The sequence below is a fragment of the Cupriavidus sp. FW306-01-F10A genome (assembly GCF_058782785.1).
Map to the genome: position 1 here is coordinate 1 of NZ_JBYSYA010000033.1, position 52962 is coordinate 52962.

At 59.7% G+C, this 52962-nt stretch carries 36 protein-coding genes and 1 pseudogene; 18 read left to right on the forward strand and 19 right to left on the reverse strand.

Going from position 1 to position 52962, the window contains the following annotated elements; translation table 11 throughout:
- A pseudogene (locus AC3WLF_RS28985) lies at positions 1-364 on the reverse strand (hypothetical protein); the annotation flags it as partial.
- A 534-nt stretch (positions 365-898) separates the two neighbouring features.
- Positions 899-1765: a BrxR family helix-turn-helix transcriptional regulator gene (locus AC3WLF_RS28990; protein ID WP_492359160.1), complete on the reverse strand. Its 867-nt coding sequence runs from the start codon at positions 1763-1765 to the stop codon at positions 899-901.
- Between the two features lie 113 nt (positions 1766-1878).
- Here AC3WLF_RS28990 and AC3WLF_RS28995 point away from each other — a divergent pair, with 113 nt between their 5' ends.
- Genes AC3WLF_RS28995 through AC3WLF_RS29005 form a run of 3 tightly spaced genes read left to right on the forward strand, consistent with a single transcriptional unit; the run spans position 1879 to position 5145 of the window.
- Positions 1879-3405 (forward strand): adenylate/guanylate cyclase domain-containing protein, encoded by a 1527-nt coding sequence (locus AC3WLF_RS28995; protein ID WP_492359161.1) that lies wholly within the window; start codon positions 1879-1881, stop codon positions 3403-3405.
- A gap of 2 nt (positions 3406-3407) precedes the next feature.
- The gene (locus tag AC3WLF_RS29000; protein ID WP_492359162.1) at positions 3408-4208 is read left to right on the forward strand and encodes an E2 domain-containing protein; all 801 of its coding nucleotides are present in this window, start codon (positions 3408-3410) and stop codon (positions 4206-4208) included.
- Between the two features lie 25 nt (positions 4209-4233).
- On the forward strand, positions 4234-5145 hold the full coding sequence (locus AC3WLF_RS29005) for a TIR domain-containing protein (RefSeq protein ID WP_492359163.1): 912 nt from the start codon (positions 4234-4236) through the stop codon (positions 5143-5145).
- Positions 5146-5324: 179 nt separating this feature from the next.
- Here AC3WLF_RS29005 and AC3WLF_RS29010 read toward each other — a convergent pair whose 3' ends face one another.
- The 6 genes from AC3WLF_RS29010 to AC3WLF_RS29035 form a co-directional block, all read right to left on the reverse strand.
- Positions 5325-6545, reverse strand: a complete 1221-nt coding sequence (locus AC3WLF_RS29010; RefSeq protein ID WP_492359164.1) for a hypothetical protein — start codon at positions 6543-6545, stop codon at positions 5325-5327.
- Complete coding sequence (locus AC3WLF_RS29015; RefSeq protein ID WP_492359165.1) at positions 6542-15775, reverse strand: RNaseH domain-containing protein; 9234 nt, start codon at positions 15773-15775, stop codon at positions 6542-6544. Before AC3WLF_RS29015 ends, AC3WLF_RS29010 begins: the two co-directional genes overlap by 4 nt.
- Positions 15753-18923 (reverse strand): hypothetical protein, encoded by a 3171-nt coding sequence (locus AC3WLF_RS29020; RefSeq protein ID WP_492359166.1) that lies wholly within the window; start codon positions 18921-18923, stop codon positions 15753-15755. The genes AC3WLF_RS29015 and AC3WLF_RS29020 overlap by 23 nt, the downstream gene beginning before the upstream one ends.
- Positions 18924-19110: 187 nt before the next feature.
- Positions 19111-20058 (reverse strand): restriction endonuclease-related protein, encoded by a 948-nt coding sequence (locus tag AC3WLF_RS29025; protein WP_492359167.1) that lies wholly within the window; start codon positions 20056-20058, stop codon positions 19111-19113.
- 1038 nt (positions 20059-21096) lie between these two features.
- The gene (locus AC3WLF_RS29030) at positions 21097-21924 is read right to left on the reverse strand and encodes an HAD domain-containing protein (protein WP_492359168.1); all 828 of its coding nucleotides are present in this window, start codon (positions 21922-21924) and stop codon (positions 21097-21099) included.
- A 72-nt stretch (positions 21925-21996) separates the two neighbouring features.
- Positions 21997-22287: a hypothetical protein gene (locus AC3WLF_RS29035; protein ID WP_492359169.1), complete on the reverse strand. Its 291-nt coding sequence runs from the start codon at positions 22285-22287 to the stop codon at positions 21997-21999.
- Between the two features lie 138 nt (positions 22288-22425).
- Here AC3WLF_RS29035 and AC3WLF_RS29040 point away from each other — a divergent pair, with 138 nt between their 5' ends.
- From AC3WLF_RS29040 to AC3WLF_RS29050, 3 genes are all read left to right on the forward strand, one after another.
- Positions 22426-22659 carry a helix-turn-helix domain-containing protein gene (locus AC3WLF_RS29040; RefSeq protein ID WP_492359170.1) on the forward strand — a complete coding sequence of 78 codons (234 nt, stop codon included), beginning with the start codon at positions 22426-22428 and terminating at the stop codon, positions 22657-22659.
- A gap of 574 nt (positions 22660-23233) precedes the next feature.
- Positions 23234-23599, forward strand: a complete 366-nt coding sequence (locus tag AC3WLF_RS29045) for a hypothetical protein (protein ID WP_492359171.1) — start codon at positions 23234-23236, stop codon at positions 23597-23599.
- Positions 23600-23623: 24 nt separating this feature from the next.
- Positions 23624-23941 (forward strand): hypothetical protein, encoded by a 318-nt coding sequence (locus AC3WLF_RS29050; RefSeq protein ID WP_492359172.1) that lies wholly within the window; start codon positions 23624-23626, stop codon positions 23939-23941.
- A 487-nt stretch (positions 23942-24428) separates the two neighbouring features.
- On the opposite strand, the gene AC3WLF_RS29055 is transcribed toward AC3WLF_RS29050, so the two are convergent.
- Positions 24429-25928: an aldehyde dehydrogenase gene (locus tag AC3WLF_RS29055; RefSeq protein ID WP_492359173.1), complete on the reverse strand. Its 1500-nt coding sequence runs from the start codon at positions 25926-25928 to the stop codon at positions 24429-24431.
- Between the two features lie 788 nt (positions 25929-26716).
- Here AC3WLF_RS29055 and AC3WLF_RS29060 point away from each other — a divergent pair.
- From AC3WLF_RS29060 to AC3WLF_RS29085, 6 genes are all read left to right on the forward strand, one after another.
- Positions 26717-27877, forward strand: a complete 1161-nt coding sequence (locus AC3WLF_RS29060) for an alpha/beta hydrolase family protein (RefSeq protein ID WP_492359174.1) — start codon at positions 26717-26719, stop codon at positions 27875-27877.
- A gap of 25 nt (positions 27878-27902) precedes the next feature.
- Positions 27903-28850, forward strand: a complete 948-nt coding sequence (locus AC3WLF_RS29065) for a VOC family protein (RefSeq protein WP_492359175.1) — start codon at positions 27903-27905, stop codon at positions 28848-28850.
- 9 nt (positions 28851-28859) lie between these two features.
- The gene (locus tag AC3WLF_RS29070; RefSeq protein WP_492359176.1) at positions 28860-29270 is read left to right on the forward strand and encodes a Rieske (2Fe-2S) protein; all 411 of its coding nucleotides are present in this window, start codon (positions 28860-28862) and stop codon (positions 29268-29270) included.
- Between the two features lie 43 nt (positions 29271-29313).
- Complete coding sequence (locus tag AC3WLF_RS29075) at positions 29314-30507, forward strand: MFS transporter (protein ID WP_492359177.1); 1194 nt, start codon at positions 29314-29316, stop codon at positions 30505-30507.
- 164 nt (positions 30508-30671) lie between these two features.
- Positions 30672-31796: an FAD-dependent oxidoreductase gene (locus tag AC3WLF_RS29080; protein ID WP_492359178.1), complete on the forward strand. Its 1125-nt coding sequence runs from the start codon at positions 30672-30674 to the stop codon at positions 31794-31796.
- A gap of 50 nt (positions 31797-31846) precedes the next feature.
- Positions 31847-32416, forward strand: coding sequence for a cupin domain-containing protein (locus tag AC3WLF_RS29085; RefSeq protein ID WP_492359179.1), 570 nt, complete (start codon positions 31847-31849; stop codon positions 32414-32416).
- 7 nt (positions 32417-32423) lie between these two features.
- Here AC3WLF_RS29085 and AC3WLF_RS29090 read toward each other — a convergent pair whose 3' ends face one another.
- Positions 32424-33401: a LysR family transcriptional regulator gene (locus tag AC3WLF_RS29090; RefSeq protein ID WP_492359180.1), complete on the reverse strand. Its 978-nt coding sequence runs from the start codon at positions 33399-33401 to the stop codon at positions 32424-32426.
- Positions 33398-34324, reverse strand: coding sequence for a LysR substrate-binding domain-containing protein (locus tag AC3WLF_RS29095; RefSeq protein WP_492359181.1), 927 nt, complete (start codon positions 34322-34324; stop codon positions 33398-33400). The genes AC3WLF_RS29090 and AC3WLF_RS29095 overlap by 4 nt, the downstream gene beginning before the upstream one ends.
- A 433-nt stretch (positions 34325-34757) precedes the next feature.
- Here AC3WLF_RS29095 and AC3WLF_RS29100 point away from each other — a divergent pair, with 433 nt between their 5' ends.
- The 5 genes from AC3WLF_RS29100 (at position 34758) to AC3WLF_RS29120 (ending at position 42454) form a co-directional block, all read left to right on the forward strand.
- Positions 34758-36431, forward strand: a complete 1674-nt coding sequence (locus AC3WLF_RS29100; protein WP_492359182.1) for a DUF1302 domain-containing protein — start codon at positions 34758-34760, stop codon at positions 36429-36431.
- Positions 36432-36468: 37 nt separating this feature from the next.
- Positions 36469-37854: a DUF1329 domain-containing protein gene (locus tag AC3WLF_RS29105; RefSeq protein ID WP_492359183.1), complete on the forward strand. Its 1386-nt coding sequence runs from the start codon at positions 36469-36471 to the stop codon at positions 37852-37854.
- 283 nt (positions 37855-38137) lie between these two features.
- Positions 38138-39022 (forward strand): WD40/YVTN/BNR-like repeat-containing protein, encoded by an 885-nt coding sequence (locus AC3WLF_RS29110; protein ID WP_492359184.1) that lies wholly within the window; start codon positions 38138-38140, stop codon positions 39020-39022.
- A gap of 12 nt (positions 39023-39034) precedes the next feature.
- Positions 39035-41485 (forward strand): efflux RND transporter permease subunit, encoded by a 2451-nt coding sequence (locus tag AC3WLF_RS29115; protein WP_492359185.1) that lies wholly within the window; start codon positions 39035-39037, stop codon positions 41483-41485.
- A 3-nt stretch (positions 41486-41488) separates the two neighbouring features.
- Positions 41489-42454, forward strand: a complete 966-nt coding sequence (locus tag AC3WLF_RS29120; RefSeq protein WP_492359186.1) for a fumarylacetoacetate hydrolase family protein — start codon at positions 41489-41491, stop codon at positions 42452-42454.
- 79 nt (positions 42455-42533) lie between these two features.
- Here the strand turns inward: AC3WLF_RS29120 and AC3WLF_RS29125 are convergent, their stop codons facing one another.
- From AC3WLF_RS29125 to AC3WLF_RS29160, 8 genes are all read right to left on the reverse strand, one after another.
- On the reverse strand, positions 42534-43100 hold the full coding sequence (locus AC3WLF_RS29125; RefSeq protein WP_492359195.1) for a carboxymuconolactone decarboxylase family protein: 567 nt from the start codon (positions 43098-43100) through the stop codon (positions 42534-42536).
- A gap of 72 nt (positions 43101-43172) precedes the next feature.
- A complete protein-coding gene (locus AC3WLF_RS29130; protein ID WP_492359187.1) occupies positions 43173-44114 on the reverse strand; it encodes a VOC family protein in 942 nt (313 codons plus the stop codon).
- A gap of 61 nt (positions 44115-44175) precedes the next feature.
- Entirely contained in the window at positions 44176-45024 is an 849-nt protein-coding gene (locus tag AC3WLF_RS29135) for a fumarylacetoacetate hydrolase family protein (protein WP_492359188.1), read from the reverse strand.
- A 49-nt stretch (positions 45025-45073) separates the two neighbouring features.
- Complete coding sequence (locus AC3WLF_RS29140) at positions 45074-46075, reverse strand: alpha/beta hydrolase (protein WP_492359189.1); 1002 nt, start codon at positions 46073-46075, stop codon at positions 45074-45076.
- A complete protein-coding gene (locus tag AC3WLF_RS29145) occupies positions 46072-47430 on the reverse strand; it encodes an amidohydrolase family protein (RefSeq protein WP_492359190.1) in 1359 nt (452 codons plus the stop codon). Before AC3WLF_RS29145 ends, AC3WLF_RS29140 begins: the two co-directional genes overlap by 4 nt.
- Positions 47406-48968, reverse strand: coding sequence for an FAD-dependent monooxygenase (locus tag AC3WLF_RS29150; protein WP_492359191.1), 1563 nt, complete (start codon positions 48966-48968; stop codon positions 47406-47408). Before AC3WLF_RS29150 ends, AC3WLF_RS29145 begins: the two co-directional genes overlap by 25 nt.
- A 3-nt stretch (positions 48969-48971) precedes the next feature.
- Entirely contained in the window at positions 48972-50042 is a 1071-nt protein-coding gene (locus AC3WLF_RS29155) for a porin (RefSeq protein ID WP_492359192.1), read from the reverse strand.
- Between the two features lie 43 nt (positions 50043-50085).
- On the reverse strand, positions 50086-51570 hold the full coding sequence (locus AC3WLF_RS29160; protein WP_492359193.1) for an MFS transporter: 1485 nt from the start codon (positions 51568-51570) through the stop codon (positions 50086-50088).
- Between AC3WLF_RS29160 and AC3WLF_RS29165 the strand changes: the two genes are divergently transcribed.
- Positions 51569-52561: a LysR family transcriptional regulator gene (locus AC3WLF_RS29165; protein WP_492359194.1), complete on the forward strand. Its 993-nt coding sequence runs from the start codon at positions 51569-51571 to the stop codon at positions 52559-52561. The genes AC3WLF_RS29160 and AC3WLF_RS29165 overlap by 2 nt on opposite strands.
- Positions 52562-52962: the final 401 nt, after the last annotated feature.

A 52962-nucleotide genomic window follows, 5' to 3' on the forward strand; every position in this document is an offset into this window, starting at 1 on the left:
ACCCGGCTTCGTCCGGCAGCGCGCCAGCGTCGGCGGGTGCCGGCGCGCCAGCGGCCAGCGGGGCCGCCATCAGGCGGCGCACGCCACGCAGCAGTTCGGCCTCAATGACCTGCTGGGTCAGGCGCGCCTGGCGCCGGTCGCGGCCGGTCTCGAGGTACCGCGCGCCCAGGTCGGCGAGGTCGAGCCCTTCGAGCACGCCGCGACAGAACGCGAAGTGGTGGGCGCCGAGATAGCGGGCCGGGGCGATGGGCTGGCCAGCGCCGCGCCGGCGGCGACCATGGGGCGCGTGGGGGACGGCGATTGCCTGGTCGAGCGGGGTCCCGGGTGCAGGCGGGTGGCGCGAAGACGCGGGGTCGGAAGCCATATGGGCCCTCCTTCGGCAGCGGCGATGCGAGCGGCGCATGCGGCGCTTGGCGGGTCAGTCGCAGAAACGCTTATGCAGATAGGTATTGATATCTCTATAGGCGGATTTGCTTGAATCTTCCAGGATTGCCCACGGTCCCCGAGGAGTCCGCTTGCCGTTATCTTGGGATAGGCTCGCGAAAGAATCTCGACGCGTTCCGCCTCGCACCAGGAGCGTCGCCGCAGGATCGGCGCCTCGCCGCATGGAGTGATCGCGGAATGCTGTGCCGCCCACGGTCACCGTCTCGCCGCAAACGTTATGACGGCCCGCGGCGACGAACGGCGCGCTGCCAGCGGTAGAGGTTGAGTTGTGCTGAGAGCGACCGCGAAATGCGCCGCTCTGCCGAAATAGCCACCCGCTTGGCCACGGCGTCTCAATGAACGCGCGCGATTCGCGCCTTGCTTTTTCCGGGCGGCCGTTTCGCATGCCTCGCCCAAAAAGCACGATGCTAGAGCCACGTCCTGCCCAGACATCACCGGATTCATGCAGCAACCATCAGTCTTTTGAACGAAGCGCGCGATCAAACGCGTCACGATTCAGCACCACCAGCTGGTTCTCTGCGGGGTCTGCCGTCGCCTCATCGAAATCCAACCGCAAGCGCCGGTTCAGGTAGTAGAGCAAAGCGCGTCGCACGCGCAGACATAGCCTGCCTTCCGACATCTCGAAATCCTCCGCCACCGCTTGCTGCTGACTTGCGCTGAGCTTCGGATTCGGCGCCAATTGCACCTCGACAACGTCCTGCCACGCCTTATCACCAGCCGGGTCCACCGCCGACTTATCTATCAATTGCATGGACTCGCACCGGGATAGGAGGAAATCTTTAAATCTCTCACTTTCGTGACAATACGCACGCATATGCCATCGCATGCCGTCGAAGCCAAGCGCATGGGGAGAAAGGTTGCGCCAGACGCGATCGGGCCGCGATGGATTCATGGACTGATAGAGGACGTTCACAACACAACGCCTTCGCAAGGCTGCCAAGAGTTGGCGTAGGACTTCCGCCTGGACGCGGCGGGTGGGAATGGGCATGACGTCGACCCGAGGGATATCGCCCATCCAAGTATCGACTAATCCCAAGTCACCTTCCGCGGTCGATCGAAGTTGTCCCAGGTAGCCCGCAGCGCTGGGGTGCAGGTACAGCGGAGTAAATTGCGCAGTGCTGACATAGCGCTTGTCACTGGCGTTGTATTCCAGATTTTTCGGCGCCAGGCGCTGGTACAGACTCAGGTCGCTCGATGCCTGCGGCACTGACACTCCGAACTTCTCCGTAAGGTCACTTCGGTTCACGCCGCCCTCCCAATACACCCGGAACTCGATGAACTCGAGACGGCGTTCGGTTCCCCAACGTATCTTATCCTGCACTTTTAATCCAGTATGGTTAGTTGATGGGTATAGTTATTTGACGGGCACTATTTCGCGACCCATAATGAAACTATACCCGTTATGGGGGACACTGAACACCTGAGGAGGAAGACGTGGCCAAGACTTGGAACTACGCTCGCGCCAAAGCGCACATCGACAATAAGATCGACGACGTCTCGAACGTCGTCATCAAGGATTACGGGCGCGACATGTCGCTCGAGAAGATTCCGACGAACACGGCTTACCGCGTCGACGGCGTGCACATGTACGCCGACATCGTCAACATGGACGCGATTCTGAATAATCGGGACGCAGAAGGCGTGGACTGCCACCGCCGGACCCTGCGGTTCCTTGACCTGCACTACCGCGCCGTGCGTCGTCTGCTCAATCGGGTAGACGTGCGTCGCGTCGACTTCCACAACCAGCGCCTCCACGCCCTGGTGACCAAGCCCTACAACACGGAGAACGCCGCCGAAAAGAAGCGGGTCCAGCGCGCCGTCGCCACCGCTCAATTGATGATTGACGTACTCGGGACAACCAGCGACAGCGATCATCTTGTCCCGCCGGCCGAGGTCCGTGTCGGCATCGACAGTGGGCGCTCCCTGGCGGTCAACAATGGCCGGAGCGGTTACCGCGAGCCACTCTTCCTTGGCGATCCGGCCAATCATGCAGCCAAGCTGGCGAGCAATGGAACCGCTATCGGCATCTATCTGACCAACGCAGCGCGCCGTGCGCTTGGTCTGTCCGAGGTGACCAATCCTGCCAGCAGCCCGCTTTCCCGCACCGACATTGCCGCCTGCCAGGAAGCCGCGGGCCTCGACGTGGACTGCGAGACGCTGGCGAAGGAATGGAAGGACGATCTGCAGAACAATCCCCTCGGGAGCTTCGAGTTCTCCCGCCAGACTCCGCCCTTTTGCGACATGGACATTGCGGCGTTGACGCCCGCCAATTCGCGCCGGCAAGAGGCCGTCAGCGTGTACGCTGACATCGACGGCTTCACGCGCTATGTCTCCGAGCACATTGACGATAATGCGGAAGACGTCATTCGCACCCTGCATGTCCTGCGCGCTGAACTCGAGCGTGTCGTGACGGCGGAGTTCAAAGGCCGACGAGTGCGTTTCATCGGCGACTGTGTCCATGCGCTGATCTGCGAAGGTACCGCCGCCGCCACCGACCCGGAACAGACGGTCACGATCACCACGCTGCTCGCCGGCGGGTTGCGCAGCAGTTTTGAGCTCGCGCTCGCCCAACTCAAAGCGCACGGGTATAGCGTTGGAACCCTTGGCCTCGCAATCGGTTTCGAATATGGACCGGTGGCCGTCACGCGGCTCGGGGTTAAAGGCGACCGCATTCGTTGCGCCATCAGCCGCAGTGTCCTCGTCTCCGAACAGCAGCAGCAACGTTGCCGGGGAACCGAAACGGCCATTGGTCCGGCCGCTCTCGGGGTCGGCAGCCACGCCGTTCGCAAGCTGTTCGGCAAGGACGCGAAGATCGCCGGACTGGACTACAACGAGGCAGCGTCTGCGCTCGCGGATGACGGCGATGCTACCGCCAGTGCATCCAGGAATGCCGCCTACGAACACGCCCCGGCCGTGCGCAGCGCTGCTTCGGCGACCATCCGTCCCCACGCGCAAGCCTGAGCATGTCCGGGCAAACGGTTGGGCTCCTGACATCGGTGGCCGCACAGTTTCGCGCGGCGACCGAAGTACTCGCCGAGGGCCAGGTGCGACTTCGCGTGCCGCTTGAACATATCGACGGCTTTGTCGAGCACTACACGCTCGTGGCAAAGGCTTCCGGCGCCCAGGTCGCCGTGCGGGAGGAGATCCCCACAAACCTCCCCTCATGCTGTCCGGAACGCCATATCAACGGCGACGGGACCTTCTGCCTCGCCTGGCAGGAGGTCGACAATCTCTGGGTGACAGATGACGCCACGGCAGTCGTCTGGTGGGAGACGCTCTTGAAATTTCTCCTGGAGCAACGGCGCGCGGCGCGTAAACGTCGCTGGCCGACACCGCATGGACGCGCTCACGGGAGCGCAGCGCGGTTCCAGTTGCAAGCGCAGCAGGCCGCGCAAGCGCTGCGGCTTGTTCCCGCGGGGCAACTCGTCGAGGCAGCCGGACTGCGCATTGAGCGGATTCGCGCGCACAACACAGGACGTGGTGAGACGCTGCGCCTATTTCGCGGGAGCCACTACCTGTATTCCGTGTGGGTTCGGACAGGAGCACTGACAAACGGCAGGCGGCGCTGCTGCTGTGGCGGATCTGGCTTGCGTCGCCCGCGTCGCTACCGCGCGTGCGGCGACCATGCCACCCACGCTTCGACCCTGGCCCTGGCCCTGTTGAACTGGCAGCGCGAAGAGCAGAACTTTTGGCAGGCGTTACAAGGCTCGCAATGCTGCGGAACATGTGATGGCTGTCCGCTTTCGAGCCAGAACGCAGATTGAAAGAACAACAATACTGGAGTTATCGATGAAAGAACGATTCGAAGGTCCGCAAGGACGCCGCCTCCTGGTGGACGCGCTGCGCGAACAGCAGATTGTCGCCGGCAATGGCGACCTCGCCGCGGCCATGGCCGACGTCGTAGAGTTGATCGACTATGAGCCCGGGCACGTGCTCATTGAGCAATGGGCGGGGGACAATGACATGTATCTCATCCTCTCGGGCAATCTCGATGTCGTGATCAACGGCAAGACCATTTCCCATCGCACTGCTGGCACCCACGTCGGCGAGATGGCAGCGGTCGAACCGACGCAGGTGCGCTCGGCGACAGTGCTAGCCACGACGCCTGGCATTGCCGCCAGGCTCTCGGAAGCCCATCTGAGCGAACTGGGCCAGCAGTACCCGGAACTCTGGCGCTGGATCGCGAAGGTGCTCTCCCGCCGTCTGTTGCAGCGCAACCGCTTTGTCTCCGATGCGCGTGAGAAGATCCGCGTGTTCATCATCTCGTCCAAGGAGTCTCTGGCGATTGGCCAAGCCATTCAGAACGCCTTCGAGCATGACGGATTTTCCGTATGCCTCTGGACGAATGACGTTTTCCGGGCTTCGCAGTATCCGATCGATTCCCTGGAGGCCGAATTGGATGCTGCAGACTTTGCGGTCGCGATTGTCCAGCCAGACGACATGCTGAAGATCCGGGGCGAAGACAAGCACGTGCCGCGCGACAATGTCGTCTTCGAACTCGGCTTCTTTATGGGGCGGCTGGGGCGGCTGCGAGCCATCCTGCTGGAGCCGCGCGGTGACGACGTCAAGCTCCCGAGTGACCTCACGGGTATCACCACGATTCCCTACCGCTACGCGCCCGGACGCGAACTGGCCGCGGCTATGGCGCCCGCGTGCAATCGGCTCCGCGACCATATCAAGGAGCTCGGTCCGGTATCCTAAGCCTTACCTCGCTCGCTGAGCAATGTGGGGGAACTCGCATGAAGGCGAGCTCCCATCTGGCGTGCCGGCGTTGCGCCGCCGCGGACGAGCGCTTCCCGATTCAACGCAAATTGTCACAAGGGCTGCGCGGTGCGCCGGCAGCCCTCTCGTCCCCTGTCGCATCAGCCCTGCGAGAACTGTTAGGCCACACGACGCATAGCGCTCGCCCGTGGAGCCGTCACTAGCAACGCATCCATTGACGATATTAGGTCGAGCACATCGGCCATCAAAGGTGGCCGCAAATGGGCAAGTTCGTCACGGACCTTCTTGGCGCGCAGACAAATCATGAAGGCCAGCTGAGAGCGCTCGTCGAGAGGAATCACGAGGCCCCCATAGCGCTCCATCGCCACAATATTGTTGTATTCGACATGCTCGCGCTCGATTACGAAGGTCCTTTCGTTCATCCGGCGCGTTAGCTGGCCGCCAGTCGCTTCCTGCAGGAGATCCAGGGGCCGACTGAGCACAGCCATAACGGCGCTCCGACGCTCTTCCAACCACGGCGTCAGCGCCTTCACACAGGCACGCCAGCACCGTTGCCGCAGCGACGCCTCCATCATTTGTCGTTTCGGCCCTTCATGATGAGCAAGATACCACTCTCGCAATGGATGCACGCAAGTGCGCTCGCCCTCCTTCCGGATGGTACCGTCGGCCCAACCGTCCCGGGACCAGCGCAACGGATCAGCTTCGAGAAGTTGCCCGAGGTTGTTTGGCAAACTATAGATTTCCTCATCGCCCATGCTGATCAATTGCTCTGCGAGCTGCACGTCGTAGCCGGCATACTCGCAAATCAATGCCGTCCGCAAAGTGGTACTGCCCGGTCCTGCGTTGTCGATGGTTCTGATGCCAACGTACGCCTGCATCTCTGCGGGCGACAGCCCCCCGTCGAATACTAGGACTTGTACGCCTCCGCTTGCCCCATCTTCTTGCATAGAGCCGTCACGAATACCGAACAGCAGACGCACATTCCCGCCAGAATCGGGAAGCGCCCTGAAGAAATCCAAAAAATAGCGCTCGCAGCGCTGCGCAGCGCGCTCTCCCTGCGGTCGCAACATCACCGCAGCATTCTCGCTGGCGACGTACTGCGCCAGTTGTGACGCTGTCATAACGCCAACGCCAAACTGTAGTGCGATCTCGGCTTCCAGGTGTGTGTCGTCATTGACATTGAGATTAACCCGCTTCTCAATGTGCGCGCTTTCCAGCGCATCGTTGACGTGGTCCCACAGCCCGACCACGTCGCGTTTGGGAAGGCTTAAAGCAATGGCACGTGCATCACGGACACTCGCGGCGAGGCGCCGTACAAAGCCACTCGGCCCTGGCAAGCTCCAATACAGCGAGGAGGCAAAGGAAGGGGATCTGCTCATGCTGTTTTCCCCTCGAGCAGTTGGCGATACAACATCGGCACCGTCCATGTGTTGCCAGACTCCTGCAGTAATCCCATCCAGCATAGGAAGCGGAACATGCCCTCGCTCACGCCGGCGTCCTCGCGCACGTCATCGACCAAGGTCGTATGACGCTCTGCGCCGTCGACAGCCGCCAAGAACGTCTCAATCCGACTGCGCTGTTGAGCGTCAACGTGCTCGGGCATCCCGATCTTCGAGTAGAACATCCCGAAATCAGGGGCGAGGTTCCTCCGAGCCGCCTCGACAGCGCTCTGTGCACTGGCAACGGTCAACCGGCTATTGCAAAGTCCGACAATTTGGTCGCCGAAACCACAGGTTGCCTCAAGAATGCACTGTCGCGCATTCGAATTCTCGGCCACAGCAACGTTCTCGTTCAGGTGGAAATAGAGCGCGTCGTCGCTCCAACCACGGATCGGCTCGATCCGCCATTTCCTTCCGGCCATCTTTCCCGCGCCCGGCAACGCGCCATCGGAAATCGCCTGCGCGATTTCAAAGGCCTTATCTGGTAGGGCGAGCAGCGCAAGACGAACGCAGCGCTTTCTGCCGGAACGCGGCGCATGATGCTGATGCTCCCGGAATGCCATCGCCGCATACTCGTCGATTTCGCTAAGCTTCCACGAATGGGGGCCCACGGCCACGATCCGCCCCTGGGAGGGGCCCGATACTCTTCGTTCTGCATTCAGGTAGTTCGAGGCTGCTCTCGGATTGGCAAACTTCATCACCTGATAGATACCATCTTGCCCGACGCGCCATTCCCCGCCCGACAGCGCCAGGTTGTTGATACCACTGAGATTGTTGCCAACCAGAATCAGCAGTTCCTCGTCGCTGGGTTCGACGTTCGCGCGCAGCCATGCGGCGGGCATCGGAAATACCGCCTGCTGCTTCTCATGCGACATGTGAAGCCGCCGCTCACCATGAGTTCTCGCTTCGGCAGGCTTCTCCCGCGAAAGTTCATCCAGCTGATACATCACCCGATCCCGATCTCCCATCAGCATCGCGATGTTCGGGTTTCGCAGCACAAAGCGCGTTCCGACACGCTCGACGACGTTCAGCTTCTGCATCTCGTCAAGCAACGCTTCATAGGTGCCCAGCCCGGTCTTCGCAAAGTGCGGAAGCTCGTACCCTTCGCAGCTATCCTTGATGGTTCCGACGGTCATACCGCGATCGCCACCGTGATCAACGTCGCTGTAGTAGTTGTCAGCCAGGATCAGCGCGATGGCCTTGTAGCGCTTATCGAGGTTCAGGTTAAGCTCGAACTTGCGCTGCATATCCGCCAGTAGGTCACCGTTCGTCTCGACGGCATTCAGGTCATCACTGGTGATGTAAGTCGGGGGGCACCGCTCTTGTCGCTTGTTGTAAAGCGCGTCAAGCAGCTTATTACAGTACATCTGGATGAACGCCGGATAGAAGTTGCACACCGACAGAATGCGAAGCGGCAAATCTTCCGCAGCACTGTCAAAGTAGAAGCCAAGTGCCGCAAGCGGCCTCGTGATGAGCTGAATGCCCCGACGAATATCATCAGAGCTGCTGAATGGCTCCAACGCAATGACATCGGCCTTGCCGAGAGCCGAGTTCTCCTCCGTCGTCATGCGAGTGATGTTGTGCAGTCCCGCAATCACGTATCGCATCGAGCAGGCATCTTTGAGACGTTCACAAAGCTGCTGTAATCCACGTACGAAACTCGGTGCCTTCGTCGTCAGATGCAATTCACGCCCCATGAGGGCATCGGCTTCGTCGATCAAAAGGTAGCAGGATTTCACCTGCCGAGCGACGACTTCCTTCTCAATCCATTCCTGAACGATCTCCCATTTCGTGATGTCGTCGGACATGTCGCCCACGATGCCACGAGCGACCATCGCCTTATAGACAGTCTTCCAGGCGAAGAGGACATGGTCCTCGACGGTCGAAGCGTTGTCCATCTGAATGAACACGGCTTCATGTCCTGCGCGCAGACGCATCTCTCGGGTAATCTGATCCAGCAGCGAAGTCTTCCCTAGGCGCCGGCCGCCATAAAGTACGCCGGCGCTGGCGACCGCTCGCAGCTTCTGCAACTCCTTCTGCCGACCCACAAACATCTCGGGAGGCACGGCAGTTCCGTAGTCCGCGTAGGGATTTGTCGTGAAAGTCAGGAGTGCGATCTCCATCATGCGACGAAGACGCGTGTCCGGGTGGACAGCCATGTAGGCAACCAAATCGTCGTCGACTAACAGGACGGGAGCCTCCCTGCAGATCTTCAGACGCCGCTCCAGTGGCAGCGACAGGTGCGCAAAGATCAGCGTCGGCGTGGAACCGGCATCGCTGACGAGAGAGCGCAGATCAGCGTCCCGTGGCCTGCCATGCCAGTGATAGCCCTGCAGGTGATTGGCGAGCGAACCGAGCACGGGCGGAATGAACAAATCGTCGGCGTTCTCGAATGCGAAGGTCCGATCGGGCAACACGAAAAGAGCGCGTGAGGCATTTGCAGCACTATCCGGGATCACGGTGGGCGGCTGAGTGATGCCTGCCTTCCCCATGAACATCGCCAACGCGTCCTCCGAGAACGATTTCGCATGGCCCAGATCGATCCAGCACTGAAGGAAGTCTGCAGCATCGGCCCTCCCCTCGGCCGTCAGGCCAGTCAACCACGCCGGGTCGGCTTCCATTGGGGCGCCACGCAGCCGGTCAAGCAACCCGTCCAGGAAAGGCTTGTGGCCGTGAAGTTTCTTCGCATTGGCGACGAACTCCATGTACGCCTGGGGCACGTAGCCGTCATTCGCAGATTGCGGAAGGAAGCCATCGCGTCGCAAGACCGCAAACAAGTCGTAGGCCGTGTGCAGGCCTGCGGCACTGTTTGAGGCCAGCATGCCGCGGATCCGCTCGATGTCCTTGAGTTCGCCGCTGCCTTCTGCTTCGAACGCACTCAGCGTGCGCAGCAATTCCGCCTTTGTTTCACTAAGCCGATTGTCGAGGACCTGGAGCACATGCGTTCTGAGCGCCGCTCGGGCATGAGGGAAATCCGGGTAGGCTGAGGGCCCATTCGGCTTACCGATGTCTGCCTGCTTGGCGGCCTCGATTTCCGAGATGATATGCTGCATCCGGTTCGCTTCGTTCTTGTCGAGCGCCGACAACGCCATGGCATGTACCACACGCTGACGCGCCTCGTGCAGGTTGCCCTCCAACTCCGCCCGCGCGCGACTATAGGACTTCGCCAGGTGCAGATCCGGCCCGAAGCTGCTATGCAAGCTCGATTCAATGCTGTAGACGGGAAGAAAACGCCCCATGTTCACGTGGTTGTGCGCGGCGTCTCGCAACGCCGCGAGGAGACCCGCTTCCGATATCTTGTCGTCAACATCGAGTATTTCACGCGCCAAGCGGCTCGTTTCTTCGAGCACCTCCAAAGGTTCACATACCGGTGGCACTAAGTCAGACTCGCCATCACTGCGACGGCGCATCGACGGCATGAAATGATGGTCCATAGGCAGTTGAATCAGAAACAACTGCTGAGTGTCAGGCACCCCAACCGCTGGCCGCCGCTCGTCGTACAAATGCAGGACGAGATCCATCATTGTCCGACCGATCAGCAGGTAGACCGCATCGAGGGGATTTCGCTCACTCACCGATCGGACTTCCTCGATCGCTGCATTGAGATTTCGATGCAGGGAATCAAAGTACGCTTGCAGCGTCGGGCCAAGTTCGTGCTCCGAGTTGTTGCGTTGCTCTATCAATGACAAGTAAGTCTTGATGAATTCCCTGGTCGCCGTGATGTTGTCGATTATCCGCGAACGATACAATCCGTCGAGCTTGCTACGGTCATTCAGCTGTCGTGCCAACTCATCCAGCACGGAAGAGGGCTTCTCCATCCGTTTCTGGATCAGGGCAAATGACGACCTGACGCGTTCGTTGTCGCCGTTGGCGATATGTGCCAGACATTGCCCGATCGGGTTACGGCTCTTGAGCATCTCATCGTGCATCACCTTGAAGCCACGATGCGACCAGTTGGAGAAGATGTCCGGATCGTTGCCCCAATCGCTGGCGCGCTCCTGCATACGGACAATCTCGGACTCGAGCGCGCGCATAGATCCCACCCGCGATGCGCGGAATTTCTCTCTTGTGAGCGTCAAACCGTGGGTATCAATATTGCCAATCTGGCTAGCTAGGGTGCTCAGTGCTGGACTGCTACCAAATCTTGACTGGACGACGTCAACCACCGTCCAGCGGGTCCCCGTTCCCGGCCCTTCGAACAACATTGGAACGAGACTGGCTCCAAGAATGCCGATTGCAAGTGGCAGGGGCTGGCAGACATCGTCGTCAAGCTTCTCCGGAAAGGAAAGAAGCAGATCGACCAAAGCTTGGTTCGCCCGCGCCTCGGTACCGAATCGGCTTTCGAACAGGTCCAACGCACGCAATGCAGCCTCGAGAACAGTGCCATGCACACGTGCAAACTCGCTAGTCAGCACTTGCCCCATTGCTTCGACGTGAACCCGGGCCAGTGCATACCTGCGCTTCTCGACCAGACTAAGCAGTACCTTGCAAGTGGCTTCGACATCGACGCTTTGTCCCACGGCTTCGGCGGCTGCGTTGGCGTGTTGATGACCATCGATGGACAGGATGTCAATGTCTTCCAGCACTGCAACCTGCTCGCCTCTCGCATCGGCCGCCAGTTCCATCCGTTGCACTTCGGCGACCGCGCTCGCAGCGACCGCTGCAATGACTTGTTCTGCCTCAGCCGCCGCAGCAGCCACCGCCGACGGCTCGGTCGTGCTCTCGAGGTCAGCGTCTGCCGGTATGGACATACTCAGCGTGCCACCGTCGGCCTCCATGATTTCCCCCTCAGGTGACACGGACTCGGTCTGGAAATCAATCGATAAGGCTTCTACCGGCGCATCGCCCTCCTCCGGTGAAGTCCGCTCTGCACCGGATTCCTCAACGCCAAAAACCACGCACTCCCGAATGATTTCCGAGAGGGTCTGCACGCCGTCAGTCAGCACCTGCAACAGTGCAGCCTCCTCGCGGTTGCGCTCAGCACGCTGGGCAAGCGTCGTCGCAGGTCGCTCGGACAGCGATCGCAGCGAAGCCTGCGATTGCAGGAGCTCGGAAAAGGCTGCATCGACACGATCAAGTGACGCCTCCGCACCATCAAGCCATTCTTCCTGTACCTCGCGGACCTTGACCGAGCCGATGCCTATTTCGGTTGCAGTAGAAATTCTGTGCGCGAGCTCGCTCGCTCGACTGCTTACTTGCTCGATTCTGTGCTTTATGGTTTGCTGTGCCACTGCCAACTGTGCGCGCGCTTCCACCGCCTTCTCATGCATGCCTCGCAGCTCACTCACCTTGTCTTCGAGTTTCCCAAAGGCTTCTTCGAAGCCTTCCATCTCAAGTTCGAGAATATCGACCAGGGCCTTGATTTCTTGCTTGAGCGTCATGAACGGATCGAAAGTCGCTTCGATTAAGCGGATCTCTGAAGACGGGATGTCCAACAGGGAGGGCGTCTGAGCCTCCAACGTGGGCTCATCGACCGCGGGCGGTGAGCTGAAGCGGGGCTGGCGGGCAATTCGAATAGGTATGAACTGCCGGCCGACGTCCTTCCTCTGATCAAGCGCACGCTGGCAAGCGTCGGCACAATCAATGTAATACTGCAACGCTTCCTCGGTCAGCGGGCCAATCGCCTCGGTTGAGATGCGCTGTAGCACAGAAGATGCGAAGCCGTGGCCAGGCAATTGTGTGACGAAGAACACTAGCCATGCAAGCCTCGCATCGTCTTTCCGCTTCACGATCCAATCTGTAACTGATTGAATGTCGGTGACCTTGAATCGAACTGGACGCCGCTCGCCTGCCTGTTCGAAGTAGGACTGAACGATTTCCCGTACTTTGGGGAAAATGATCTCATTGCTGAAGAGCCACGGCGAATCGACGGTAAAAGCCGCCTGGGGTGTAGTCATTCGCCCTTCAAGCCATGATTGAATGCCGTCGGTGCCCGGCATGCGTTCAGTGCGTTTCACCCACCCGAAATTTCGCTGTGAACTCCAGAAGCGTTCCAGCGATCGCTTCTTGAGGTCGACCACGCCAAGCAAGCCCCTCTGCCTAGCAAAGCCTGGTAAATCGACTTTTACTGTGACGTCGCGCTGAATCATTGCGCCGTACAGCCTTTGAACTTTGGATTCTGTATCGGTGTACAGCACGGGCATCTTCACACGCTGTGCTTTGCCCAAGGTGCTTTCCGGGTCCACATCGACTTTCGGCGCGCTATGCTCGACATGAGTCGTGCTATGCCCCTCCCCTGTTGTACTCACATCGCTTGCATCGGCCTCCCCGCGCACCTCGTCCAACACGGAGCCAATCACCACCTGCGCTAGCAGATTCTCCGGGACCCTCGGATGGCCCGGGAGGTCGTCCGCCTCACGGCTTTCAGCATCGTTGTCGTCGTCTTCGTCAGACGCATGACGAATGACGAAGTCGTCGATCTTACGTTTGAAAAAGAGCGGTGCTGGCAGCCCGGTCCAATCGTTGTAATGCGCATAGCCGAGCCGCAATCCCATCACCGCGATGGCGACATCGGTTGGGTGAAGTTCGGTCGGGCAATGCATGACCGTGACTTCCATGGGGGCCGGAATCGACGCTTCCTTTGTCGCCGGCGGGAGGGTATCCAGCCGAAACATGTTCGCCTCGGAATCCTTCAGCTTGCACATTCGCGGCATGGCCCGGTAGCACGATAGGCCGCGCTTCGTCTGGGCCGTATTGGAATACCCCATTGCCACGAGAAAGTGCGCGTACTGGCGACCTGCCTGGGAGTCATCTCCGGAAATCTCTACAAGACTTTTCCCTGTGGTCGGGTACTCTTCGATATAGCTTTCGCCGGTCGCTTCACGAGAGCTCCCGTTCTTCCATCCTTCATAGGAGGCGCGAGTCATGCTGCGGAGCGCCAGCGTGTCGCCTGTCTTCCGTAGGCGCACGAAAGTCATCTTAGGAAACGCCGCCGCAAGGTCAAGTCCGTCAAGCGTCGGCGGCGCCCCCTCCCGAAGATCGGCGTCTCGAATTCCCGGCCACAGTCCCGCCACAGTTGACCAGTCGATCATGAGGAAAGCTCGTGGATCGTCCTGACCAATGCCGGCAATAACGTCGCGCATCACGTCTTTGAATGACGCTCGCAGCCACGGCTCGTCTCCCTGCATCTGGCGCTGACTGCCAAGCCAGCGCAAACCCTCTAACAGGGGCATCCAGGCAGTGCGCTTTTGGCCGCCCCCCAACTTGTAGATGTATTGGACCTCGGTAATTCCGGTCTCGGTCACCAGGCGGGTAACGATGATAAAGCTTACGCTCCGCTCCCCGGTGAAGGTTCTGGCTTTCGAACGCATCGCCTGAACACCGTAGATCGCCTGTGGGGAAGCTTCCAGGAAACGATCTTCGATGAACGCCTTCACGCCAAAGACCAATCCCGAGTGCGCTAGAAAAACATCGAGCAAGGCGCTCTGGACCCGGTGTACGAAGCTCTGCTCGCCATCGGCTCCAGCAATGGGCAGTACGTGATGTACGTTGGCCTTGCCCATCCGGCACATGGTGTGCAAGCCAGCATAGTAGTTGACCTGATCCTCGGCGCGGCGGTTTTCTTGATCTGGCGCACAGATCAGGACGAAACGGGGGGCCGCGCGGCTGCCCACAGCTTCCGCGGCACGCTCCCACGCTGTCACTCGTGCGGAGAATCGCGTTCGCGCGGGCGATTGGCTCTCCGGAAGGTTTTCCCTGAGCCCGTGCGTATTGGGGGGCAAGAGTTCCGGCACCACTTCAACGGCTTCACCAAACAGTGCCGCAGCGACCTTCCTAATGAGTTCCTGCTCACGCACGGTGTCGCAGAAGGACCAAAGCACTGGCTTTGCATCGCCGTGCACCATCTTCAACGCGGCAATGTTTTGCTCTCGGTGCAGTGCCAACTTGGCGTTGGGATCATCGACCGAGTCCTCGTCTGCCTCCTCTTCAGGAACCCTCTCCTCATTTTCCAGTTCCAGCGACAGGCCCGCCACGCCACCCGTAACGCCAACGTCGGAAAGCTTGAGCATCGCGATGCCAGTCTTTCCGCGCCTGCCGGTTACCCGGCAAGGCTTGCTAGGCACGCCCCCATCCAGTAATGGACCAAGTAAGGTATCAACCTGCTTGAGCAGGTCAACGTCATCGGATTCAAAGACCGTACGCATAGCCAGCGAGTCGTAGAGCCTCGATGTCTGAGGCAGACCGACCCACCAATCCGGCATCTCGTCTTCGAACCGTTGCGAGACGGCGTCTGCCAGCCGCGCTGGGACAGCATCGCCGGATTCCATCCGGATGGCCGAATAGGCATCGCTGAACTCCCAGCCGTCCTTCGAACGCTCCACACGGATCGTGGTTGTCGGTCGACCTGAACCCAGCACATAGGCCGACGCGGTCCTTGGTGCATTCGGCTTCTTCCCTGGCAGTTTGCTTGCCCACACCCGGCGAGACGCATTGACATTTAGGTACAGATCGGCGCTGTACGGCACAGTGACGACGCCTAGCCTGGCAATCATTGAGAAGAATTCGCCGTTACTACCCTTCTGCGGCGGCGTCATCAAGTCCAGAGAATTGGTCATGTAGTCAGGATCGACGACCATTTCGCAAGGGTGCATGCCAGGGAAAAGCTTCTGTCCCGCCAGGCGCTCAGCCAGTTCGCGAACGATTAGCGAGTAGTCCGGGCCCCGCGCATTCCGAAGTGGGCGGCTGGCTTGTACCATCTCGATAGACGTACCATGAATGCTTCTACGGACTCGCTCCGCAGCCTCTTCGCACCGGTTCTTCGCGGCCCATTGCATCAGAACATCGACACACCAGCGCTTGATGAGCGACACGATCTTGCCGCGCACCCGCTCAAGCTCTTCACTGTCAAACGGCGGATACATCTCGATGGCGTGCGAACCACCCCGTGATGGAATCAATCCGAAGTCCCGTTCGAGAGAGATCATGCCGCTCACGCCTGCTATCAGCGCTGCGCGTAGAGAGGCAATCGGCAAGTTTAGCTTCTTGTCGCCGTTTGCCACCGACTGCAAGTCGGCAAGCGCCCTGCCCAACTCGCCAATGAACCGGACTTTCATTGTGACGACATCGCCAGCAAGCCATTCTCGGCTGATTCGTCTGCCGACGATTAATGGATCGCGAACCGTCTTTCCGCGCCGCGTCCAAACGATGTCATTGTCGAACAGGTGATTCATCGGCGACCTCAAGGTTTTCGATACTGCTGAGTGGTATATAAAATGATTGATAGAGGCTCTCGTAGCACTCTCGAATTGATGGTTCCTGATGGCGCAAGCATTCTTTGAGAATGGATTGCATCATGACCAGCATCGACGTCTTTGCGCTATCTGCTTCACCACGGGCCGAGCTCGGTGCCCAAGCTGAATCAACAAAATAGACAAAGGCGGGACAATCACCTCGCATGGCGCGACCGATGGTCTGCAGGATGATGATCATCTGATCAGCGACGAACGGCCGGGCATACTCGCCCAATGCATGCGCGGCCAACGGCAGCCGGAGGAGATATTCGATAGTTGAGGCGGTTTCCCTTTTGGCCTTCTTGAACGCGTTTAGTGCTTCAGGGGTCGATACAAAGCGCTTCTTGTCGAACATTTCGGACTGGCGACCTACCAGCCCCTGGATCAATTGCAAGCTATCTCCACGCGGGTGCGGACGCGTAAGGAAGAACAGCGAACCAAGCATGGCCTTGTTGAGCCGTGCTCCGAATTGATAGACGATGTTCACGCCTCGCCCAATTGCGTTCATCGGAAAAATCAGGAGTTCCCATTCCTGATCCTTGCCGAGGTTCTCGATCTCCGATGCTGTCAGCGCATTTGGATGTACCGTACCGCTGTGATTGGCGCGCACGAGATATCTGACTCGTCGACGCCAGGCCGGGAAGTTGGCGGATATGTGCTCGTAGAGGAGCATACACTGCTCGTAGCTATTGACTACAAAGGCCGCCTTCCGGCCGAGGCCATCGACGACATCGTTGCTCCGAAGCGCGGACTCCACTTCGGAGAGGTGGCCTCCTCGTAGCAGTTGGTCCGCCATGGCCTTAAGCACCCGCTCGCGATCCGATAGCCGAGACCCACTAAACTTGAGAGAGCGACTTGCATCCTGCGGATCTTTCAGCGGCAGAAAACGATATCGAGAAGCCTCCCACCCTTTGCCCGCATTGGGGCGCTGCAACACGTAGTCCGGCCCGATAGTCACGTGAAAGCTTGGGCTGTGTACGAGCATCGAGGTTGCGCTCGTAAGGAGCACTGCAGGCTCGCTACCAACCTCGCGACCCAGCGCGACAAGGCGATGAAACAACAACCTCGGCGTGCCGGTAAATGAGACCTGCGCAATGTCAACGTTCCCCTCTTCGCTCACCGTGTAGCGCACGCCACTGAGTCGACCCGCCAAAGACTCCGGCAGGATTGCCAGTTGGTCCTTTGAAAGACGCGATTCGAACACCCCGTCGCTGACGAGTCCTTCCGAATTCATGAGCCGCAGATGGGGAGCGAGACCAAAATGCTGCAGCACCAGAAGGGAGACTGTCGTCAGCAACGATGTGTAGCTGAAAAAAATTTCGTCGCTATGTGGCGACTGCAAGGTGGGGATTGCCTTCAGGGCTTTGGCGATTTCCCGAATAGCGCTTTCATGTCCGTCCCTGTCCCATATGTCGAGTCCGTCGCGCAATTGCTCATAGAGGCCAAGAGTCTTCTCATCACTCATGCCGAGCAAGATTGCCGCCTGCGCAAGATCGCGGTCATGGGCGATGTCCCCTTCTACCTCATCGTCTTCATCCTCCTGAACAGCGTGTCGAAAAGCGACATGCTTCGCCGCCGCATCCCAGACCCGCTCCAATCCATTACGGGCGTCACGCTGCCGAGAATCCTCCTCATCAGAGTCTCCATCATAAGCGTACATATCGGCAATGAGCGACAGCGAAGTCAGCAGCAGATTGGCATTCCGGTCCCGGAACTTGCGATCGAGATGCATGATACGAGCGGTAAGCCGCTCCGTGGCACGTCCGAACCGGCCGGTCATTTCAAGCAAGTAGGGAACGCTAACACCGGCCACAAAGGCATTTCTGCCGCGAGCTGCTTTGCCATGCAGGTCGTGGATCAACGTATCCCAGACCGAATCAGAGTCGCCGGACAACTTCGTCGTAGGCGTCCCGCGTGCATCGAGCGCACTCTGAGCTCCATCACATTCGTCCACGACGATCAGATCGAACGTTCGGGCAATAAATTCGAAATGCCGCAAGCGCGTGTCCGTGTATAGCCTCGACACTGAACGGTCCATGGACAGCACGTGACCCGCCCAAATATTCGCGGAGATCAGCGCCCGTTCCGAATACTGCCGGCCACAGACGGATGATAATGCGCACTGATGCGGGCGTGACACTCCTCCGTTCGCCGGCCGCTGCATTAGTCCAGTGCATGGCGGGGTCGCATGGGGAAATGGCTCTTCTTCTTCGCTTGCATAGCCGCCAAGAGCACAAGTCGTCGCAAAGAAGGCTGCGCCGGCACGACTCACTCCGTATCCGCGACTCTCCGCCGACAATGCAGCGGAAAAGTTCAGTACGTGTCTGTTCCGTGTTGTATCCCCTTGTCCAGAGAGCAGCCCGACGCTTACATCGTACAATGCGAGCCTTTCCAGGAAGCCTGTTGCTACCTCGATCGACGGGAAGAGAAAGCAGACGCGCTTGCCTCGCTCCGCAAGGCAAGCAGCCAGCAGATATAGCAACGTTGTCTTACCCGCTCCGGGCAGGCCAATGAGATGTTTGACATCGACAAGGTCGAGTCCTTCCGATCGCACGAGTCCGGCCGGGCTCGCCTTCCATAGCACGGCCGTGGCGTCTCCCCTGCTGTCATGCAGGCGGCCGTGCCACAGGCGCTCCCCAGGCCGCTGGCGGCCGCGTAGCTCGTCGATATGATCGAATTTCTCTGCCTGGGAGATTAGCTCTGACCACGGTAGAAATCCGGGGGCGTGTCCGACCTTCGCAAGATCGTAGCGATCTGGAGGCAGAGGTGTGAAATCCAGAGCCTCGACATAGCCCTCGTAGCGACCAAACAGACTCTTCACATCGGCCCCTTGCGTCGGGTCATGCAAATGTGCCGGCGCCACCATCCGCAAGGGCAGATCCTCTGATAGACAATGGCTCGCCTCGATCACGTCGTCCGGCACGATGCTCGTCCAGCGGGCGCGAAACGAAAGATCATCGTCGACGATAAATCGCGCCGAAATTTCCCGTGGTCCTCGATCGCGGTGGGGCTCACCGCGCTCCCGTTCGATCCTCGCGTGGTGAGCGCGATAGCTCTCCACCATCAATCGCAGCTCACGTAGGGTCACCGGTGCAATTCCAGCCACACGCAGATTGCGCAGCGCTCCGCTGACCCTCGGCTCCAAGCATGCAACGATAGAATCGAAGCCACTGAGCAAGCTGGGGAAATCTCGCAAGCTGGTGTGGCCAAGGAATTCGCTTGCAACGATGCACAAATAATTTAGTACGTCAGGCCCTCGGTACGGACGTAATGGTTCACGCATCGCTACTCAACTCCTTAAGCGCGTCGCTAAGAGTCATACAACGAATCGCTTTTGCCTGCCCCTCCAGAGCGCTCGACACACGCCGTACGTAAGCAGGCACTGACTGCGTCAGCCAGTCAGGAATTACGAGCCATTTTCGTTCGTAGAACGCTAGTCCACCGATACTTCGATTGAGTCTCCACGCCAAGAGTTCGGGGCTTGAATATGCCTTCAGATCTATCCCGACGTCTTTGATCTCGATATCGACGCGATCTCGATTGGGATATAGCCTTGGGGTTTTCCCGCGATGGATCAGGGCATCAAATAAGCGAATCTCATCGATTCCCGGCTCGACCCAGTATTGCCTAATGCTATGCAATACGCGAACGGAGTTTTCGCGCTCCCTGTATTCACCCACTTCGGTAGGATTCGACATGGAGCATGCGGTCGACCTGCAGGCAAGACCGTCGAACCGAGGTTTCATGGCCCCGCGGCAATGCGCGCAGATTGGAATCGTGCCTCTGATCGACCAGGATTCTGGAATAGGTTCATAGAACTGCTGCAGGCAGGCCCATAAGGAGGAAGTCAGTTCGGCGCCAAACTCGCGTACGTCATCAAGCTTCGCGACTGGGTGGCGAATCACGAATTCTCGGATATTGGTGTAGTAGCTGTTAGCGAGCGCGCTTGGCTGTTTGTCGAGCAGATCAACAAGTCTCTGGAAGAGCATCTCCTCCATTCCCGCAGCAACCGTCGAAAAGCCGCTGGCCAGTTCTTCCGCCTCTGCCGTTGGCGAGCGATCTTCACCATCGATCAGTACGATATCCCCCCAACCCGTGCTCTCCAGCGCGATCGCGGGCAACCACTCCTTCATCGGCCGACAGGACAGAGCAAGCAACTGATGTATTTCAGCGCCGTGGTCCGGCAGGCCATGCGATAGGCATAGCCGGGAGACGAGTGCCATGGCTTTGCGATCTTCTGATCTCAAGCCGATCAAGCCCCCTGGAACGCGGTCCACACCGCAGACTATTCGGCCCTCGATTAGTGCCTGACGCGCTTGGCGCATGACCAAAGCCGCGAGTGCGGCGATCGTCAACTGAATCCTGTTTTGTTGACCCGACTGCATTCAAGGCTTCTCTGGCTCTAATAATGCTTCTTGCAACGCGGCAATGGCCCCATCCTCATCCCCGTTTCCGCGGGTCATGTACGCCCACGCCAGCGTGCGACGTTGTCAAGTCCCACCGTCGCATCGCAACAACGGCCTTCGCCGCTACCGAGTGAAGGCGGACTGGCGAGGCACAATGTGCGATGCATCTCCGATGGGTAATATCCGAGCCGATTGCGAGGAACTGCGCGCGGCCGTCTCCGGTTATGACATTTACGGGAAGAATTATGTACCCCCGTTGAGGGGGGCCGACACTACGCCGGCCCCCTGCTAGGGGGTTCCCTGACACGGGCGGCAGCACCGGCGGAGAACCGCGATCCGTCAAATCGCCGCGACGAGACATTTTTTGGGCTCATGCTGCGGAGCAAATGTTCTCCCTGGCACATCGTCGACATAGATCGGACCGTACCCGACCTCGACAGCACCGGTTCTTCTTTACACTGCGGTGCCAGGCTCAATCCGACACGTCCAGGGTATTCCCATGGGGGGGCCGTGGCCTTCCGCTCGACGCCGGCCTTGTGTGTCGCGTTGACGCAGTCGCCGCCCATGCGTGCTGGCCCGCACTGCAAAATGCTGGGGTTATCCTAATAACATCGCCCCGACAGCCTAAACTCAGCAAGCGGGCCAGCCGCATCGGGCAGCCTGAACGGCTTCAAGCACCTACATTTAGCCCAACGAGCGCCGGAAACGTGATCAAACCTGTTCCTTTCAGCGGCCGATCTCTCGTCGACGCCTGAGATCAATAGCTCTGGTCACCAGCCGAAGCAAGCCAATGCCTTAAGCACGTCTGACTAACGCGCCGTGATGACGTTGGCTGATCGCAGCATGCCAACCCAGTCATGGACGACGTGCTGATACCTTACTGTGAGGCTGAGACCCAGCTCTAGCAATGATCTGAAAGGGCATCGCGATCGCCCGCTCGATCGTGAGTCGCAAGGCAACGTCGGACACAAGACCAGCTGGTAGGCGGCCACCGTTTAAGCGCGCGGCAACGATCCAAAGGTCAATGACGTCGTCCTGGCTATCGACAATAATGCGCTTGATGTATTCTCTTCGCCCGACTAGGCGGCGCATGCGCTTTCGCCATGCACGGCGCCGATTTCGCTCGGATGCAATGCTATTAGCCGTGCCACGCGACCGTTCTTGCGACGCGCCTCGTCTTGCTTCCCTGGTAAGTCGGCTTCGTAATGCGGCTTGTGCAGCGACATCGGAAAGTCCCCGGTCGCTATCCGTGAGAATAAGACGAGCCTCAAGGAGTTGGCTCCACCCTTCTCCGTCGTCGTCCAACGCGAGCCAGTGCTCAGCCCGTGCGCCCGCACGACTGACGTACGTCGCAATCTGTTGAAAGCGCGACGCAGCAACGAACCAGTTGCCCTCGAGCCGATGAGCCCCTTCACCATGGCGCCCCATCGCTGAATGCCATGTTCCCCCAATGACGCGATCGCGTAACTCTCTGGGAAGATAGCTCTTGGCTCGATTGAATCCTAGAAGCCGGACCCACGACGTCGAAAGGACAATCTTCAAATCGGGGTAAGGCGCCAGAATCCTAGCAAGGATGGGAGCCCACATGAAGAGTTCACCATCCGCCCGCAGCACCGGACGGCCATTGACCAGGTAGACATGATCAGGGTGCAAAACGCCGTCGTAGTCGAGAAAGAGGATCATGGGCCTGTGCAATACACCGGCACGTAGCAGTTGCGAGAGACGAGACGTAGCCACATACGTGTAGCTAGGAAGCTAACGCAAGTCGTCCCAAGCGCAGTAGCGTTGACCGTCTCTTGCATGGAAAAGAAAGTCGTGATCACGCTCCTCGGGTAAGAGCTTGACCGCAAGCCATTCCGCGCCTTCGAGTGTGCAACGAAGGGAAACCTTACTGCCTTGCTTCAAGCAGATATCCAGCCTTTCTAAGTCTTCAAAGAAGACTGCTTGCGCGACATCTGCTTGTTCTACAACAACGTGTAAGCCGAACTTCGACACTTCGACTTCGACCTTCTTCCGACCGGTCTGGACCTTCAGTTCGGCCTTCACGGATCTCCGGCCTTCGGCCACCGCTCTTCGGCGCGCGCTACGTGAGCTCATATGAGTTTGTGTATTGAACGAGGGCCAGCATTCTATCCTTAAATATCCTATTTTGGGATATTTTGGAATCGATGGTCGCATTCGAGGATGAAGACCATTCATTCCGAGCGGTACGCGGTCGTGGTAACGGAGTTGCGTAAGGCCCGACTCGAACAAAAAGTGACTCAAAGTGCACTAGCTGAACTTTTGCAGAAGCCGCAATCGTATGTCGCTAAAGTCGAATTACTGGAGCGGCGGCTCGATGTCGTCGAGGTAGTGGACTGGCTGCATGCGATCGGGCTCGAGCCCGCCGGCTTCTTTCGGCGCTTCGATTGGTGGTAGCTGAGTGCCGAACATCGCAGCGATCAATACGGCGGCGTCGAGGGCACGGACACCCATCGACCGTTGGGTCCTCCCGTGCGCCGGGCACTCCGGCTGAAAAGGCCAAGGATGACATCGCGAACATGAACGATGCGTGGATTGCGCATCGAAGCCTTGATCCACACCAGATAGAGATTGTTTGTGGGAGCTTCCTTGCTACGGGTGAGGGAAATCAGTCGCCCCGCCGCCAGCGCATCGGTGCACTGATAGTCGTGGTTATCTTGCAGCCCACGCGCGCAAAAAACATGACAGTCCTCCTAAAGACGTCAGGTAACGCAACGTTAAAGTGGCCGGCAATGCGCAACAGGTCACTTTCTATCTTTTCCGCACAGGTCGTCGAGATTTGTCCGCCCGACTAGCCTTCGGGCACGGAATCTTCCCGCTCGGGAAGATTCAAGCGACAAAGTCTGGCTCAAATGGGCAAAACTTCCTGTTCGGGAAGAAATCCTCTGATGGCCCCCCGGCCAACAGCTATCATTCCATGTCCGGTGCGCTCCCTTTGGAGTTGCTTCAGGCAACATTCTGACTTGCCCAAATGAATCCGCTTTACCATCACAGATGGGGAAAAGAACCGGATGTCGAAGCCATATCTGCTATGTCACTGCAACAGAAAATGCGGCTCTTATCGTCCTGGCTGCCGGCCGGGCTTCCTCACTTCGAAGCTGACGTCGGCACCTACCTCCATCTTCAGGATGTCCCGTACGAGTTGGAGAACATCCTGGCTCGCTGGCTGCTGCTCCATCCTGAGCTTACAGCCAGAGAGCTACCAACCTGCGTTCTGATCGAGGGTGGCAAGGGCCTAGCCATCAGCCAAGAAGGATGGGAAAGCTTTGTCTGCTGGCTCGTGGAAACACTTCGAAACAAGCTTGACGACATGGAGCAAGCCCAGCCCACCCAATGAACCAACCAAGCAAGGAATTGACCTATGTTGCGGGTACGCATAGAACTGGTGCCGGACGGCGATGAGGAGGCAGTTAAGCTGCTTGCTGCCGTTGATATCAGCAATGACGGAAGCGGTACCCAAGCTACCGGGCACTACAGCGTCGTCCTGAAAGAAGCTTGGCAAGGTGCAGGAGACCAGCAAGCAATCTATACCACGGAAGCCAAAATTCACGATGTGGATCGCGAGATCATCAGGCCTGTCCAGCTGGTTAGCAGCGCACTACAAGTTCTCGCTCCGATAAAGCGAACAACTGCCACATCGCTATTTTCATATGGAGAAATCGTCAGAGGGCCAGAGTAGACCCTTTTGATAAATAGCGCGAATCGCCCTGCTCGTCGCCGCAGGTTATGCAATGTCCAGTGGGTTTTGAATGGTCATAGCGCCCGCTAAATTCACGCGACCGCGACGCCTGGCGAGCTCAGCCGGAACGACGTTTTGACGTCGAAAGCCTCACTCACGCATGCGTTCCGGATGTCGCTACTTGTGATCCAAGCTTTGTGGCCGACGCGATCCGGGAGTGGTTCGATAGTTTCGAGGGCAGCATTCCGACATGGCGGATGGTGTCGCAAGATCGATAAAAAGGCCCGCACCTGAGCTACGACACTCTCGACCGAGACTGCCCCATTGCCGTCAGCGTCGGCAACCGGCTGCGGATTCAACCGGTCGATGCAACACACCAAAACGCAACAACGGATCGTCGGACACCACCAACTTCGTCGAAACGTGTAGTCCTTCGACGTCTAACATTTCTTCGTCGGGAACGGCTGCAGCCGTTCCATCGTTCGAACTAGCCCATCGTGAACGGATCACGAAGAGCACCGCTAAGCTCAACCCAGACCGTCTTTGTTTCTAGAAACTCAGACATACCATCTCGACCATTCTCCCGACCAATGCCGCTGTGCTTGAAACCGCCAAAAGGTGCGAACGGCGCCGTCACACGATAGGCGTTAATCCAGACATTGCCTGCACGCAATTGTGCTGCAACCCGATGCGCTCGTTGCACGTTAAGCGTCCACACACCGGCCGCCAAGCCGTAGCGAGTATCGTTTGCAAGCTGCACCGCTTGCTCCTCCGTATCGAAAGTCAGCACCGACAAGACTGGACCAAACACTTCATCGCGCGCAATCGTCATGGAATTTGTTACGCCAGTCAGCACTGTCGGCAAGACAAAGAACCCGCCCTCCGGCGCAGGCTTTCCACCGTAGGCCACGGTCGCCCCCTCCGCTTCAGCGGCCTTAATCATCGAAAGAACTTTGCGGAATTGCGGCTCGGTGGCAGTCGGCCCCATCTCCGAGTTCAGGTCCATAGGGTCGCCAAGCTTGATGCTTCTGATGCGATCAACGACTCGCTCAACAATCTGGTCGTGCACAGAATGATGAACAATGAGCCGTGAGCCTGCCATGCAGGTCTGCCCGGTTGCGGCGAACACACCCGAAATAACGCCGTTGGCTGCTGCCGCCACATCGCTATCATTGAAAACGATTTGCGGCGATTTCCCCCCCAATTCGAGCGACACGCGTGTGAAGTTCTCCGCGCCTGCATGGGCGATCGCCCTGCCTACGCCATCCGAGCCGGTGAAAGTGATTTTGTCAAGGCGCGGGTCTGACACTAGCCACTTCCCAACATTGGGCCCACCCGTTACGACGTTGAAAACGCCTGGCGGAAATCCGACCTCTTCCATCAACTCAGCGAACTTCAGCGTGGAGACGGGGGTGTGCTCCGACGGCTTCACAATGAACGTACACCCTGCAGCAAGCGCTGGTGCGAGCTTGAACATCATTAGCAGACATGGGGAGTTCCAAGGCGTAATCGCCGCCACCACGCCGATCGGCTCTTTCCTGGTAAAGGCAAGATAGTTCGGGCGGTCGCTGGGCAAAACCTCACCGCACGATTGCGTTGCAAGTCCTGCAAAGTAGTACAGCCATTCGGGAAGGTACTTCCACTGGCCAAGCATCTCTCGTAGCAGCTTCCCATTGTCGGACGATTCGATCCTCGCCATTCTTTCAGCATTGCTAGCGATCAAATCGCCGAGCTTACGCATCATCGCGGCGCGTTGCTGCGGCGTAGTACGCCGCCATGGCCCGTTATCGAAAGCGTCTCTCGCTGCAGAAACCGCCGAAGCAACGTCCTCCTGCGATGCGTCTGGCACAACAGCCCAAACCTTCTGCTGGTAAGGATTCAAGCTCTCCAATGTCCGGCCGTTTGACGAGTCCACCCTTCGCCCGCCAACGTACATTTTGAGCCGCTCTGGCGTGGTCAGTTGGCTCTCAAGATTCGCGCTCGTCATAGGAAAGTGCCTCGGTTCGGTTCAGTAGAAGTTGGCGTTGGCGTTGATGTGCACCACCTTAGAAGATAAGAAAAGCCTAGCCAGGACGAATCGGTTGCACGAACGATAATTATTCATCGCACCATGAGCGCCTGCTTGTACGTCCGCACATGAATATCGGCTACTGGCGGACCGGGCTACCGCGTTCCTGGAACAAATGATTTCCAAAGCTTCGTCCGCCACGCTCCTCAAATCGGCCCTTCGTTCATTCAGCTTATGGAAGAAGCGGTTGATATCGCCTGCCTTCCGTCCGCCATTGCTTCCGCGACTCCACTCCAAGCAACCGCAAGACTTCTTGCCCTCTGTTTGTTCGCTCACCTCGTCCACAGCCGGGAATAAAACGTCATTCTGCCATGACAATCTTTCGTAACAACCGCAATTTTTCCTGTCCTAGCATCGCTTGACTCAGCGCGCATCAACAGCACGCATCGATCCAGACATGCCCCTAAAGCGCGAAGACTCCTCTACGGAAGCCCCAGCCGGGGGCCCTTGTCGACACGTGCCAGCGATCGAGGACGGCGCTGTCACAAGGAAATGGGTGCTCCGATCACTTACACCGCAGGACCGGCCACACAGGCCCAGGTATACGGCGATTGGATACCACGCATTGAAACAAACGATTTAACGCCATCAAGACTGGCGAGTAGCCTCCTGACATCCCGTCGTGCTTGAGCCACTGGTCCACCAGCACACTTCCGTTCCGGCCGGCGTGGTGCTCTCCACATCATTTCGCTTCTGGGACGACCACCTTGTTCAAGTATTTCCCCACCAACTACGTCTGGAATCTTTCAGTCGATCTGGCCATTGAAATGGGTGCACGCATCGGAGAAATTGAAGCGATGTGCGCGCCGCTCCAGGAAGCCTCCAAGCAGCCAGATGCCGCGGGCACCCAGGCATTTCGGGACACGTGGGTGCGCATGGCGGACAAGCTGTGCGTTCTCGCCGAGGAAGACGAGGCGCGCGGTCGCCTGATCTCCGCCGGCGAGAAATACAACCGCGCGGCAACGTATTACATCACTACAGAGCGCCTGCAGGCCCATGCCGCCCCGGGACGCGAGACGCTCTACCGAAAGTTCCTCGATGTCTTTGCTCGCGGCATCGAACTGTCGGGGGAAAACTGTGAACGCGTTCGTATCCCCTACGGCGATACACATCTCAGCGGCCTTTACGTGCGTGCCGAAGGCGTCGAGGGCCCTACTCCGCTGCTGGTGCAGATCAATGGCCTCGACTCCACCAAGGAAATGCTCTACCGAGTCGGGCTCCCGCGCTGGCTGGCCGAGCGTGGAATTTCATCGCTGATCGTCGACCAGCCGGGATCGGGCGAAGCGTTGCGGCTGTATGGCATGACGGCTGTCTACAACTCCGAGGCATGGGCCAGCAAGATCGTGGATTGGCTCGAACCCCGGGCGGACGTGGACTCTAGGCGCATCGGGCTCCAAGGCGTGTCTCTCGGTGGCTATTTCTGCCCCCGCGCGGTTGCCTTTGAACCGCGCTTCGCATGCGGCGTCACGCTTGGCGCAAACCACGATTGGCGCGATGTGCAAAAGAAACGGCTGGCCAGAGAAGGCAGCTTCCCGGTCCCGCACTACTGGGAGCACGTCAAGTGGGTCTGGGGTGCAAAGGACATTGACGATTTCATGCGCATTGCCGAGAACGTCCATCTCGACGGCGTGCTCGACCGAATCAACGTGCCGTTCCTCGTGACGCACGGCGAACAGGACTCACAGATTCCCCTGCACTGGGCACACCGGACGTTCGATCAACTCGTCAATAGCCCCAAACGCGAGCTCAAGATCTTCACCGAGCGTGAAGGCGGCTCTCAACACGGAAGCTTCGACAACTCCGCCAACGCCTGCACATACATCGCCGACTGGGTTGCCGAAACCCTGGGCGGTCGCACAGCCTGCTGACCTTCAACTTTCAGACGACCCGACTATGAATATCCTTGGACCTGACGCGCTTGTATTTGGTGTCGACGACATCGCTGCGTGCACACAATTCTTGACCGACTACGGCCTGCGTCCTGTTGACGTCACGGAGGCCGGCGGGCGCTTCGAGGCGCTCGACGGAACCGCAATCGTCTTGGCCCGCAAAGACGACGTCACGCTCCCTCCGGCGCTGCCGACCGCGACCATGCTTCGCAAGACGGTCTATGGGGTAGCGGACCAAGCCACACTGGAGGCCATCGCCACTGAACTCGGGCGAGACCGAGAAGTCAAGCACCTCGCCGACGGATCGCTCGAAACCGTGGACGACGTTGGCTTCGCCTTGGGCTTCCAGGTGACATGCCGTCGCCCGATCGAAATGCCTGCGGAAGCGGTCAATGCGCCGGGAGCCCGGCCTCAACGTGCCGTCAACGAGATCGGCGTGAACGAAAACGCCCAAGCCCTGCCGCGCGGCCTCTCCCACGTGGTCTGCTTCGTACCGGATGCGGCGCGCGCAGAGGCGTTTTACGCCGAGCGCCTTGGCTTCGTCTGCACCGATCGTTTTACGGGCGTCGGCCCATTTATGCGCCCGGCCGGAACGCTCGATCATCACACGCTGTTCCTGCTGCAAACGCCCCCGTTCATGCAGGGATGCGAACACTTCACCTTTCACCTCGGCGGCCCGACCGAGCTCATGCAGGCCGGCACGGCATTCGCAGCCAAGGGCTATCAGTCCTTCTGGGGACCGGGGCGGCACAAGTTCGGATCGAACTGGTTCTGGTACTTCAACAGCCCGCTGGGTTGCCACGTGGAATACGACGCTGACATGGATCTGCACGACGATCAATGGCAGCCGCGCGAGGCACTTGCGGGGGCGGACAGCTCGCAGATCTTCCTGTTCCAAGCGCGCGAAAAATGGGCGCCCGGCCGCCCTTCGCCGGCCGGCCCCGAGCATTGATTTTCGGTGATGGACTGGATCGCCCTTTGCCCCCTGCTGGCGCTCCCTGACGGCAGCGCCCGGGGCTTTGATCCTTACGGCGAGCAGCGGGATACGGTGTTCGTGGTGCGGATCGGCGATGCGGTCTACGGTTACCGCAATGCTTGTCCTCACATTGATGGCGCTCCGATGGCATGGCGCAAGGACGCCTACATGAATGCCTTAGGCACCTATATCGTTTGCCACGGACATGGAGCGCAGTTTGATATCCGCAGCGGCATTTGCGTCAGCGGCCCGTGCCTCGGAAAAGCATTGACTGCGCTCCAGCTGCAAATAACGAAAGACGGCATCGTGAAGTTAGCTTCGCAAGAACCGAACCGGCTCACAGATGACGCACAACCGAGACCCGACGGTGAGCTTCGTCGGCATATGTGCCCCTGATTATCCACACGCAATGAACAGCCCTCACACACCATTGCCGAGCATGCGCCATCCGGCCCGCCTTCACGGACTACTCCTTCTTGTCGGTAGTTGCTTGCCAATTCTCGGCGCCGTTCTGATCGCACCACTGCTGCCCCAGATGGAAGCGCATTTCTCCACGGTGCCCATGGTTGGTGTCCTGGTGCCGCTGGTGCTGACTACACCGGCCTTGATGATCGGCCTCCTGGGCCCGGCGGCAGGTGCACTCATTGATCGCCACGGCCGAAAGCGGCCCCTTGCATGTGCCCTGCTGGCTTACGGTGTCTTCGGCACGGGCCCTCTGTGGCTTGACAACCTGCACGCCATCTTGGCGAGCCGCCTGGGCCTGGGGCTAGCGGAAGCCGTCATCATCACGAGCAGCACCGCACTGATCGGTGACTATTACGCTGACAGCGCCCGGGCGCGGATGCTCGCGTGGCAAACGATGACCGGTTCGCTATCCGCAGCACTCTTCTTTGCAGTCGGTGGCGCCCTGGGAGAGTTCGGTTGGCGCACCCCGTTCTGGCTCTATCTTGCCGGCTTTGTGATGGTGCCCTTGATTGCGCTCGTACTTTGGGAGCCGAGCCAGAGCCACACCGTCACACCGCGAAGCCATCCGCAGAACACGGCACCCTTCCCATGGCGCGCGCTGTCCCCGGTGTATTTGCTGACATGGTGCGCCGGCGTAAGCCTGTTCGTCGTTGCCGTGCAACTCGGCTTCTTGCTAGCCGGTATTTCCGTGCAGTCGCCGAAATTCATCGGCGCTGCCATTGGTGCCTCGCATGCTGCCGTCTTTGCGGGTGCCCTTGCCGGTCGTTTGAGCAGTCGCTTTCGCCCGCCCAGTGTCCTGTGCGTTGCGTTCCTGCTTTCGGGCGGGAGCTTCATCGTCCTGTCCGAGGCCAACACGTACACCCAAGTCATCGTAGCCGTCCTTTTCAACGGATTTGGCATCGGCATGATGATTCCGACGCTCGCGCTATGGGCACTGGCGCAACTGCCCGGCGAGTTGCGTGGGCGCGGTGCAGGCAACTTCATGGCCAGTGTGTATTTGGGGCAATTTACGAGTCCACTCGTCGTCGCAGGGGTGACCGCAGTGGCCCATGGATTACGCGATGCCATCGGAGCGCTAGGCTGCGCCTCGCTGGCCATTGCCCTGCTGTGCGCCTTTGCCATTGCCCTCCGTAAGAGGCACGACGCAGCAATCGAAATTGCGGGATAGACGCAGTTCGAGCACATCTTTTCCGCAAACACGGTCTGTCGACGTTAACGGTCCGTCGACCGGCAACGCATTTCTAACATCCATCGCATTCAATAACGCGAGATTGCGGGCCACGTGCATCCGCACGAACTGCATCGCTCGCGGGCCACAGGAGAATTGACAACATGGCACGCATCAGCAAGGTCTTGATCGTCGGCGGCGGGATTGGCGGACTCTCCGCCGCGGTCAGCTTGCGCAACCAAGGCATTGAAGTGGATCTCGTTGAGATCCAATCGGAATGGACCGTCTATGGCGTCGGCATCATCCAGCAGAGTAACGTCGTGCGCGACATGGCGCACCTCGGCATCCTGGACCACTACCTGCCTGCCGGCTTCCCGTACGACGACGTCTGTCTGTACGAGATCGACGGCACACTCAAGGCACGCATGCCCGGAAAGCGGTTGGCGGGTACGGATTATCCCGCCAACGTCGGCATCTCGCGACTCGCACTTCATCGCGTCTTGAGTGACACCGCTCACGAGAAAGGCACGCGCATTCGGCTCGGCACCACGGTCGAGTCCTTCACACAGTCCCCCGATCATGTGGACGTAACCTTCACTGATGGAAGCCAGGGCCGCTACGACTTCGTAGTCGGGGCTGATGGGGTGTACTCGAAGGTGCGCAAGATGCTGTTTGGCGACGTGCATCAACCGCGCTTCACCGGTCAGTCGGTTTGGCGGCACAACTTCCCCCGCCCGCCGCAAATCGACCACTTGGCAAGTTTCAACAGTTCCGTGGCGAACGCAGGCCTGGTGCCCTTGGCTGACAACCTCATGTATATGTTCGTCACCTCGCAAGAACCAGGCAACCCGCGCATGGATCCGGCAGCGCTGGCTGAACAGATGCGTCATCGCCTGCGGGAGTTCACCGGCCCGATCGGGGAGCTGCGCGAGACCATCGTCGATTCGTGGCAGGTCGTCTACAAACCGCTCGAAGTCGTATTCGTGACCGAAGCTTGGTATCGCGGCCGGGTTCTGCTCATCGGCGATGCTGCCCACGCCACGACACCCCATTTGGGCCAAGGTGCCGGCATGGCGATCGAGGATGCAGTTGTGCTCGGCGAACTACTGGCGCTCGATGCGCCTATTGACGATCTGCTTGCGCGTTTCATGGCACGTCGGCACGATCGCTGCCGCTTCATCTTTGACGCCTCGATCCAGATCGGCGCATGGGAAATGGAAGGTGCGTCGCCCCACCTGCGCGTTGGCCTCATCAACGAAATGTTGGAGCGCACCGCCACCGCACCGTAACAGCGCGGCCCGCGTTCAACGCTTCGAACAACCTTAGACGAGAGATTTCCATGCCATCATCCATTCGCCGCATCGTGACGGGTCACGACGCCAATGGCCGTGCCGTTATCACAAGCGCCGGTGCCCCGCCCGCGACGTTTCCCATTCAAGCGCTACCGGGCCTGGTCTTTACTGAAATCTGGCGGACGCATGCATCACCCGTGCCCATCGACAGCAGCGCCGACCCGACCATTGGCCCGCTGCGCCTCGGGCCTACATCCAGCGGCAGTGTCATCCGTGTCGTCGAGATGCCACCCGACTCTCAACAGCAAAATGAGGCGGCGGCGGGCGTCTTTGCGGAAATCCGCGCCAGTCATGCCTCAACGGCTGGCAGCGATCCGTCGAAGGCATCAGGGAACGCGCTCATGCACCGCACGGAGACGATCGATTACGGCATCGTCATTTCGGGCGAGATCTGGCTGGTGCTCGACGACAGCGAGACGCGATTGTTGCCAGGCGACATCGTGGTGCAACGCGGCACCAACCATGCGTGGAGCAACCGTACCAACCAACCCGCTCGCATGGCCTTCATTCTGCTCGACGGAAAATTCTCACGCGAGCTGGCATCCGTGCCTGCATGAAACTCCACTACACACTGCCGGCCGCATCCTGCGTTCTCGGCATGTGTTGTTCCGCGCAGTCTCGAATGAATTCGCGCATCCACTGGTTGGCCGGATCGTCCTCAAGGTGGTTGGGCCAGACGAGTGTTTCGTTCAACGGCGGCAACGCAATCGGGGCCGGCAACACGCGCAAGTCGTAATGTGGAGCGCAAGCCAAGGCCAACACGGTGGGTATGGTCGCGATATGCTGCGTGCCGCTCACGAGAGCCGGCACTGCCAGGAAGTATTCGCTTTTCGCGATGAAGCGGCGCCGACGCCGGTCCCCCGCATCCTCATTTTCCACAGACATCACGCGGCCATCCCCGAACGTCGGCGCGACATGACGCAAGGAGTAAAACAGATCGCGCGTTAGCGTCGCACCAACGCGCTTGTTTCCGGACCATACGATGCAACTGTAGCCGCTCGTAAAAAGCGGAAGACGGCCATAGCCCTGCGGAACATAGCGGCCAGGCAGCACCAGGAGGTCAGCTCCCCGTCGCTCCAGTGCCTCCTCAACCAGCGTGCGGGAGGACCGTAACGGCGCGGCCGAATGAATCGTGAGCGACACGCTCGGCGCAGCCTGCTCAAGCGCAGCGGCAACGTGCGTAAACAGCAGCTTCGCCACCATGTCTGAACAGATGATCGAGAACCGCTGTATCGCAGATCGCGCGTCGAATCCTGCGCGCAAGCGAGCAATGCCCTCGGCGCGCTCGAGCGCTTCGCGTACGGGCCTCTCGAGCTGCAGAGCCAACGGCGTGGGAATCATGCGCCGGCTCACCGACACCAGCAACTCATCGCCAAAATGATCGCGAAGGCGTGCCAATGCCGCACTGCAAGCCGGCTGACCGATATGCAGTTGTTCCGCCGCGCGGCTGACACTCCGGGTTTCCAGCAGCGCGTTGAGCGCAATCAACAGGTTCAGGTCCAGATCTCGATAATTCATTTCGGCCGCCGAAATCTGGCTCAATGATTCTGTGCCACTTCAATGATCAAATCACGAAACCAGGCCAATGCTGGATCGTCCAGTTGGGCGTCGCTCCATTGGAGCGACTCCGAGAATGGAGAAGCGCGTACCTCCGGAGGCAGATCAAACACATCAAGCGGTAGCGTACGTGCAAGTTCCTCCCCAAGTCGCTTCGGCACGAGCGCTACGTATGAACTGCCGACCACCATTTCTGCGGCAACTACGAATTGATCAACCATGATTGGTTTGCGCCGGTGCAGGCCCGCGATCGCCATTGGCCGCGCATCGAACGGATCGTTCGATTGCCATCCGAACTGCAATGTCACATGCGACAGTTGCTCCAGGAGGGCCAGCGTCAGGCCGGTACGCGTATGAGGGTTTCCGCGCCAAGCCAAGCAGCAAAAGCGCTCATTGAAGAGCCTTGCCGACGGCTGTGACGGCGCGCAGTAGTCGGTCGGCAAAATTGAGAAGTGGGCGCCGCGCCGCGCCAGGTTCTCCGTCGGAGACAGCGCGGCGGAGGACGTGTTCAAGGGCCTCACTGCCAAGGACGCTTGCGGTGCCTCGTCGGCAAGCCGCCGAACAATCTTCGGCATGAACGTCACCGCAACGTAGTCCGAGCACAGCACAACGAATTCTCTGCGACTGTCGCGCGGTATGAAATCGGGCTGTGCGTGAACGATGGATTCGATTCCTTGCAGCCACTCAGTCACTGCATCCTGCAGATCCAGTGCAAGTGGTGTGGGCACCATTTGCCTGTTCAGAGGTGTCAGCAGTTCATCGCCGAAATGGTCTCGCAGTCGTGCTAGCGCTGAACTGACTGCCGACTGGCCGAGGTCAAGGCTGATCGCAGCCAGTGAAACACTCCGCTCCTTCAGCAGTGCATCCAGCACCATCAACAGGTTGAGGTCGAGACCCTTGAGGCGCATCGCGAGGCTTTCTCATCCATCAATTTCATCAATACCTGCAGGCAATTTCACTGAACTTCGGTGGCCTGTCGTCTCCTGCCGGCTACTCGACACCCGTCAAGAGCAGTGTCGCCAACAGCGGCGCCATTGTGCATTAAATGTCCGAAACCCCGCAGCACCGTACAAACCCTGAGGCCACCGGGACGCCCCGACGTGCTGGTAGTGCGCAATGTCAGGCGCGTGCCCGTTTCGCGTTCGATCCATCAATGCTGTTGATTTTTGAAATTGAAATCTTTCATTTTTCGCGGCAATCCCCCCCACCAATAATTCCAGCACATCAGCGTGATCGTCGCCTGCCAGGACGCCCTCTTCAAAGGCCTGCCGATGAATCCGACCAAATCGCATCCACCTAGAGCCCGATGCGGCAAATAGCGAGAGGAGACCCGTGAGATCGATGTACAACACATCCGCCCGCCCGATAATCTGTGCGGGCGCCACGCATGACACGGGGCGGCCACGGGCCGCCGCGGCAGTTGTTGCAGCAATGGTGGCGGGCCTGTTCACCTCTCAGGCTCGTGCATTCACCTTCACATTCGACGATCCGGACCTAAGCGGTGATCTCAACACCCGCTTGTCCTATTCCACGGCCTACCGCCTGCGACCAGCAGACCCTGGCCTCCAGTTCAACCCCGCTTCGCCGACCACGATCAACCTGGATGACGGCAACAACGCATTCCACCATCGTGGGTCTATTCAAAATCGCGTCGACCTGTTCTCCGAATTCGACCTGAAGTACAAGAGTTATGGCGTTCGCTTCTCCGGCAATGCGTATTACGACGCGATGTATAACCGCGAGAGCGCTAACAACTCGCCCCACACCACGAATAACCTGAGTGTCCCTTTTAATCAGTTCACGAGTGCCACCCGGACCATTGAGGGCCGGCAAGTCGAGTTACTCGACGCATTCGTGTTCGGCACTGAGAAAGTTGGACAAGTGCCCGTCACCGTACGTGCGGGCCAACTCGCGCAACTGTGGGGGGAAACGCTGTTTTTCGGCGCCAACGGCATCGCAGGCGGTATGTCGCCGAACGACGTATCCAAATTTCTATCCGACCCAAGCGCCGAGTTCAAGCAAATCATCCGGCCGACACCGCAGTTGACTGTGTCATCGCAATTGCCCAACAACATCACGTTGGGTGCGTACTACCAATTTGCCTGGCGGCCCAACCGGCTGCCTTCAGCAGGCAGCTATTTCTCGTCAGCCGACATCGTGGGAGACGGCGCAGAAAGCCTCTATCTGCCCATTCCGGGCATGCCGCCGCAACTCTCACGCGCGGGCGACATGGATGGCAAGAACTCCGGGCAGTACGGTCTTCAACTGCGCTTCTCGCCGGTCGGCTGGAATACGGATTTCGGCCTCTACGCGATCCGCTTCAACGCGAAAGACCCTCAGCTTTATGCGACACCACTGCTTGGGACGTACCGCATGGTCTATCCGAATGGCGTGCGCTCATTCGGTGCCAGCTTCTCGACCAACCTTGGCGACGCAAACGTGGCAGGCGAAGCGTCCATCCGCCACAACATGCCGCTGACCAGCGACTTGGTCGTCGACTTCTCCAACGTGGGCAACAACACCAGCAACCCGCTTTATGCCGTCGGCAATACCGCCCACGCCAATTTGTCCGTGCTGTACTCCGTGCCTCGCACGCCGCTCTGGCGAGATGCAACCCTGGCCGCCGAGTTCGGCTGGAACAGGCGCCTGTCCATCACAGCGCATCCGGAGGCGCTCACGCCCCTTGCCACACGTGATGCCGGCGGTATCCAGCTGGTATTTGCACCGAACTACTACCAGGTGCTGCCTGGGCTCGATATCAGTGTGCCCCTTAGCGTCGGCTACAACCTGTTCGGCCGCTCGTCGGTGGTCGGGTTTAACGGCATTGGCTACCACACAGGCAACCTGTCGATCGGCGTGAAAGGCACCTACGAGCAAGTTTGGAATATCGCCCTCAAGTACGCGCGTTTCCTCGGCGCCGCGGCACCTTTGCTGGATGCCCACGGCCACATGACCTTTGGCCAGACGCTGGCCGACCGCGACTACGTTTCGCTCTCGTTGTCGCGCAGCTTCTGACCCGTCCGCCCGCCGCCTTATCCCAATGAGATCCAACATGACACGCACCACGCCCCCAGTTCGTCTGCGCAGCGCCTCCCTCGCAGCGATTACTCTACTCGCCAGCACGTTTGTGGCGTCCTTCAGCCTGTGCGCACACGCCGCAGTAACCACGGCAGAAGCCGAAAAACTCAAAAGCACGCTCACCCCAATGGGCGCAGAGAAGGCCGCCAGCAAGGACGGTGCGATTCCGGAGTGGACCGGCGCGGAAATCAAAGGGGGCCAAGCGGTCGACGGCAAGCGCTCCGACCCGTTCGCGAATGAGAAGCCGCTCTACTCGATCACCGCGCAGAACATGGCGCAGTATGCGGAAAAGCTCACCGATGGTCAGCAGGCCTTGCTCAAGAAATATGCTGACTATCGCATCGACGTGTATCCAACCCATCGCACTGGCATTGCACCGCAATGGGTGTATGAAGCCACCTTCAAGAACGCCACCAGCGCGAAGCTCGAGGCAGGCAATCTGAAGGTCGCAAACGCCTATGGCGGGGTGCCCTTTCCCATTCCCAAGAGCGGCGACGAGGCGATCTGGAACCACCTGCTGCGCTACGCCCCGCCGGCTGATGTCATTGCCTACAGCCACTATGCGATGACATCAGATGGCGGGCGGGTTCTTCTGTCTTCCGGCAAGGTCTATGAGTTGCGTCCCTACTACGTCAAGGGTGGCGCAGAAAAATTCGATGGCTATTTCTGGAAGATCTACCAGGTCAACTCGGCACCGGCGTTGCGTGCCGGTGAGGCCATGGTCGGCTGGAACGCAATCGACCGAGCCGACCGCGTTGACCCGGTGTGGACCTATCTGCCCGGTCAGCGCCGCGTGCGCAAGGTACCGCTTGCCGCATACGACACACCCGTTCCCGCCACCTCCGGCTTCTCCACGTTCGACGAAATCAACCTGTTCGGCGGTGCGCCCGATCGTTACGAGTGGAAGCTGCTCGGCAAGAAGGAAATGATCGTTCCTTACAACACGAACCGTGCATTGCAGGTGAAGGACGAACAGCTGCTCGGCAAGAATTTCGTCAACCCGGATGCCGTTCGCTGGGAGGTCCATCGCGTATGGGTGCTGGACGCGCAATTGAAGTCAGGCAAGCGCCATCAGATTCCGCACAAGCGGATTTACCTCGATGAGGACACATGGACCGGCGTGCTTGCGGACGGCTGGGATGCAAACGGCCAACTGTGGAAATCGTACTGGCAATGGTTGATGACCATGTCGGACGCCCCTGGCGCGTTGCCGACAACCTTTGGCAGCTACGACCTGCTCAAAGGCGGCTACCTTGCGCAGAACGTGCTTGGGTCAAACAAGGCCCAGTACACGATTCCCGCCAAGCCGTTCGATGACGGCATGTTCAGCGCCGAAGCCATGGCGGCAGCGGGTCAGTGAGGGCAGCGCCATGCAGTCAGCAGGTTTGCGATTGTCCCGCCGTCGGATGCTACAAGCGCTAGCGGTTGCCGCGGTAGGCTGCGCGCTCACGTTGCCGGAAGAAACCTTTGCCGAGCCACTGGCGCGCCCAGCGGTACGTCCCGCCGTGTTGTCGCCACAGGCGCTGCATGGGGTCATGCAATCGGTCGCGTTTGCCGGTGCACGCTTGGTCGCGGTCGGTGAGCGCGGCATCGTTCTTCTATCAGACGATGGGGGGCGGAAGTGGCGGCAAGTGGGGACCCCTGTGAGCGTCACGCTCACCTGCGTCCAATTTGTTGATGCACGGCGAGGCTGGGCGGCCGGGCATGCGGGCGTCATCCTTCACACCGATGATGGCGGCGAACACTGGACGCGGCAGCTCGATGGTGCTCGCGCCGCGGAGTTGACCCTGTCTGAAGCCAAGACGCGCATGCAGGGCAGCAAAGACCAACCGGAGGCCGCCTCCACAGATGCCGCTCGCCTTCTGGCCAGCGCGGAGCGGCTGGTTGCCGAGGGTGCCGATAAGCCGTTCTTCTCGATCTGGTTCACCAACGCCAACCGCGGCACCGCAGTGGGCGCCTACGGGATTGCGGTGCACACCGAGGACGGCGGCAAAACATGGCAATCGTGGACGGCCCGGCTCAATAACCCGCGCAGCCTGCATCTCTATGGGGTACGCCAACAAGGCGACGTCGCCTGGATTGCCGGCGAACAAGGGTTCCTGATGCGCACCGACGACAACGGCCACCAGTTCTCGCCGGCAGTCGTGCCATACAAGGGCAGCCTTTTCACGATGGATGTGGCACCCAACGGCACCGTCGTCGTTGGTGGCTTACTCGGCAATCTGCTTCGATCAACCGACGGTGGCGCGACATTCGCACCATTGACATCCCCGGGTCCACTCACGATCTCCGACATCCTCTATTCGCGTGACGGTGCGCTACTGGTCGTGGATCAGTCGGGGCAGGTGTTCGTCAGCCGGGATCAAGGCACATCGTTCACAGAACGCATGCCACGCCCACCGTTTCCGATCAACGGTATCGCACAACAGGCGGATACCGTGATTGGGGCCGGCTTTGGCGGCGTGGTCACAGTTGGCTCCGTACGCTCCGGCAACACGCCCGCCGAAGCGTCGGCCTCCCATCGTTAAAGGAAGATACAGATGGCATCCCCGCAACCTACCCGCCGCCCCAACGCGGCGGCGGGCGCGCCTGCGCTTTTCGACCCCCACTCCGGCGGTTGGGTCGAGCGCTTGCTGTTCAATCATCGCGTCGTGGTCGTTGCGCTTTGCGCGCTGATGAGTGTGGTGCTGGGGCTTCAAGCGTCTCGCGTCACGTTGAATGCGAGTTTTGAAGACACCTTGCCCATCGGGCACCCTTTCATCCAGCACTATCTAGACAATCGCGGTGAGTTGCAGGGCCTGGGCAATGCTGTGCGCATCAGCGTCGAAGCACCGGCGCTCGGCAGCGGCAAGCCTGGAACGATCTACGACCCACACTATCTCGCCCTGCTTGCGAAGATCAACGATGAGGTCTTTCTGTTGCCGGGTGTGGATCGCCCCTTCATGAAGTCGATCTGGACCCCCAACATGCGCTGGGTTGCTGTCACGGAAGATGGCTTGGATGGCGGGCCCGTCATCCCCGATGACTACGATCCTACGTCGCAAGCGTCGATCGACAAAGTTCGGTTGAACGTCCAGCGCTCGGGGGAAATTGGCCAGATCGTCGCGATGGACGGAGCGTCTTCCGTGATCTACGTCCCCCTCGTGGCACGCGATGCAAGAACCGGCAACCCGATCGACTATGGCGCACTGACCGAGGGTCTTGAACGCATCCGGGCAAAGTATCAGGCGCAGGGCGTCAAGATCCACATCACCGGTTTCGCCAAGGTACTTGGCGATCTGATCGACGGAATTAAAACGATCCTCATGTTTTTCGGGATTGCCGTCGTCATCGCTTGCACTGTCCTGTATGGCTACACCCGCTGCATGCGTAGTGCGCTGTTGGTGGTGAGCTGCTCGCTCGTTGCAGTGGTATGGCAGCTCGGCCTCGTGCGCTTTCTGGGCTATCAACTGGACCCCTATTCCGTGCTGGTTCCGTTTCTGGTGTTTGCCATTGGCATGAGTCACGGCGCCCAGAAGATGAACGGCATCATGCAGGACATCGGGCGTGGCATGCCCGGGGTTGTGGCGGCGCGTTACACCTTCCGCCGCCTCTTCCTGGCCGGGCTCGCCGCCCTGCTATGCGATGCGGTCGGATTCGCGGTGTTGATGATCATCCGTATTCCGGTGATCCAGCATCTGGCCCTGATTGCGAGCATCGGCGTGGCTGTGCTGATCTTTACCAACTTGGTATTACTGCCGATCCTGCTGAGCTACACCGGCGTGAGCCGCGCGGCCGCCGCGCGCAGCCTGCGCGACGACGACGACGCACCTGCCGCAGCGTCAAAACATCCGGCATGGGCGTTTCTCGATCATTTCACACAACGACGCGTCGCGTTGGCCACCACGCTGACTGCGGCAGTGTTGGGGATCGGCGGATACGTCGTCAGCCTACGCCTTCAGGTCGGTGACCTCGATCCTGGCGCACCGGAGCTGCGTGCGGATTCACGCTACAACCGAGATGTCGCCTTCATGGCCGCCAACTATGGCGCGTCGAGCGATGCCTTCGCTGTCTTGGTCAAAACACCCGACGGAGGTTGTGCGAGCTATCAAGCAGCAATGCTGACGGATGCACTGGAATGGCGGTTGCGCGGCATACCGGGCGTGGAATCGACTTATTCACTCGCCACCTATGACCGGATGCTGGCCATCGGCCTCAACGAGGGCAACACGAAATGGTATGAGGTTGTTCCGAGCCAGGGCCTGCTGAATACCATCGCCGCGCGCGCACCTCGCGAACTGGCCAATGAAGCCTGCAACACCCTCACCGTACTGGCCTACCTCAAGGACCACAAAGCGAGCACCCTGAACGCGGTGGTGGCCGCGGCGCAGGATTTCGCAAACCAAAACGACAGCGGGGACGCACGTTTTCTCCTCGCTGCCGGCACCGCTGGTTTTGCCGCCGCAACCAACATCGTCGTTGAGAAGGCCAGCCACGAGATGCTCTTCTGGGTTTACGGCGCCGTGATCGTGCTGTGCCTGCTGACCTTCCGCTCCTGGCGCGCAACGGTATGCGCGGTACTCCCGCTCATGCTGACGTCGATTCTGTGCGAGGCACTGATGGTCTGGCTCGGTATCGGCGTCAAGGTCGCCACCCTCCCTGTCATCGCACTGGGCGTTGGCATTGGCGTGGACTACGCGCTCTACGTCATGAGCATGACGCTGGCGAAACTGCGCGAAGGCCGGTCGTTGTCGCAGGCTTACTACTCGGCACTTGTGTTTACCGGTCGCGTCATCCTGCTCACAGGGGCGACGCTGGCACTGGGCGTTGCCACGTGGATTGCCTCCCCGATAAAGTTTCAAGCCGACATGGGCCTGCTGCTTGCCTTCATGTTCGTCTGGAACATGTTGGGTGCGCTGGTTCTGCTGCCCTCGCTGGCGTACTTTCTGTTCCCTGCCGCGCGAATTCGACACGCGGCGCCTACCGAGACTTCTGTTGCGCTGGCCAACTGACACATGAAGCTTGCGACCCTGCACAATGGCAAGCGCGACGGCCAACTGGTTGTGGTGTCGCGCGACCTGGCCACCGCTGTTCCTGCACGTGGCGTCGCACCGAGTCTGATCCATGCACTCGAGAATTGGACGCGGGTCAAGGGCGCGCTGGAAACCCTGTACCAGGAGCTCAATGCCAAGCGCATCGACGAGGCCCGCCCATTCGATGTTCAGCAGTGTTTGGCGCCACTACCACGGGCGCCATATCGCATCGATATCGTTCCCGCGCCAGCGGGCACACAGCAACCGGTCGACGGCGGGGCCTCGCAGATTCCACGTCTACAGCAGGGTATCAGCGACGCGTATACGAGCGGCATCGAGAACATCATGCTCCCTGCGGACGTCTCTGGCATTTGCTTCGAGGCCCGCCTATCCGCCGCCGTTGACGACGTTCCCATGAGCACATCGCATCGAGATGCGATCCGCCACGTGCGGCTTCTCATGCTGACAAGCGAATTGAGTGCGGTGGCACACGGAGCTCAAGCCCCCTCTACGTGTCGCACGCACCGCGCATGCATCTCGATTTCCTGCGCACCGATTGCGATCACACCTGACGAGTTCGTCGATCCCTTACACCTTGATGGCGTGAGGTTTCCGCTCGCACTGCGTGTCAACGGCGAACCAATGCCGATGCAAAGTCAGGATGAGACGCTCTCCAATTTTCCGCCCTGGATCGTGCAAGCGAGCCGCTGGCGCGCGTTAAGCGCCGGAACGCTCGTTGGTGCTAAGCGGGTTGTTCACTTGAACCAAGCGCGCTCGATGACACTGAACGCTCGGAATGCGCCTTCCGATGCATTTCATGCACAAGCAGATGTCGCCAAGCACGGCGCCCGCATCCACGTGGAGATGATGGATGCACAAAATCGGACGATCTTCGGTGCGATTCAACATCGCCTGGTGGGCGAAACGGAAGACTCACTGCATCGGTGAGAGGCCGACTAACACGAAGGCCGACGCTGCGGGCCCAGCCATACGTACACCAAGTGCGCCAGGGCGGCGCACTTTCTCGCTATTGAGGCTCGTCTGGCCCGAACGGCAACTCGGTTTGTCCCTGCGCAACAACGTTGAAAACATTCAACGTCATTGCGACCAGCGCGTAGTATCCGAGCAGGCCGACCAGATTGACGAGCACCTCCGTGCCAAACGCCGTGATCGCGTCTTGGTAGGTTGCATCGGTCACGCGCTTGCGCTCATAGAGCTCGTCAACGAGGCGCCATATCAAGGCCTCTTCGGCATTCGCCAGTGTGGGTGGCTCACCCAACCGAACGGCTTCGAGCAATGCAGGTGATAGACCCGCATTCACGCCGATCGGATAGTGAATGTGCCACTCGGCCTGAGACCGCCATTTTGCAGCCGTGCACAGGATGGCGAACTCGGAGAGCCGCAGCGCAAGCCCTGTGCAGTATCGGCAAAATGCACCCAGCTCCTGGGCACGCTGGGCAAGCTCCGGACTATGTATCCAAGACAGAAAAGGGCCATCGAGGTTGCCTCGCGGGCCTTTGAGGATGGCTTGCAAAACCGTGCGCTGGGCGTCCGAAGCCTGATTCACGTCGAGTGCTGGCAATCTACGGTCCAACTGAACACTCCTTGGATGATGCGCTTTTTCACTGACCGGCATACCGCGGATCCTTCTTCCGCAGTATGCCGTTCACGCCTCTGTGTTGTGGACGAAGTTGTCCGGCACGGCGGGTCCCCAAAGGTAGAGCGAATCCTCCGGCGGGAAGTCTCCCGCCGGCCACGCACGTCCGGCCGACACAAAGTCGATATCCGCCGAATACTCGCAAAACGAGCCCCACGGGTCTTCCACGTAGTGGAAATAGTTCGACCCCAAGACGTGCCGGCCGGTGCCCCACCCTTTCACATAGCCTGCCGCCGCCATTTGTGCGGCACCCTCACCGACAACATCCACGCTTTCGACATCCCACGACGAGTGATGCCAACCTCGTGCGCTGCTTTTTGCGAACGCCACCAGGTGATGGTCGCAACCGTGTGGCGCATGGGTAAAAGCAATCACATCCAGCGATTTGTCGGACAGACGCAAACCAAGCGCCCTTTCGTAGAACGCCACGGCGCGCAGGACGTCCGGCGTGAACAGCAACACGTGCGAGAGTCGCCTCGGACATACGCGCTGCACGTCCGCGCGCGTGCATGCGCCGCGCATATCTGCTATCGCTTCTTGGTTGACGTGCCGGGGCTTGCTATCCGGGCTGGTCTTTCGGCCGCTACGAACCTGAATGAGGTTCCCATCCGGATCATGGAACCAGAATCCTTCGTCCTGGTGACCGGGCCCTGTCGAAACAAACGAGGCGCCGGCCGCAGCGATCTGATCGTGCAACGCCGGCAGCTCATCGGCATACGCGTTGAAGCTCAGGTAGGCTAATGATTTCCTGGTTGCCTCGATCAGCCGCGCCCATCGATGCCCATCCGCCGCCCGAACGTCCAGCTCGCCAGAACGGCCAGGCACATCGGCAACATCAAGACCAAATGCATCGAAGAAATGGCGCCCCTCCGCCAGCGAGGGCACGTTCAGCGCGAAATGGTCGATCGAATGCACTGCGGCAATCCTACGCGGCGATGTAGTTTCATGCATGGAGGTCTCCTATGTCCTAAATGGGCGCGTCGCGGCCCAACCCGTCGGGAAGCCGGTCGGTTCAACGTGCCGCTTCGTCAACGATCGGGTTGCTCAGCGTACCGATCCCCTCGACGCTGACTTCGCATACGTCGCCATGTTTCATCAGCAGTTTCGGTGTACGCGCCCAGCCGATCCCGGATGGCGTTCCAGTCACGATGACGTCGCCCGGCTCGAGCGTGATCGCTTGGCTCAAGATACTGATCAGGCTTTCGACATCAAACACCATGTCGTTCGTGCTCGCCGACTGGACGACTTCACCGTTCAGACGGGTCTCCAGCCGAAGCCCCTTCGCGCCAGGCGGAAGCTCGTCGGCCGTGACAAGGTCGGGACCAAACGCACCGGTACCGTCGAAGTTCTTGCCGACCGTCCACTGCGGTGTTTTGAACTGATACTCACGGACCGAGGCATCGTTGAAGATGGCGTAGCCGGCCACATGGGCCAGCGCATCTTCCTTGCGAATGTGTCGACCACCTTTCCCGAGGACAGCGGCAATCTCCCCTTCAAAGTCGAGGCCCTCGCTGTCTTGTACCGCAGGTCGCACGAGCGGCTGTTCGTGTGCGATCAAGCTGGTCGTCACCCGAAAGAACAGGGTTGGATAGGAGGGTTGCTCGTAGTTGCTTTCCTTGGTGTGGTCGGCATAGTTCAGCCCGACACAAATGATTTTCGGTGGGCGAGCAAGCGGCGGCAGGAAGGTGATGCCTTCCGAGCTCACCGTTTGTTGACCCGGCTGTGCTTGCCCGTAGCTCTCCAAATCCACTCCGCGCGCCAAGAGCGATTCAAGCGATTCTTCGCCCAGAATGCGCACCATACCGCCTTCGCGCACGCCCAGAGTTGGCTTGCCATTCCTGATAAACGAAACAAAACGCATGGCTACATGCCTCCTATAAAGTTAAAAAAATGACGTTCACCGTCACCCGCTACCGGGGCTGCGGCAAAGCGTGTTGATCCAGCCAAGCCGCGAATGCTTGGCATAGGGTGTCGTTTGCACGGCGTGCTGCCGCCGATGCTTCAAACATGCCGAAGAAGATGTGAAACATGTCGCCAAACCGCTCGACTTCCACAGGCACACCCGCAGCTTCGAGCCGCTTGGCGTAGGCCAATCCCTCTTCATAGAGTGGATCGTGTCCGGCAACGGCTATCAGCGCGGGTGGCATTCCGCCAAGATCTTGTGCGCGCAGCGGCGATGGGGGGCAATCGGCAGCACGCGCGTGCGCATCGCCCATGTATAGCCGCGCAATATCGCGCAGATCGTTGGGTGAAAGCATCGGGAAATCGACTTGTTTCGCCTCGATCAGTCCTACATCGCGCGCCATGTCGACACCTGGGACCACCAGCAGTTGTGCGGCCAGACCGGGCGTGTGGCCGCGCAGGGCAAGCGCGGTCGAGGTCGCCAGATTGGCGCCGGCACTTTCGCCTGCCACGGCGATGCGCGACACATCTCCGCCCAGTTGATCGACGCAGCCGATTGCCCAGCGCGTTGCCGCCAACGCGTCTTCGTGTGCCGCAGGAAACGGGTGTTCCGGCGCGAGTCGATACTCGACCGACACAACCACGGCGCGCAGGTCTCGGCAAAGCTTGCGCGCGATGTCGTCCATGAGCTCGACACTGCCGAGAACGAAGCCACCACCGTGGAAGAACACCACGGTCGGCATCGTGCTTGGCCTGCCCTGCGGGCGATAGACGCGCACAGGCACACGTACCAAGGTACCGGCCACATCGCTCACGGCAATGGCATCTTCGACAGCGCCAACCGTTGGCAGTGGTGCACGCTCACGTGCGGCCATCACAGCGCGTTGCATGCGTTCCCGCGCCTGCGCAGGCGTGCCGGAAAACGGAGGCTGCGCCCCCGCGGTCGACAGTCGCGCCACGATGGCCGCCAATTCCGGATCGAGGGGTTGTTTGAAGAGCGTATCGGTCATTGCAGTCCGAGAATGTATTGCTGAGAGGTCAAGGCACGGGCACGTAGGGCATCGAGATCAACCCCGACCATCCGCCCGTTCCGTTTAACGGCCTTTCCGGCCACAAAAACCGAGTCGACATTGCCAGGATGTGCCGCAAGAACGACCGCCCCCACGGCGTCTGAAACTGGCGCGAGATTCATATCGTCGCCACGAATCAGGACGATGTCGGCTTGCTTCCCCGGCGTGAGCGATCCCACCTTACGATCGAGCCCCGTGGCACAGGCCCCTGCCGCGGTTGCGAACTCCAACACATCGCGTAGCGTCAGGGTGCCGGGAGCATTCGGCACACGGGAATGCCCGCCGCCCATCCATGAGCGGTAGTAGGCAAATGCGTGGCGCATCTGCGTAAACATGTCGCCCGAACACTTGGTTTCGGTGTCGCCACTCAGACTCGGCCGTATGCCCGCCGCCAACAGTCGGTCAAACGGGATATCGCCGATGCCCTGCGCGTTCATTTCGCAGTGCACGCCGAGCGATGCGCTGACGCCTGCGTCAGCCATCATCACGATCTCGTCGGCATGGGAAAAACAGCAATGAACGAATGTCAGATCGTCACCCAGCACACCGGCTTCGTGCATCTGCGCAATGGCTCGCACGGAAGCATTGCGCGCATAGGCGCCCATGTGAATACTCGAGCGGATGCCGAGTTCACGAGCCAGTGCCAAATCCGACAGCCAAATGTCACGCTGTGCCATCTCAGGACCACGCGCGGCCATGGCGAGGGTCAGCAACTGGTCGTCGGACGAAAAGAAATGCTTGCGCAAACGGCGAATATCTTCAGGATGCCGACGTTGGCTGTCGAACATCCAGGAGGCCGCCTCGACCAGCGGCCAACCATGGGCAAACACGCCGCGAATGCCAGCGTCCCGCAACGCGGCAATCGCAGCATCCGTATGCTCCGGCGTGTTCTGCACGTGGGACCAATCGAGCATCGTCGTCGTGCCGCTGTCGAGTGCTGACAACGCGCCAAGCAAGGTGCCCGCGTAGACGTCTTCCGGGCGAAAGGCAGCCCCTTTCGCCCCGAGCATCTCTGCAAAGTAGATCTGCGGGTCGATGTCGGCGTAGCGATGCCGCACGCAGGTCTGCCACGTGTGGCGGTGCGTGTCGACGAAGCCGGGCAGCACAATCATGCCGCGCGCGTCGATCCTCTCTGTGTCAGCGGCTTCAATGCTTGGCGCGATTGCGACGATCCGGCTATCTTCCACCAACACATCGCCCTGACGCAGGTCTCCGATGGTTGGATCCATGCTGAGGACCCAACCTCCCGCGATAAGCTTGCGCCGCCCACTCATTGCGCTGGTCTCTTGAGCCATTTCCCGAGCACCGCCTCGATTTCAGCTGGTGTTGCAAGGTTCTCGCTTGCCCAGGCGACATAGCCGTCAGGGCGTACCAGCACCCCCTTCACGCCGTCCAACGCGCTGGGGATGCGCGCAGCCCGCGCCTGCAACACCGTAACGGGCAGCCCTGAGATGTCCAACGTATCGAACTGCCGCCCGAAACCCTCAAGGTCCAGCAGAACGAAATTGCGCTCGCGCAGCGTCTGCGTCACCGCCACCGAACGGCCATCCAGGAGGATCAGGTCGACATCCGGGCAACGGTGCCCCGTCAGTGGATGGCTGCCTTCATCACCCGGATATGGCGCTTCAAGCCCACACAACTCCAGCACCAACTTGCGCTGCACATCCGGCAATGGAATCAGATGCGCCTGCATCCGGCGCTTAAGCGCCACAGCGTCCTCTGAGAAGTTGAACTGCAACACGCACTGCGCCTTGACGCTCTCGAGCAAGCGGTGCATGACCGGCAAGCGTTCAGCGTTGTAGGATTCAAGCGTGCGCTCTTCCGCGACCCCATTGATCACATTGGCCAGCTTCCAGCCAAGATTGAACGCATCCTGAAGGCAGAAATTCATACCGACGCCACTGGCCGGATAGTGAATACGCGCAGACTCCCCAACCAGGAATACGCGGTCCTGGCGCAACGTCGGAACGGCGCGCATCTGATCGTCAAAGCGCGATGCCCAGCGGTATCCGGTAATGCCGTAGTCCGTTCCATGAACATCCCGCAGGCACTGCAACACCTCATCCAGAGTGACCGGCTCGTCCTTCGAAGCATGGCGCCGTTCGCGGTGAACGATGTTGAAGCGCGTAATGCCCTGCCCAAAGGTGTAGCCGCGAATCCAGCCCATCTCGTTGTCGACGTTGATACGCCCGCCGGGCCAAGGCGCTTCGAGCTCGGCATCGACCACAATGCCGCGGAACGTACCCGAATGCCCTTCGAACGGAAGTCCGATCTGCTTGCGAACCATGCTGCGTCCGCCATCCGCCCCAATCAGATACTTTGCGCGCAGAGTGGTAACTGCCCCGTCTGATTTTTCGAGATCGACCTCAACACCCTTGGCATCCTGTCGGACGTCACGGAACTCGGCCCCGCGTTCAATGACGGCACCACTTTCCATGGCCCAGTCCCAAAGGACTTCCTCCGTGTGGTTCTGCGGGAGCCCCAGCGTGAAGCCAAAACGCGTTTCCAGATACTTCCATTCGATCGGATGAAACCCGGCCCAGATATGCGAAGGCCGGAACGGATATGGCGCGATCGCTCGTGTCTTCTCGATGAAGCGGTCGGCAATACCACGCGCATCAAAGAGCTCAAGCAAACGCGGCAGGATCGTCCCGGCGCGCGATTGGACGCCCGAGGTACGGCGCTCCACCACCAACGTCTTCACGCCTGCCCCAGCCAGTTCTGCCGCCATCGTCAAACCGGATGGGCCGGCGCCGACCACGATTACGTCCCACTGCATTACCCTTTCCTCCATTGAATAATCCGCCCACTTGATTGACTGCGTGGCAAACATCCGTCAAAAGACGTGGGTGATTCCCGTCTCCAAAACCGTCTGCCGAGGCCCCGCTGCGAGCAGTTGATTGCGCATCACTGCGCGTTGGCCTTCCCCCGCGACTTGCAACACACCAAGTACATAGAGGCTGGTGCGCTTTGAGAGCGCGTAGTCGGCATGCGCGTGCAGCTGATTCCATTTGTAGGAATCGAGCTTCGTGTATGAGTACCCGCCCCCCAGACGCAATGCCGGCGTGACGTACTTGTACGCACCCACGTCGATCGACTGCGCCGTTGCCGAGGCGCCGAGCGCCAACAGGCGCGTGTAGCTGTAGTTGCCCATCACCCGCCAACCGTCGTTCACGTAGGCCACGCCTATGCTGCCGATGTTCTGGTTCTGAAACAGCGCCGCATTGGGTGTCTGCGTGAGATCGATGCCGTAGAGCCGGGGCACACCCAGCTTCGTTCCAGGCGTATAAGGAACCCCATTCACGGACTCCCATACGGCCACCGCCTGCCACGGATTGCCGGTGTAGCTGATCTCGGCCCCGATCGCCCGTCCGATATTGGTCGAGGATCCGGATGACCCAATTCCGTACATCGCACCAAATTGGAATCCGCCGTATGTCGGGGATTTGTATTTGATGGTGCTGTTGAGCGAATTGCCGACGGTACGATCCAGGTTCCCAGGATGGGTCGCCAGCAAGGACGTATAGCGCTCGGAAGTGAACGGCACCAGGTCGGCCATCAGGTCGTACATCGACCCGAGCGTGAGCGTTCCCATGCGCGCGGAACTCAAGCCGACAAAGCTCTCGAACGGTGTGCTCATGCCCGTATCGAGGAACGCGTACTTGCTCAACCGGAAAATCGCAGCGGTGTCGCTGTCGATTGCCTCGCGCCCGGACATCGCAATGAATGGGACGGCATGTGTCCCACTTTCTTGCAACAGGCCACTTCCGGACGGGGCTGCATTGGTGGTGTACGACACGCCAACGCCCAGCAGACCGGACAGGGTGACGTTCGATTGTGCTTGGGAAGCGCCAGATGCCAGCGCGCAAATGACAACACCAATTGGCCTACGATGATTCGCCTTCACCTCTGTCTCCTCCTGATTTTTTTTGTCCTGCTAGCCCGCCTTATCAAGTGCCGGCCGAAGCCTGCACTGTTCCTAGCGAGCAACTGCCGCGTCCCAGCCCTCGGTGCAACGCAATGGCAGCCAAACACGCCACCATGCCCGACGCGGCGAACACCGCCGCCATAGCGTAGGGAAGCGCTTGTGCCGCGCCATCAAAGACATAACGACCAACGAGCGCGATCAGCGTTGGCGAAAAACCTTGCCCAACCAGGCCGTTCAGCACCAACACAAGAGCCATGACCAATCCAACGGATTGCGTAGGTACAGTGCGCGACACGATGACCGACGTCACGGTCATGAACGTCCACGAGCAGAGGACAACCATCGCGTCGATGGTCCAGAAGGCACGCAGAGAGTTGGACAGCACTAGCGATACCGTTAAGGCAGCGACGGCGCAGCTCGCGACGAGACCGATCAGTGCCACGCGCGTCAACGGCGCTGCCGTCCTTTTGCTTTGCATGGCAACGCCGACCAGCCAGAGACCCAACGGCCCCGCGGTCAGCATCAACGCACCTTGAGTGAGCCCGAACGCCCTCATATCGAGAGAGAAGCGGCGTGCGGCTACAGTGGGCACCCAGGCAGCAAGCCCATAGGTGATCACTGCGTTGGCGATGACAAACATCAGTAGCGGCCCCAAAAGGCCTCGCCGCTGCCAAAGCAGACGAGCAATGGCGCGTACACCCTCTCCCCCGTGTACCTGCTCGCTCGCCCCGTCGCTTCCCGGCCGCCCGGGATCACGGTTCAGAAAGATCATCAGGCCAATCGGAAAACCAACCATGCCGATCAGGAAAAGCGTCATTTGCCATGAGGCGACATGCCCGATCACGGGTAGCGAGCGCCAATCGGCCGACTGAATTGCGCTCATGAGAGGACCACCCAGCACAAGCGAGAGTCCGGTGCCGAGGATCAGCGCCATGGTGTAGACCGACAACGCACGCGCGCGGCGGATCTCGTCGACGCCGTCACGAATGAGGGAATACGATGACGGTGGGATGAGCGCTTCGGCGCCCCCAACGACGATGCGCGCCAATACCAGCGCGACAAATGACACTGCGGCCGCGTTTGCCGCCACGGCGACGGACCAGATCACAACGCCGCAGGCAATGATCACGCGCCTGTCGAATCTGTCGGCAAGCCATCCTGCCGGCATTCCAACGACGATATTCGCCACGGCAAACGCCGCTCCGATTAGGAAGCTGATCTGGACGTCGTTGACACCGAACTCGCGCTGAATGGGACCGACCATCAGAACCAAGATGTTCTTGTCGATCTGGGCAAGCATGGTGATGACGGTGAGGGTGATCACTAAGCCCCACTGGGCCGACACGGATCTCGCAGTGCAACGATCCTGCATGGTCTTCGTCTCCTTGATCTGTTTACTTTGTGCGGCTTGTCGCACCGCTTTGTGGCCATTGTCCCGTTCGCCGTGACATTTACAAAATTTATTGCTTAAATGCGGAGCATCTATCCTGTAAATTCCTTCCGACATGCGCTTCAACAAGCTCGACCTGAACCAGTTGGTCGTCCTCGACGCCCTCCTCTCCACGCGAAGCGTGGGCAAAGCAGCCGAGCGACTTTTCTTGAGTCAGCCGGCCACAAGCTGTTCACTGGCTCGCCTTCGCGAGTATTTCGAGGATGAGTTGCTCGTACCTGTCGGCAAGACACAAGTGCTGACGCCGCTGGCGATGGAGCTCAGCAAGCCAGTGCGGGATGTACTGCTGCAGATTCAGGCGATCACCCGAGCGCGGCCGTCATTTGATCCCGCTACGTCGACACGACGATTCACAATCGAGTCGTCGGATTACGTCATCAGTGTGTTTCTGTCGGAGGTGGTACGTCGGGCGGCAAAGCTGGCGCCCTTGATGCAGTTCGACCTGCGTGCGATCAGCCCGCAGACTCCTGAGCATCTCGAAAGCGGCGAAGCAGAGCTGTTGATTGCGCCGGAGTTCGCCATGGTGGCTGGCCATCCAGGTGAACCGCTCTTTGAAGACTCGTTTTCCTGCCTCGTGTGTGCGGCCGATCCCGCCTATGGCGAGACCTTGTCGCAGGAGGAGTACTTTGCAGCGACGCATGTCAGCGTTGAATGGGGGGGTGGACGGCGCATTACTTTCGATGCGCGCATGATCTCGACGGGGAAGCGGACACGGCGGCAGAGCGTGATTGCACCTAACTTCACGCTCGTGCCCGAGTTGCTGGTGGGAACATCCCGAATTGCTACCTTGCCCTCGCGTCTGGCTCGCCAGATGGCTACGCGCTTTCCACTACGGGTCATGACCTGCCCCATAGCGATCCCCTCGTTCGCCGAAAACCTGCAATGGCACAAATATCAGGAGCGAGATCCCGCAATCGCGTGGCTCCGGTCCTTGCTCAAGGAGACAGCGGCCAGTCATTGTTCGAGCGCTGCGCTCGGAAACATGACCGAGCCCGGGCACCGTCAACCCATTCGTAAGCGGAAACCCAAAGCGCCGAGTCGTACGTGACCATACTCACGCAAATGCAAGCGCTTGCCGATCGGTTGGCTTGTTCGTGTTCGCATTGCAAATTGCCCAACCGTGCGCGCAGATAGAGCGTTTAGGGTACTACGGACAACTGTTCCCTTCGGCACCCTCAAATGCTGACGTCCCGCGCAGGACAAGCGGATGGGTCGTTAACGTCAGGGTTTCGCACTCTTCATATTGCTCATATCCGCGAACTCGGTACGAGGATGGTTCTCGACTAACTTACTAAAGCTATTGCACTCGTCACTCATGCCGCTTCAAACTTAATGCGCGCGTGCAGATCTCGAAACGATTCGACGTTCCACATTCTGATCCTCGTTGAGCAAGCGCTCGAGGATGCGCCGATAGCGAGCGGGGCCTGCATCGATGGCCAGCAGCGTGGG

Excerpts from the sequence above, each read along its gene's own strand:
- AC3WLF_RS29085 (WP_492359179.1), top strand. The coding sequence starts at position 31,847 with ATGCCATCATCCATTCGCCGCATCGTGACGGGTCACGACGCCAATGGC.
- AC3WLF_RS29010 (WP_492359164.1), bottom strand. The coding sequence starts at position 6,545 with ATGAGCAGATCCCCTTCCTTTGCCTCCTCGCTGTATTGGAGCTTGCCA.
- AC3WLF_RS29080 (WP_492359178.1), top strand. The coding sequence starts at position 30,672 with ATGGCACGCATCAGCAAGGTCTTGATCGTCGGCGGCGGGATTGGCGGA.
- AC3WLF_RS29040 (WP_492359170.1), top strand. The coding sequence starts at position 22,426 with ATGAAGACCATTCATTCCGAGCGGTACGCGGTCGTGGTAACGGAGTTG.
- AC3WLF_RS29130 (WP_492359187.1), bottom strand. The coding sequence starts at position 44,114 with ATGCATGAAACTACATCGCCGCGTAGGATTGCCGCAGTGCATTCGATC.
- AC3WLF_RS29160 (WP_492359193.1), bottom strand. The coding sequence starts at position 51,570 with ATGTCGGAAGGAATTTACAGGATAGATGCTCCGCATTTAAGCAATAAA.
- AC3WLF_RS29075 (WP_492359177.1), top strand. The coding sequence starts at position 29,314 with ATGCGCCATCCGGCCCGCCTTCACGGACTACTCCTTCTTGTCGGTAGT.
- AC3WLF_RS29000 (WP_492359162.1), top strand. The coding sequence starts at position 3,408 with ATGTCCGGGCAAACGGTTGGGCTCCTGACATCGGTGGCCGCACAGTTT.
- AC3WLF_RS29025 (WP_492359167.1), bottom strand. The coding sequence starts at position 20,058 with ATGGCACTCGTCTCCCGGCTATGCCTATCGCATGGCCTGCCGGACCAC.
- AC3WLF_RS29050 (WP_492359172.1), top strand. The coding sequence starts at position 23,624 with ATGTTGCGGGTACGCATAGAACTGGTGCCGGACGGCGATGAGGAGGCA.
- AC3WLF_RS29120 (WP_492359186.1), top strand. The coding sequence starts at position 41,489 with ATGAAGCTTGCGACCCTGCACAATGGCAAGCGCGACGGCCAACTGGTT.
- AC3WLF_RS29015 (WP_492359165.1), bottom strand. The coding sequence starts at position 15,775 with ATGAATCACCTGTTCGACAATGACATCGTTTGGACGCGGCGCGGAAAG.
- AC3WLF_RS29105 (WP_492359183.1), top strand. The coding sequence starts at position 36,469 with ATGACACGCACCACGCCCCCAGTTCGTCTGCGCAGCGCCTCCCTCGCA.
- AC3WLF_RS29115 (WP_492359185.1), top strand. The coding sequence starts at position 39,035 with ATGGCATCCCCGCAACCTACCCGCCGCCCCAACGCGGCGGCGGGCGCG.
- AC3WLF_RS29055 (WP_492359173.1), bottom strand. The coding sequence starts at position 25,928 with ATGACGAGCGCGAATCTTGAGAGCCAACTGACCACGCCAGAGCGGCTC.
- AC3WLF_RS29030 (WP_492359168.1), bottom strand. The coding sequence starts at position 21,924 with ATGATCCTCTTTCTCGACTACGACGGCGTTTTGCACCCTGATCATGTC.
- AC3WLF_RS29165 (WP_492359194.1), top strand. The coding sequence starts at position 51,569 with ATGCGCTTCAACAAGCTCGACCTGAACCAGTTGGTCGTCCTCGACGCC.
- AC3WLF_RS29145 (WP_492359190.1), bottom strand. The coding sequence starts at position 47,430 with ATGGCTCAAGAGACCAGCGCAATGAGTGGGCGGCGCAAGCTTATCGCG.
- AC3WLF_RS29065 (WP_492359175.1), top strand. The coding sequence starts at position 27,903 with ATGAATATCCTTGGACCTGACGCGCTTGTATTTGGTGTCGACGACATC.
- AC3WLF_RS29095 (WP_492359181.1), bottom strand. The coding sequence starts at position 34,324 with ATGCGCCTCAAGGGTCTCGACCTCAACCTGTTGATGGTGCTGGATGCA.
- AC3WLF_RS29150 (WP_492359191.1), bottom strand. The coding sequence starts at position 48,968 with ATGTTTGCCACGCAGTCAATCAAGTGGGCGGATTATTCAATGGAGGAA.
- AC3WLF_RS29140 (WP_492359189.1), bottom strand. The coding sequence starts at position 46,075 with ATGACCGATACGCTCTTCAAACAACCCCTCGATCCGGAATTGGCGGCC.
- AC3WLF_RS29005 (WP_492359163.1), top strand. The coding sequence starts at position 4,234 with ATGAAAGAACGATTCGAAGGTCCGCAAGGACGCCGCCTCCTGGTGGAC.
- AC3WLF_RS29135 (WP_492359188.1), bottom strand. The coding sequence starts at position 45,024 with ATGCGTTTTGTTTCGTTTATCAGGAATGGCAAGCCAACTCTGGGCGTG.
- AC3WLF_RS29070 (WP_492359176.1), top strand. The coding sequence starts at position 28,860 with ATGGACTGGATCGCCCTTTGCCCCCTGCTGGCGCTCCCTGACGGCAGC.
- AC3WLF_RS29100 (WP_492359182.1), top strand. The coding sequence starts at position 34,758 with ATGTACAACACATCCGCCCGCCCGATAATCTGTGCGGGCGCCACGCAT.
- AC3WLF_RS29045 (WP_492359171.1), top strand. The coding sequence starts at position 23,234 with ATGAATCCGCTTTACCATCACAGATGGGGAAAAGAACCGGATGTCGAA.